The organism is Pseudoalteromonas sp. SMS1 (genome assembly GCF_021530565.1).
Lineage (GTDB): Bacteria > Pseudomonadota > Gammaproteobacteria > Enterobacterales > Alteromonadaceae > Pseudoalteromonas.
In genome coordinates this window covers 1-46,876 of record NZ_JAKGBI010000031.1, presented here as the reverse complement: position 1 = coordinate 46,876, position 46,876 = coordinate 1, and the positions used below count along the sequence as shown (strand labels likewise).

Sequence of the window (46,876 nt, the reverse complement as noted above, 5' to 3'; positions counted from 1 at the left end):
TCAGAATCCTCTTCTTCGGTTGAAGAATCAGTAAAACCGGAAAAACCTGTTGCAGAGCCAAAAATTACAGTGACAGGAACAAAGCTAAGCAAAGAAGAAACGCAAAAATCAGAATCCTCTTCTTCGGTTGAAGAATCAGTAAAGCCGGAAAAACCTGTTGCAGAGCCAAAAATTACAGTGACAGGAACAAAGTTAAGCAAAGAAGAAGCGCAAAAATTAGAAACCCAACCTCGGCTATCGATGTCGTTTGTAAAAAACACCTCAGGCAATAATATAATTAATGCTATCTCACTGTTCAAATCACTTCCTCAACCAAGTGAGGGTATGGATTGTAAAGGCGTTTTAGAGGCTTTGGACAAGGTTGGCATCAGCTATGAAGTCGTCGACTCGAACACCGCAGTCATAAAAAAAGCGTTCGGTATCTATACCTACCAATATATGGATAATAGCTGTAAATAGCTTGCAAAAGTAAACGGCTTGCTAAGCTAGACGCCTTGTGCGTTTTTTATTTTATTTTTGCTGAAATCGCAGCAACTTTAGGCTGCTGCGATTGTAACCGCACAGTGGAAGTTATCTTCTAATTAGGTGAGGTTCGATATTGGTTTGAATAACTTCTCGGATGGTTGCACCACCGATACTCTCACAAGTTTGTCCGTCACGCAGATGTAATTTAGCAGCTTCACCTCTTACAACAGGGCGGACAAATCGCCAAGGGAAAAATCCAAATCGTTGTGAGCCAACATAATTGACGACTGCATTGGCATTGACAGCGTCTGCCTTTCTCGCAAAGTGGGGTAAAATGCCAGAAACACTCCCATATGTCCCTTTGTCATATTTTATTTTATGAATTTTCTGAAATGATACATCTAAAGAAGGCTCACCAGTAATTAAACAGATATCTAGAGGATCATTTGCAGCGGCTGAAGCCGATAGAAGCAATGAGAGTACGAGTAAACTTTTTTTCATGTATAGATAACTTATGACCTTTTGTAAAGCGGAGATGTTAAAAGCAAAAGTCTATATTGTTTGCGCGAAATACAAAATATGAAAAATCATAATTAATTGATTCTATTAGTTAAATGATTGGAAATTGGTCGACTTGTTCACACAATAGTCAGCTGCTCTTTTACTGATGAAATGGCGGCCATCGTTATTAAATTAGCAGGAGTGTCGCAATCCTTCTCAGTCAGTTTAGGGCAAAGAAGTCATTTCATGTGCTTACCTTCTATCAACTGCGAGTTTTAAACTCAACGTGACTGCATATGCTTACGACTCGGGTGTTAGAAAGTGACGATTAAAAGAACAGAAGACACCCTTGATACTAGGTGTTGTCAGGCCACACGTAATCTTCCCTAAAAAGCGTTGCATGCGGTTAATCCATTGCGATAGGCGGACATTCGAAGAAACATTTAAAACATGCTCAAAAAACCACCTTTCTTGCCGATAAAGAAGTGCATTGGTATGTCTGGAGGGCGTATGAAAATTGAAAATGCACACATCAATCTGATGAATAAACATGAAAGCGAAACCCATGTTTATGAAGCGCGATCTGAGGTAGCAGGAGAGGGAGTCCAAAGTCAAACCTCAAACACAGCGACACCTTTGTCTAATAATGTCAAAGTGAGTGAAAGTGAGCTGTCCATGCAAACAGATGCGAAAACGTACATTTTAAAATTGCTCGTTCAAAAGTTGACAGGAAAAGATGTTGAATGGTTTGGCGACGTTGTGGGTAAAGACCTATCGCATATGGAAATGTCTAGGCTTATTTCACGTGTTGGAGGTGAAGAAGCTGAGCAAAATGACGCGACTCAAATTATCGTTGAGCGATTGACGCAGGAGTACCAATCCAATGCTTTACAAATGGATGGGCAGCTTACATTAGAAGGGGGTAAGCAGATAAACTTTGCTTTCAAAGCGCTATTTGAACAGTCCCATACTAGCTATCAACGCACAATCGAAAATGTAAATATGAAAGATCCACTCATCATTAGTTTCACAAATAAATCCGTTGAACTAGACAACAAGAATATGCGTTTTGATATTGATGCAGACGGCAAAGCTGACAGCTTTGCGTATCTTAAAAAAGGTTATGGTTACTTGGCATTAGATCTAAATAAAAATGACTTGATAGATAACGGTAATGAGTTATTTGGTGCTTTGAGTGGGAATGGTTTTGCTGATTTATCGTTATATGATGAAGATGGTAATGGGTTTATTGATGAAAATGATGAAGTATTCGATAGTCTTAAAGTGTGGATTAAGAACGCTGGAGAAGACAAATTACTGTCATTACAGGAGGCAAACATAGGCGCGATTGGGTTACAAAATGTTGATACGCCACTGAACATTAGAGAGCAAGGTGAACTCAAGGGGGCCGTTCGAAAGTCTGGCTTTTACCTTGACGAAGAAGGCAATGCAAACCTCATACAGCAAGTGGACTATGTTGTGTGATGTGTATACATTGCACAGGTTACAGCATGCCACTTGATTGCTAGACAATGATACTCTAGCGCACTTTATTTGTGTTTTTAGTAGGTACAAAGCATTTTTGGCCTCATTCGTCGATAACAAATAGTTACAATATAACTAAACGTGTAGAGTCTCAACCGACTATAGCCTTGGTGACACTTGAGTGGATATCAGGCTGAGTTTCGATTCAAAGTACATGATAGTAGATTTCAATTTATTAAGTGGATAACAGCATGGTTAGATTCATTTTTGCTTTGCTTGCACTGGTGTTTGCAAATGCCATTCAAGCGTTACCTCAAGTCCAGTTTTCTCCGCTCAGTCTTGAGCAAAATAAACACCTTATTGTATTCGTTAATTATGAACACCCGCTATCGGGCTTGTCTGCCCAAGTGGATCAAAAAACCAAGGGGCAACTTCGTCTGGCGATTGAAAGTGCAGGATTTAAAGGCGCATTTGGTGAAACTCAGACTTTTTACGGTTTAGCGCCTTTCGCTCAGATAACGATGATTGGTGCGGGTCAAAAGATGTTAGGCCAATCTCAATTGCAGGACTTGGGCGGATATGCTGCCGCAGCTACCCCTGCTAATGGCCAGAACCAATTCGCTGTGATCACCGATAGCCTTAACTCGCAAGTGACTGTACCAGAAGCGTGGGTCGCAATGGGGGCTGCGCTACGTGATTATCATTTTGACAAATACAAAGCACAGGCTGCCAAATCTGACCCCAGACATTTTTTGATACAAAGCCATGACTATAAAACGGCCGCCAAAAAGTATGATAATGACCTTCGGTATATTGTTAAAGGCGTTCATTTAACACGCGATATGGCTTCAGAGCCTGGTAAAGGTATTTATCCTCAAAGCTTTGTTAAGAGAGTGAAGGAGGCCTTTGATGGTATAGACAATGTTGATATTGACGTATTAAATGTCAGAGACATGAAAAAGCGCGGAATGGGGGCCATTTTGGGGGTTGGCCTGGGCTCGATTCATGAGCCTCGTATGTTGGTTATCCACTATCGAGGAAGCGCGAAAAAAGCGGCGCCAATTGCGCTTGTAGGAAAAGGTATTACCTTTGATACCGGTGGTATAAGTCTCAAGAAAAACAGTGGCATGTGGCAAATGAAATCGGACTTGTCTGGCGCTGCAGCCGTCGCGGGTGCACTACTCGCGGTCGCAAGTCGTGGCGAAAATGTGAACCTAGTGGGGGTGATGCCTTTAGCTGAAAATATGCCTGCGGAAGATGCGATTAGACCGGGAGATGTGTTAACTACCATGCAAGGTACAACCATCGAAATCATTTCAACAGATGCGGAAGGGCGATTGCTTTTGGCAGATGCGGTGAGATACACGCAAGATGAGTTTAAACCGAAAATGTTAGTCAACATTGCCACTTTAACAGGCTCAGCTGCACGTGCTTTGAGTGATGAATATGCCGCAATGATTACACGGGACTGGTCACTCGCACAGCGTATGATGTCCGTGGGTGAAATAAGCGGAGAAGCTGTTTGGCCACTGCCTCTTCACCCAAACTTCTTTAAACAAATCAAGTCTGATATAGCGGATATTAAGAACTCAGGGGCCGGTAATCCAGGGGCGAGCATAGGAGCTGCGGTCGTTGCCACGTTTGTGGATGAAGATCTCCCTTGGGTTCATTTAGATATTGCGGGTGTGGATTGGTTAAATCACCCCATTGCGATTGCGCCTAAGGGGTCACAAGGTTGGGGGGTGCGCTTTTTAGACCAAGTCGTACGAGACAACCTGAGTCAATAACTGGTTTTTATACTTAAAAAGCAGTGTCTAAACCTGAGCTGCTTTTTGTAAAGTTTACTGGCTAAACTCAAGTGCAAAGTTTTGTAAAAATATTCCTCGGATAAGTTTACCTTCTGTGTCTATTTAGTTGTGTTCCTAAAAAATATAATTACCCACAGTGAATTTAGGAATAATAATAATGACAAGCGCTACTGTAGTGACTAACACTCTTCAACATCGTAAAAACTCGAACACGCATGGGATTGGGCTACGCCAACACAAACTCAGCAAAGTTATATATAACTTATTATTTGGCATATCTGGGCTTTACGCCGGTTGGTCTCATATGGCTTTGGCTGACGCGAACCAACTTCAAGTGGAGTCAAATACTCAAAGGTATGAAGCGCAATACTTTGAGGAGTTTGAGCCACAAACACTATACAACATGTTGGAGAATACACCGGGCGCCAACGCTGTCTTAATTAAATTGGGAGATACACAACAGGCACGGGGTTTTGGCTCTGCAGGCGAACCTTTGCTGATTAATGGTCGACGTTTATCAGGAAAAGAAATTAATATTGAAAGTGAATTAACTAAAATCCAAGCCAAAGATGTCGAATATATTGAACTAATCCGGGGGACAAGTGCGAACCTTGATGTGCAAAGTGATGGCTTAGTGATCAATGTGGTTCTTAAAGAAAAGATAAATGCTTCTTTGCTGGCGTCGGTAGGCACAGTGTCGACCCCTGGTTTGGGCATTAAATATTATGGTTCGTTGATATACAGTGACAGTGCTGAAGCATTTAAATACCGAGTTGGCATAGAGCGGGATGTTAATCCTAATTTAATGACCACGTCAGATGATTATCATCAACCCAACTCCCAACCTATGTCGCACTATGAGCGTGTTCGTGATAACTGGTATAAAAATGAACAAATCTTCGCAGGAATGGAGTTTTTCGGTGCTGAAAAAACCACGTTCAATCTAAATGGGCTTTACGCCCAAAGCCGAGTCGACAGCATAACCGAAACAGATATTCAAGATTGGATAGCCAATGAAGCCAGTAAAAATGCCCTGCTATACGATTGGGAAACGGAACAGTGGGAATTGAGTGGTGACATTACTCATCAGCTAAATTCAGCACACCAACTTAAGTTACGTTTCATTGCTAACCGAGCAGATTCTAATGATCAGTCATGGAAGTATGAGATGACAGGAGACCAATTGGGGGTGTTGGACTACAGCTTTCCAAGGGTGTTCACAACAAAAGAAACCGTACTTCGTGCCAATTGGAAGTATACGATAAATGATAGGCACTCTGTGGATGCGGGTTTTGAGTCCGCAGTGAATAGTCACAATGAAAACTTGCAATTTATATATGGCGCGAGTGGAGATAAAAAAGTAGAGCTCAATGACATCGAGGAAGTAAGAAGTGAAACATTCATCAATTACAACTACACCGTATCGTCTGACCTAAACATTCAATCCTCATTAATTTATGAGCGAGCCTCCATCGATGTGGTCACTGATGTATCCATTTTGGATGGCAGTATGGCGCGTGAAGAGGCTGAAACCGTTAAGCGCGACAATGCCCGCACACTCTCTTATATTAAGCCAAGGTTAAACGTACGCTACGACATCGATGCGCAATATCAAGCGCGTTTTAATTATGTCCGCACGGTTAGTCAGTTGGATCTTGAAGATTTTGTACCATGGTACAATCGTGACTTGTCTATTTTGGAAGAAACGAACCCCGATTTGAAACCCGAGGTACGGGATGAGCTTTCTGTTAGCCTTGAAAGGCAGTGGCTGGACACTGAAGGGAGTTTTACCGTCACACCGTATTACCACGATATAAGTGACCTGCTGACTGAAATTCCTTTAAAAACGCGCTCAGGAGATGGCAATATTGAGCGCGGCAAGGAGTATGGTATAGAGCTCAATACAAACTTCGGGCTTGAAGCTTTTGGTGTTGAGAACACATTGGTTAGCCTTGTGTATACAATGAGAAAATCTGAAATGATTAACCCTTACACAGGTCAAAAGACAGATATTCGCCGCCTCAGTAATAACGAGTGGAATGTTAAAATAGTTAAAACCGATGTGCTGCCGGGCTTATCGATGAGTTTGGCATTTGAAAACGACGGTGATTTTGACTTTTATAGGCATGATTTGCAGGGGCATTTCGACAACAAAACGGAGGCCATCATGACGTTAGATTATCAGATAAGTCATGATTTTAAGCTTCGAGTAGAAGGCAAGGATCTCTTTGGGCAAGAGTACTATGTTACGCGTCAAAGGTATGAAGGTGAATATACACAATCTGATATAAGTAGATTGGAGTATCGCCGCGCTTACCGGGAGCCTAAGTACTTTATTTCTGTCGTAGGTCAGTTTTAAGAGGGGATTTCCATCGCTCCAATAAGACGCATCAAAGCGAATAATTCAATTGCTACAGTACTAAATTGGTAAAATACTGAGGCTCAAGTCCCAATAAAGCGCATAAAAGACGGCCAGTTCCGTTTCAATATAGCTTCCGCACAATTTTGCTGTTAGATATGTGGATTGCGCCCTTAATATGGGGGGCCAGGAAAGACTAACTGTTTTTGGCGTCCAGACACTTTGGTTTTATATTATTTATTTAATAATATTTTAAATTCTATTAATTATTGTTTGAGCCCAGTGTGCATGTTGCTATATTGGCGTGACATTTATTTTAAGGACAATAAAATGAAAATCTTACTTACAATATTTATTACCGTGTTTTCTTTCAACGCTATGGCAATGCAAACAAAATCACCTCAAAAAATTGCATATTTAATGACGTGGGCCGATTACACTGGTGGTGTGTTTAAATTCGCACTTGAAACTCAAGATGAAGAGGCGCAGTCACTCTGTCCGGGCGGGTATTGGTTAGACGGTGCAAGTGATAAAAATGCTGCGCTTTATGACTTTATAAAGGATGCGTATCAAGCAAAAACCCCCATCGTTGTGTATGCAAACGAATCTCAGGATTGGGATGGGATGATCACCAAGGAGTGTAAACTACAATTGGCCGCAGGTGTGTAACGCTCATTTAGATTAGGTGCTGGGCCAACATTGTTAAGGTATTTAACCTTGTACAAGGCTAAGCGCCTTTAAAATATTCAAATATAATTTAAGACTATTCTACTTTTTAACTACTATGAAATTTGTATTTATCGCTTTAGTATCGGTGTTTTTTTCTTTCTCATTAATGGCGAATGTTGAGATTAAGACTGCAAATCAAACTCTAAAAGAACAAAAAATTAAATCTGACTTACTCTTATTGCATACGCAGTATGACTTAACTCCTTGGCTCTATACTGACAAAGTGTTAGTTGACGAGGGGGCAAAAGTGCCATTCAGCCACCCCGTCATTACTATGAGCACGCAAAAAAAGTATTTGGAAAATAAAGTGAAGCTGCTATCAACATACTTACATGAGCAGTTTCACTGGCATGTCATCATCAATGGAAAACCCAGTAAAGAAGCATTTCGAGCACGGATAAAGCAAGATTTTCCCAAAGTGAAAGTCGGGTTTCCCTATGGCAGTAGAGATGAAGGCAGTACTTTAAGCCATATTATAGTGTGTTACCTGGAATATATCGCATTGACAGAACTTGTTGGTGAGCAAAAAGCGCGCGAAAACTTATCAACGAATGGATACTATACATGGGTGTATGACACCGTTTTAAATCCAGCTAATAAAGTAACGTTGGATGCTATGTTGTCAGAGTTTGGTCTTGAATTTAGATCTAAAGTGATGAAAACAGGAAAATAGTGGGTACGTCTAAAGTGTGGCAATCGCACATGGATCACGTCATTAATACAATGTGTAAAATTCATAGCGTTTGCTTACCTTGACTGGTTATTGATGGTGTAATTTCTGCCGAGGTTAACCTCAGAGTCGCTAATGGGACGTTTTTAACTATTTAGCAAGGCTGTATCTGTCAATTAACATGAAGAGCGCATAGATATGAAAAGAGCCCAAGTCATTGCGATTAGCGGCGCCTCTGGATCTGGAAAATCTTCGGTCATTAAATTGCTTTGCGCGCATTTTAATTGTCCGTCATTACTTTTTGATGACTTTGTGACTAGTCGAACTTATCCTAAGGATATGAAAAACTGGTTTTCAGAAGGGGGGGAACTGGCGCTAATTCAAGCGCCGCAACTCGAACGTGCACTTCAACATTTGAGACAACAGACTGAGTCAGACTATATCTTTGTAGAAGAACCTTTTGGTCGTTGTCGACCATCCATTGCGCCTCTGATAGATTATGTGGTGCTCATCAATACTCCTTTAGAGCTGTGTTTGGCGCGAGTCATCTTAAGAAACATAGCGCACTCAACCTCCAATACGGTCAATTCAATTACTCAATACCTTGCACAGTACGAAAGTCATTTAAGGGACATATATTTACACGTGTCGAATGAAGTAAAGGCACAAAGTGATTTAGTCATACAGGATGAACCCAGTACAGAAGCCATTAAAACGGAAATTATAACTTGGTTGAAGTCACTCTCTAATCAGTAGGGTGGTGAATAGTTTTAGTGCTCATTAGTTAACAAGGAAAAGTCGCTACATGGAATACAATAGCCCCCTAAGTTTAGAAAAAGAAAAAAAGCTCATTTCACTATTAAAAATGACTCCTGACAGCCAAGTGATCGAGGTTGGTTGTGGTAATGGAAAGTTTTTACTCAGCTTAATGGAGGCCTATGAAGTCAGTGTATTAGGTGTTGATACGGACAGCATGTTAATCAATCAAGCAAGAGGGGCGGCAGACACTCGCTTTGAAAATCGGACTTATCGGTTCATCTGTGAAGACTTTCAATCATTGAATTTGAGGTCGCAATCGTATGACTTATTGATTTGTAATGGATCTTCGCATGCATTTGGAGCCGGGGCGCATGCGGTGTCAAGCGTCGCACAGCACGCAAACAGGTTGTTAAAGCAAGGAGGATTATTGTTACTAGGGGAGTGTTACTGGAAAAAGGCACCGCCTCAGGCATATCTAGACTTCCTTGGGCAGGATAAAGGTATTTACTCAGATTACAAAGGAAATATCGATCTCGTTCATGCCCAAGGCTTTAATCCCATTTATGCAACATCGAGCAGTCAACATGAATGGGACAATTTCGAATGGTCTCATAAACAAATAACACGCGAGTGCTTAAAAGGCGATCCAACCAATAGCCAGTTGAAGAAAAAGATGTTACGCATCGAAACATGGCTAGACGCCTACTTAAAGTGGGGTCGTGAACATCTGGGCTATGGCTTTTATTTATTTGAGAAAAACACCTTGTGCCAGAAGTAGGTAGTTAATTAATTGAAGATCGTTTAGCCTGTCAGCCGTGTAAATCAACGCCATATTAGAAGCGAAGAGGAAGATGATATCTATTTTTGCTGTATCTCAGGTTTTAGTGGCATTCGCGTTGCTGATTGAAGGCACCGCGATGCAAATGAAGCACAAACATCACTTGTTAGTGCTGTTGTCGATGAGCTGTCTTTTGAACAGCATTCACTATTTTCTATTGGATCAAGCAACAGCGGGTTTTATCTTTTTACTTTCCAGTGTTCGGTTTTTGATTAACTTACGTTGGCAAAGCTTTAAGTTGGCGGCGCTATTTTTGTCAGTGAACGTTGTTGTCACTATGTTAACTTACAATGGAGTACTGAGCATTCTTGGGCTATGCGCGACGTTATTTATAACCACATCTGGTTTTTGCAAAGACAGGGCGATGCGCATTTTAATGATCGTGGGTGGTTTAATTTGGTTAATTCACAATGTCATTTTGATGTCACCGATCGCCATATTGCTAGAGTTATGTTTTGTTATAAGTGGTGCACTTGGTTTTTATCGACATTATTACCGTAGCCATAACAAACCAGCTCAACAGGCGTTAAATTCAAAGAAGTTGTGACGTGGTAAGTCAGCACTACTCACCGATTTAAAGGCTATGTACATCCGAGTAAGCAATAAGTGATGTGATTTATAGCGTGGATGCTAAAACCTGCATAAGTTAGTTAGTTAGGGTAGCAAGATTGACGCTGGAATTACCTGATAATATTGACAAGGGATTTTCTTGTATCAATTACCCATTCGGGCGAAGCGAGAGTGAAATTAAGATTATGTATCTTGTTTCAATTTTCATGAAGCGCGATGAAATAAAACAGCGATATTTTTATTTTAGGAGTGCGTATTCTAGAGCTTTGTCTATGGAGCAGCACCTACAACAAACATCTGGCACTGTTCATGGGATTAACGCCTAATTAGTGGCCTGTTTCATAACTGGCACGGGCGGTGTTTGTCGTTTCCCAAGTACCGTCTTTATATAGAATTGTTGCGGTTGCCGAATTTGATGCATATGCACGGATCGACGCATTACAACTTGTTTTCGAACTTGTCCCGCATCTAGCAGAGCCGTTCCATCTGACTTCTTGAATTTCTTTAGTGACGTTTTTAAGGTAAAAACGACCATTGGTTGAACTACCGAATGAGTAATCAAAAGCCATGCAGTTTTTCGTCCCATTGCCCCAAGAGTTGCCACTATTTTTTGCATAAACGTCACAGACTAATTCGGCTGAAAAAGCCTGACCAGCAAAAAGGGTTCCCGCAATTAACGTAAGTGCTTTTAATGTGGTTTTCATGATATTTTCCTTGTTAGTTAACAGTTTCTTTATGGCGCCATTTTGTAATGCGCAATAACAAGTTAATAAATAGTTGTTAACCCAGTCAACTAAAAAGTTAAAATATTCTCTATTGATACGGTGTTTTGCTGCATAGTTGTATGCATTTTTATGTTCAATATCTTTATAATCCAAATATTTTGGACCTTAATATTTTATTTTTACTTAATTAATTGACTGACTTTTATAGTTATAATTTTAATTTTTCAGCGAAACACTTTAGCTATTAAATGAAACACAGAGATAGGCTGGGTTAAATCACTTAAGAGTCGCGCAATTCGTTATTTTTAATAGGAGATGTGTGACATTGATTAAACACGCATGGTAAGAGTGGCTAATCGATAAAAAATACTTTAAGCTCCTTTAATAAGTTAATGATTTATAGAATTAATTTTTAAAATATCCTATCTCGTAATAGACTGCTCTAACTTTCGGTAATCTGACAAACTAAATAAAGCTTTAACTTATACCATTGTTGGGGCAGAGGTTTACAGAGCTACCTACTGGTTAAGGGATTGGAATTACGTTCGAAATCGACAAACAAACTTAACTTGAAGTTGTAATTGAAGGAAATGTAGTGCAATGAAACCAAAACTTTTTATTCTAAAAATGCCGTTCGAAGACGGTCCTGGGACCATCTGGATTTGTTCGCACTGTGCAATGATCGAAGGGGCTCTGGCTGTCAACCAGCACTGGGCTAGTGAGGTCGACATACAGCGTATCGATTTTGAACGCCCACGAAAACAACTTGTCGCGTTACTTGGAGAAGACAAACAATGGTTACCTGTACTCGTTTTGGAAGATGGTGCCACTATCACGGCACCTGTGGACATTATTAATTACCTTGCCGATAAATTTGGCGGTGCTGCTGCACACCCTTAAGTTGTCAATCATAAATAAACATGTGCTGTTAGGTTGTGTCGGTTGAAGCACGTACTGTTTTTGCCAGACACACGTTATCGTGATGAACGAAGGGATTTGATATGGTCAATTATAAATTGCGTCAGTTTTGGAAATTGAAGCGTTAAAGACATTCTTTGCCGGTATGGCTCGAATCAATGGAACTATTTAACTGAAGAAGGCGTCAGCAGGCATGATGAATAATGCAGGCTTTCAAGTACTAGACGACTTTTATGACCCAGATAAACGCACCCATGGCTCTTGAGACAGCGTCGTTTTGCACTGTCTATATGATAACTAAACAAAGTTGATAGGCGCGGTTTGTCCAAATATCAATCAAAGTCATTTTCATACCCTCTGGGCGGAGGTGTCCAACCACGTTCATCGTGGCTATGTTTGTCTATTCGGTCAGATTGCATGGCATCTTTAATTGCTTCTTCGATTTGCATAAACAACTTGCGGTAATCGTGATCATATTGTTCCCCCTCACTTCTGAGTACCCACTGTTCATATAGTTGCTGAGACGCTTGCTGTTCTGTTTTGATAAAGGCATGTTTTTTCTGTTCCACCAAAAATGGGTGATAACCAAGTGATGTCATAGCGTATGCCCCGGTTTCTAGTGCTGAATGATAGGTTTCATTGATAATGAGATCTGCGCCAGCGTGTTTAAGCTCGTAATTATGGCCTCTATCAAATGCGCGTGAGATGATGATGACATGGGGATAGGTACGTTTCACATAGTGTACTAGCGCTTTTGCACTTTCTCGGTCATCTATGGCAATAACTAAAGAGGTTGCGTCTTCAATACCAGCAGTGTGCAACAACTCTGGCCTTGTTGCATCGCCAAAAAAAGTTTGAATGTTGATTGTTCTGAGGTTTTCGACTTGTGCCGCATCTAAGTCCATCACAACAGTCTTTACGCCATTTGCAACCAATAAGCGATTTACAACCTGCCCAAAGCGACCACCCCCAGCAATAATGACGTTACCTTTTTCATCAATGTTATCGAATGCTTTGTCACTCGCCGTACTGCGATATCGGGGCATAATCACTTTTTCGAAAATTATAAATAAAGCAGGAGTGAGGAACATAGAAAGCGCAACAACGAGTTGCAGTATTTGCGCCGTGTCAGTGGGGATGACATGGCTTTGGGTAGTAAAACTGAGTAATACAAATCCGAATTCGCCCGCTTGCGCAAGGCTTAAAGCAAATAGCCAGCGATCACTATTTCTGATTTTAAAGATGATTGCCAGCGCCCAAAGTATACAGGCTTTAATGGCTATTACAGAAAGGGTTAAGGCAATGATAAGCAATAATTGACTCGAGAGAATGTCAAAATCAATGCCGGCGCCAACCGTCATAAAGAAGAGCCCCAGAAGTAGCCCTTTGAATGGTTCAATATTCGATTCTAATTCATGGCGAAACTCACTGTTCGCCAGGACGACGCCTGCGAGAAAAGTGCCCAAAGCAGGTGAAAGGCCGACTAAGCTCATAAGTGCTGCAATGCCAATGACGATGAGCAGTGCAGTGGCAACGAATATCTCTCTCAAGCCCGATTGTGCGACATAGTGAAAAAGGGGGCGACTTAAAAAGTGCCCTAATAGTATGACGCCACTGATACTTGCAAGAATAGCCAATGCGAATGCCCATGTTGGTAGTCCTGCAACAAGACTAAGCTGCGCATGCGCTTCGGCTGTTTCTTTGCTTGTTTCTGCCAATGCAACCAACTCCGGCATCGCCAACATTGGAATAAAGGCTAACATGGGAATAACAGCAATATCCTGCATTAGGAGTACTGAAAAAGCATTTTTGCCCCCTTCAGTTTTGGTTAATCCTTTTTCATTGAATGTTTGCAATACGATGGCGGTCGACGAGAGTGATAATACGAGTCCAATTGCTAGCGCAACAGAGAGGGGTTGTGCCAGGAAAAGTGCAATGGCGCTGATGCAAATCGCACTCAAAATGACCTGTAGACCTCCTAGGCCTATCAAACGATTACGCATCTGCCAGAGCATTTGTGGTTGTAGCTCAAGCCCTACTAAGAAAAGCATCATAACGACACCAAACTCAGCAAAATGCTGAATCGTAATGGCTTCTTGGCCCACGAACCCAGCAACTGGACCAATGATAACACCTGCTATCAAATAGCCTAAGACCGAGCCAAGACCAAGCTTCTTCGCGAGTGGCACCGCTATCACTGCGGCGATGAGGTAAACAAATGCCTGAATAAAGTACATAGTCATAATCAGCGCTCTCTTTGATGACGGGTGTCTAACAATTCATTGATCGTAACAAGTGAATCTACACTGTTTGGGTCGAACTTATTATGATGTAATTCTTCTAATAGTAATTTCCAGTCTTGCAAATGCTGTGCAAGTGTCCCATCGGCGAGTGCACTCCGACTGCTGAAAAGTGCAAATGGCGGGAGGTATTGCATACCCGTAATATACGCAGTTTGCTCCAAAGGCTGCAAAAGCGTTCGCACATTGAAATGGTTATAACCATTGGTACGATATGCGTCTGCTCGACCTCCGGCGCTGATAGCACATAAAAATATTTTGCCATGTAAAGCGGTGCCTCCATGACCATAGGCATAACCATATTCAAGTACCAGATCTTGCCATTCTTTTAATATAGAAGGAGTTGAATACCAGTAAAAAGGAAATTGAAAGATGATGACATCGTGCGCGTTAAGCTGACGTTGTTCTTTGTCAATGTCAATTTGATAGGTTGGATAGTGCGCATAGAGATCAACGGCCGTGACGTACTCAAGGGCGCGTGCATATTCAAACATCGGACAGTTCACTTCAGAGCGATGTGGTGATGGGTGTGCAAACAAGAGCAAGATTTTATTTTTATTCATAATAGACCGCCAAAAGTTGAGCTAAAAGGCACAAAAGGGCTAAAAATACCCAATTTAAACTGCCAACCTTTAAAAAGTATGCATGCCACGCACTGGATAATTGTTATCAGGGTTGCGGATCCAAGCTAACCCATTCGTTAACGCTGCCAGTTCAGGCCTAACAAAGGGGTTATTTGAAATATCAATGACTTGAATATTGCCCTGTGAATTCACGACAAACAATGCGGGCTCTGCAAAAGGATGATCGGTTTCCTGCTCTGAACGAGGAACAGAAATGTACAAGCCTAAGGTTTTCATTTTTTCTAAAGGTAACCCGTATGCAATTGGGTAACCTACAGACACATTTTGTAAATGAGTTTCAAGCTGATCTTTGCTATCACCAGACACCGCAATTATGTCGACACCAATTTCGGCTAGTTTGTCTCTATAGGTTTCAAGCTGGTTTAGGTATTTTGTGCAAAGAGGGCAATGTTTCCCTCGGTATATCAATACAATTTGCCAGTCTAGTCCACTTTGTGGGTCGCCCAATGTTCGCTGTTCGCCATTGAGTAACGACACGGTCACTTCTGGAAATTTAACCCCAGGATGGAGTTTTTGGGTGTAATGATGAGACATGATTAATTCCTTAATAGAGTTGTGTTAAATGGCTTCAAAACGTTGCAAGTCTTTTGCAATATCGGCGTTTTTTCAACACGTCGTAACATGCAAAGGATGGTATAGAAGTTATGCCAAAAAATTTAAAATTCATATGCATATGAAATAGTAGATCATCAATGGGTTTGCAATCGAAAAACGCATCTCCATGACATAAAGCACCCGCCGTACCGGCGGTAAACACTTCGACCAAATACTTTTTAAAAGGCCAGATCTCGGCAATCCAATTTATTGGCGACAGCAACATATAGAGCCGGCCCATTGATGATTATCGAGTTGTTGTTCAATGCGAATGTCACCTTGTATTGTCACTACTCGCCATACGCAGCCTTTACGGGTCAAAAAAGCCACGGCATGGTCCATGAGCGTGGTATTTAATTTGCCCTTTGAGAAAGGGGAAGCGTGGTGGGCATGTTGATAAGTATACTACGCACATTCTGGCTTCCTATTGTGTTGGTTTATCCAACAAACTGTCGTGTGGTAAAGTTTAGGTACCTGATGTGCAATATCAATTAGTATACTTTTAGTAACCTAATAATTTTGATAGTAAAAAATGAAAAGCTGAATAAGAACAAATAGTAAAGGTCGGAAAAAGTATACAATGCGTGTCATGAACCTTGCGCGATAGAAAAAGGCATGCGCCTTATCGGAGGCAAGTGGAAGGGCTCGATTATTTATCATTTGAAAGATGAACCCGTCAGGTTTAATGATTTGGTTTGGCTGTTAGGTGAGGCAACAATGAAAATGGTTGACCAACGGCTTAAAGAACTTGAACAAGCGAGGGGGGTCAGAACGGGTGTTAGTGAGCGACCAGTTGCTGTTACTTACGCGCTAACCTGTTTTGGCCGTTCAGCGTTAGGTATATTAGAGCAGCTCAGAGAGTGGTCAGAATCATACGATATTCAGTTATAATAGTTAGGTAAATGTCATGGCCAGGTATTTATATACCCATGTACACCAATATCTTAGTTGTACATGAGTATTTTCATGTTCATGGGCGATAAACTTATCTATGACCTAATTCTTTACTGAGTGCCATTGCTGCTGAGCGATTTGGCGCGTTAAGTTTTTCAAGAATTTTGGCAACGTGGTTTTTTACTGTGTACTGGCTAATACCCAGAATCATGCCAATTTCGCCATTCGTTTTACCTGATGAGATCCAATCAAGCACTTCTTTTTCTCGACTAGTTAATGTTTTTATTGGTGAGCGATTTGTTTTATCCGACTGATAACGTGCAACAAGTGCTTTATGCAAATAAGGTAAAATGAGTTCAATTAAATAGGATGCTGGCGCACTGCGGTTAGAACGCTTATTGTTAAATGCGACGAGCGTGAGGTAATTAGAGTTTGGATTGTCTAAATCGTAAATCGTGACATCTGAGAGAGGGTTTCTATCCTTACATAAGCTTTTAAGCAGATTAAGATTTTTAAACTGCTTTAATCTCGCAAGTGTTAATAAGTCGTCTTTAAATTGCTCGGGGAATGAGCGTAAATACTCTGTTTTCACTTCCATACTTGTTTTATCAACCAAGGCTAAATAAAGTTCATCCGACTCAGCAAACGACATCGCTTCTTGAAATATTGTTCCATCTAATGAGTGTTCAAAAATTGAAGTTTTCAATAATTCGATTGCTTTTAATACGCTAGATAGTTCTTTTGTGCAACCCAAAAACATATGCATTCTCCTTTACAAATACGATCTCAAAAGGCACACCGGTTGTTCGCATCATTGCGCTAAACCGATCTTGTTCTGACGGTCTTCCATTTAATTAATCGCACGATTAATTAAACATGAACGGGGAATTGATATCAACGAAAAGTGAAAGAATTGTGTGGTAAATAAGTATAAAAGATTAAAAAAATGTTCTTTTATGCTTTTTTAACGTTATTAAAATATTTATATACCATGTTTTGGTTGTTTTGAATGAATAGATTATTCTTATTATCTTGTTGTATTTATTGAATATATTTGGGCTTTTTAGTACTATTTCTTGATGGAAAGAAATGTCAAGTTGATCTGGATCAAAGAGAGGTGGGAAAATTCACCCATTTTCCAGGAAGTGACATGATCTTTATTTTTTGCTGCTCGTAAAAAATATGTTTTTTTGAATTAGTCCAACCTATGGTCCGATAAGACTATTCGCAGCGCTATTTCCCTTTTGTTAGACTGCCAGCCATTGTAGCAGGGATTGAGGAATACCATGATTGATAAACTGAGACAGCCAGCGACATGGCCTTTTTACTTTACGCTTTTTATTTATGCTGCGTTGATTTGGATACAAGGGTTTTCAAGTGCTTTATTGCAAATATTGCAAGAGGTTGAGGTGGCGGCGACCATGGCATTGGGCTCGTTTGTTGCTGGAGGGACTGCGTTAGGGGGAGGAGCGGTCGCATTTCCAGTAATGACGAAGGTTTTGCACATTGATCCCAGCACTGCCAAAGTCTTCTCTTTGGCGATACAAAGCTTTGGTATGACTGCTGCGACAATTACCATACTGTGCCGGCGCATTCCTATTTACACGAATTTAGTGATTTTGGCATTACCCATGTCAGCACTGGGGGTCGTATTGAGTTTGCTGTACATTGCACCACTGTCCCCCAGATTGCTTGTTAAATCAATATTCAGTTTTTTATTGTTATGTTTTGCTGTGACCATGCTATTGCGCTGGTGGCGTAAAGCACATCACCAAGAAAGTGCCCAACATATTAACCCGAGTAAGATTCGCTTTATGTTAGTGGCGTTTGTAGGTGGGGTCGCGAGTGGGTTAGTGGGTTCTGGTTCAGATATTGCTTTATTTGCTTTGTTAGTCATTGCGTATAACGCAGATATTAAAAAAGCGACTGCGACATCTGTCGTTGTCATGGCGTTTACGTCACTTGTCGGGAGTGCGGTCAATGCGTGGCATTTACAGGCAATTACACCGCAAATTGAAAGCTATTTGTTGGCGGCAATTCCTATCGTTGTTGTAGGTGCACCCTTAGGGGCTTATGTTTGCTCAAAAGTTAAAGTGGGTCAATTAGTGAGCTTTTTGTTACTGCTGATTGTTTTGGAAGTGTCTTTTACGAGCTATGAATTGTGGCATCAAAACCTAAATGTGTGATCAAATATTAAACATTTGTTTGACTGAGACCAAAACTTTTTATTTAATTAACTCCGTGATTAAAAAAATAAAAAAGGCGTTGGAACAGAACATGACAACAAAAGTCACAAGAGGAAGACCAGTATGTGAAGTTAAGCAAGCTGAGCAGCGAGCAAAACTGATATTGGCCGCCAAAGAGCTTCTCAATTTAAAATCGTATAGTCAAATTACAATTCGTGACATTGCGGCTCAAGCAGGCATCAATTCGGCAATGATAAAGTACTATTTTGGTGGCAAGGAGAGTTTATTTGTGCACCTAATTCAGGCAATTGCGGATGAACATTTTGCTCAGTTTGAAGCCCTCCATGAGCATGAAAAGCCATTGTATTTGTTCATTTGTCGATTTGCTGAAATATTGCAAACTCACCCAGGGTTTGTTCATTTACTCAGTGAGGAAGTACTCAATAAGACGACGCCATTAGCTCAGGCTTTCATGGCTGCGTTTCCCGCACGTGTCTCGAAATTTTTACCCAAACTTATCCAGCAAGAGGCGGGAGTTAAAGATTTACGAAAAGCCAGACTAGCGGCTTTTCAGCTCATTACATTGTTAGTATCTCCATATATTTTAAAGACTTTAAGACAGCAGGCTTGGGGAATTGACGACACTGAAATTCAAGGTGAGCAATGGGCAAAGGATTTATACCAGCGTTTTATACATGGACTTAAGGAGAGTGACATCGATGAGGTGGGATTTTAGTGCAAAAAAAAATCTGCCAATTGCGGTTGCAGTTGGCATTCTATTGGTGGTTTTAATTGTTAAATTAAAATTATCAATTAAACATGATGATAAAGACCAGGTGGGACAACTTGCTCAATATCAGGTCTTGACACAGCAATCAGTGCGCCCCGAAATAACAGGTTACGGTAAGGTTAAACCTAATATTCAATTAAACAGTCTTGCTGAGGTCTCCGGTACTGTCACTTACCTGCACCCCGCACTTAAAAAAGGCGAAATATTCAAAGCCGAAACATTATTGATCAAAATCGATGACAGTGACTACCAATTGCAGTTTGCAAAAGCACAAGCGAATTTGGCGACGGCAGAAGTCGATTTAGCGGCTAAACGAACCGCTCAAGACAACAATAAGTTAGACATTAGCCTAAGTGAACACAAGTTAGGTATTGCTGATTCAGAATTTCAGCGTTTACAGTCACTGTTCGATAGGTCGAGTATATCGCAAACCGAACTCGACAGAGCCAAGCAGAATGTATTGATCCAGCAGCAAGATCTGCAGCGATATATGAATCAAAAGCGTTTGATCCCACTAGAAATTAAAGCTTTGCAGGCACAAGTAACAAAAGCCCAAGCAGACCTCAATAAAGCGCAGCTGGATATAAAACGTACCGAAATTCGCATACCATTCACAGGTCGCATCCATCAAGTCAATGTCGAACGTTCGCAGTTAGTGACCAAAGGCGCGGCACTATTTAGCGCCAGTGATGTAGAAAAAGTGCTCATTAATGCACAATTTACCTATAGTTCTTTTAATCAATTTTCTGGCTTTTTTGAACATAAGCCAAATATCGAGAATATCTCCAGCGATGGGATGGCAACTTATTTAAGAGCACAAGGGTTGGCAGCATCCGTTGAAATTCTGTCGCAAAGCGGCGCCACGTGGCAAGCGAGTATAGAGCGGTTGAGTGACGAAATAGATCCTCAAAGTCAAACTATTGGTGTGGTGGTTGCAATTGAAAATAGTTATAAGCAAATAAAGCTAGGTAAAAAGCCTCCATTATTAGCAGGAATGCGTGCAAAGGTTTCATTATCGGCTGCAGAGCGCACGTTCGTGGTTGTGCCGAGGCACGCGGTGCGAGGTCAATATGCACTGATAGCAGACGAGAATGATTTGCTGAGAAAAGTGAATATGCAAGGAGCAATGAAACAAGGTGATAGCTTTTTACTAAAAGATGAGAGCTTAGTAGGTGTTCGGCTTGTCACAACGGATCTGTTTCCGGCCATTGAAGGCACAAAGCTTCACTTTACAGATATTACAGAGCAGTTGAGTAAAGTGAGCGCGAAGGAGTTGCACTAATGATCAGGTTTTTTATTGCGCATCCCACGGCTGCAAACATATTGATGGTACTATTTCTGGCTATTGGTATTTTTAGTTTGCCACAGATTAAGAGAGAAACGCTTCCAGAAATCGAGACCTACCAAATTGACATTGTAGTTCCGTACCCAGGTGCCACGCCTGAAAATGTCGAGCAAAAAATTTGTTTGAGCCTAGAGAGTGCGCTTGATGGCATCAGCTTCATGGAAGAAAAGCACTGTGTAGCAAGGCAAAACCTAGGTCAAATGACTGTCAAAATGTTTGAACACGGTGACTTTGAACAATTTACAACGGATGTTAAAAATGCCATTGATACCATTGACGATTTTCCATCACAAGTCGAGCAGTGGACTATCAAAGAGCGTGGCAGAACACAAGATGTCGTGAGTGTCGCACTCGCGGCAAAAGGTGGCGATTTATCGAGGGTTGAGTTAAAAGCGTTGGCAGAAAAAGTAAAACAGCAACTGCTTAGGCATCCGGAGATTCCAATTGTTGAAATTAATGACTTTTCTAAGCATCAATTACGCATAACTGCGTCACAAGCAATGTTGAGACAGCATGGGTTAAGTGTGCAAGAGCTGGGTCAACGTGTAAAGAATCAAAATGTAGAGCTCCCGCTAGGTACATTAAACACTCCTTATTCAGATACGCAAATACGTCTGATGGACGAACGCAGAGACTCAGAGAGTCTTGCGGACTTAGTGATCTCGTTTGGTTCACAGGGTAACGATGTGACCATTGCGGATTTAGGAGAAGTCAAAGACACGTTCGAAAAAGATGAGAACCGAGTTTTCTATAACGACCGACAAGCCGCAATTTTGACGATACAAAAAAACTCGGTCGATGATAGCTTAAGCGTACTCAAAGCAACTGAGCAGGTTGTTGAAGAAATAAAGCAAACCTTACCAGACACCGTTTTGCTCACGTTAACTAGCGATAATACAAGTTTAGTGAAGGATCGAATTTCATTGCTGATCAGCAATGCTTGGCAAGGGCTATTACTGGTGTTTGGCGTGATGTGGTTATTTTTCTCATTTAAATACGCTTTTTGGGTCGTAATGGGGCTGCCAGTATCATTTCTCGCCAGCTTTTTCTTGATGCTACACTTTGGTATTTCAATCAACATGCTGTCTATGGTGGCATTGTTGTTGGCGCTGGGTATTTTAATGGATGATGCGATAGTCATTGCAGAATCTATTGGCACGAAAGTAGAGCACGGACTTTCTGTTAAAGAAGCTGTGTTGCAAGGTACATTAGTCGTGTTACCAGGTGTATTGTCTTCATTTGTCACGACTTTGTGCATTTTTATAGGGCTGGTATTTATTGAAGGTAATTTGGGTCAGATCCTCAAAGTCATACCTATTGTATTAATATCAGTGATCACAGTCTCTTTAGTTGAAGCGTTTTTGATTTTACCGAATCACCTTTCCCATGCGTTGCAAAGCAAGTCAAAACAAACAACACTGTCCGCGAAGGTCGGTGAAATACGCACACGATTTGACGCCAAATTCCGTCACTGGAATGACCAAGTGCTTGACCTGAACACGAGACTGATAAGGTATCGTTATCTCGTAATAGGCAGCGTTGTTGCGTGCTTTTTGTTCTCTTTAAGTATGCTAATTTCGGGCACATTGAAGTTTACTGCTTTTCCAGATATTGATGGAGATGTTCTACAAGGGCGCTTATTGATGCCCAATGGCACACCGTTTCAGGTGACGCGGCAAACGATGCAAAAAATAGAAGAAGCACTAAAGCGTACGAACCAAAAGCTCAGTGAAGATGAAGACGCTGAACTCGTAAAAGCGATAACGATTACCTATGGTGAAAACCCAGATTACCAAGATGAAGGTGCAAACTTGGCCTATATTTCGGTAGACCTATTAAGTGCTGAACAGCGGAATACGACGATACAAGTATTTTCTGATACATGGCGAGACGAGTTGGGGGCTTTGCCAGAAGCGCTGACAATGTCGTTCAAAGAGCCCAAGCTAGGCCCTCAAGGCCGAGCGGTCGATGTCAGGTTGAAAAGTGATGATGTTACGCAATTAACGCATGCGGCGTATGCACTCAAAAATTGGTTAAGAGGATATCAAGGAGTGCAAAATATCACGGACAACCTGCGACCAGGGAAGCCGGAATACACCTTAACACTTAAGCAGGGGACATTAGATTTAGGGATTAATTCAGCGATCATTGCCAATCAGTTACGTCCTGCTTTTCAAGGGGCAAAACTGCTGGAAACTCATGTTGGTTTAGAAGATTATGAGGTAACGATAAAACTCGATAATGACAGTTTGGATGAGTACAGTGATTTTGATAACTTTCCTATAATTCACCCCTCTTCGCACATTGCAATTCCGTTATCTGCCTTGGTGCACATAGAACAAACACGTGGGTTTGCCGTGATCAATCGAGTCGACAACCAAATGAGCGTGTCTGTGTATGCGGATGTAGACAGTGAACTCAATACTGCCAGTGCTGTTGTTGGTGACTTAAAAAAGCACTTTTTGAGTGACCTACAGGTGCGCTTTCCCGATGTGACTTACAGCATAGAAGGCGAAGTGAAAAATGCCGGCATCACGCAAGCTTCAATGCGTCGTGCAATGTTAATGGGCATGATTGGTATTTTTTTATTACTTGCACTGCAATTTCACAGTTACATTGAGCCGCTCATCGTGATGGTTTCTATACCTCTTGCGATGATAGGTGTTATTTGGGGTCACTTTATCATGGGGATTAACTTTTCAATGCCTTCTTTGATGGGGTTCATTTCTTTGGCGGGTATTGTAGTGAATGACTCAATTCTACTTGTGCAGTTTGTGAAGAGTAGAGTAAAGCAAGGCATGAGTGTGCATGAGGCGGCCGCGCAAGCAAGTCATGACCGTTTTAGGGCAGTTGTCTTGACCTCTGTTACAACCATTGCTGGCATGACCCCATTGTTGTTTGAAACCAGCCTTCAGGCCCAGATATTAATTCCTCTAGCCACCAGTATTGTCTTTGGTATTATGACCTCAACATGTTTGGTGTTACTGGTACTGCCCTGTTTATACAGCATCTTGGAAGATTTTGGCGTGGCCAAGCCGCATACTTCTCACAAATCAGTTCACGCATAGTGGCATGAGGTTTTACCGTTAATACGGTTGGTTTTCACGCTCAGACAAAAGGTGCTTGTAGGCACCTTTTTTTATTGGTAAAACAACAAAATTAACGACGACTAAGGCTCGAAATTACAATGCTAGAAGTACTGGAGGCGGCTGCACTACAAATCTATACTGCATGTAGCAATTTAGTTGCACTGGCTGCATTTTTTGTTTTGTTGGCATATTTAATAAAAGGAAAAGCGCTGTCTAAAGAGATCAAGCCCGCGCTGACTGGCAGTGCTTTTAATTTTTCTATCATGTGCGTTAACTTGTTACTTTTGACTCCTGTCATGTCCCTTATTATGACCTATTTTTATGGATACCAATGGAGCATAATTGAACGGAATATTTGGTATTCACTGCCTCAACCCGTGGCAATTTTAATTGCTGTATTTTTGGGCGACTTTATTGGCTATTGGCGACATAGATTTGAACATTCAAGGTTCCTATGGCCACTGCATCGAGTGCACCACACCGACGAGCATATGAACTGGCTGACGTTGCAGCGCTTTCACCCATTAAATTATTTAACGACGTTTCTTATCGATACGGCCTTTTTAATATTAATGGGGGTGCCCCCATTTGCGATTGTTGCCAACAATATGATCCGCAATTACTATGGCTATTTTATTCATGCTGATATTCCGTGGACCTATGGTAAGTGGAGTGCCATTTTTGTCTCTCCGGCGATGCATCGATGGCATCACGCTACAGAGCGAGCAGCATACCAAACCAACTTTGCAACGGTTTTCTCTGTTTTTGATAGAGCATTTGGCACCTATCGAGTACCTGGGCCTTGTAACACGGATTTGGGCGTTCGAGACGGGCACAGTAAGACGTTTTTGGGAGAGTTACTGCATCCATTTAACGTTCGAGTTTACTGGCGAAAAAAAGCGAAAAAAAGCATAAAAAAAGAGCCCATATAGGGCTCTTTTGGGTTCACGCTTGGGGTGCGTACTTTGTATGTGAGCGGGTTAGCTAGGTTGTGTCAATTTGGCCAATTCTTTTATCAGGTCTATGTCTAAATTGGTTAATACGTCGCTGGGTACATGAATTCTTTGTGCAATGATTTTTTTTGCCGCCATAAAATCTTTTGCACAATTGATGCAATCCGCAGCAATCACACGGCCTTGCTTTAAATACCATAGGGATAATGTTTGTTGGTCTGTTTGTCGCAGTAGGGTTTCATCATAACCAGTATTTAGCCCTGCAATTTGGATTTTACAATCAAATTGATCTGACCAAAACCAGGGGACTGCGGTGACCGGTTTATGTTTACCACAGATGGTTGCTGCTGCGGTTTTCGCTTGTTCTAGTGCATTGGGTACTGATTCTATTCTGGTCGCAAGGCCACTGTGGTGTTCAATGCCAATTGTGCAGTCTCCAGCAGCATATATATTAACGTCTGTAGTCTGGCAAAGTTCATTCACTACAATGCCACTGTTTTCGACAAGTAGCCCTGCGTTTTTCGCCAATTCGGTGTTTGTCTGTGCGCCAATACCGACAATAACAATATCTGCTGGAATGACTTTATCTTCACACAGTACGGTACTGACAGTATCTTTACCTTGAAAGGCCACGACATTGGTGTCAGTAAATATTTTAATCCCGTTGCGTTTGTGCAGTTTATGATAAAAAGTAGAAATGCTTTGAGCTGTTACTCTCGCCAATAACCTAGATTCTCGCTCGATGATAGTGACATCATGTCCCATTTTTTTCAGTACAGCAGCCGTTTCTAGACCAATGTAACCGCCACCGACCATGACAATACGTTGTGATGTCTGAGTGCGACTTGAGGTAAGCGTGGATGATAATTTTTCAATGTCGCTGAGTGTTTTTATATAAAAAATATTGCCCAGCTCAGCACCCATACAATCCGCTTTTCTGGCTCTACTGCCTGTACAAATGAGTAATTTGTCGTAGCTAATATGTTCCCCATTTTGCAATTGAATACTTTGAATTGCCGGTTCTATTTTATCAACACGTGTATTGAGTTTGACGTCAATGTCGTCTTTGTCGTAAGCGGCCTCGGGTCGTATTAACAATTGCGCTGCCGAGACCTGATTTTGCAGGTAAGTTTTAGACAATGGGGGACGGTGATAGGGCAGGCTGTCTTCATCGGTGATCAGTATGATCTGTCCTGTCCAACCTTCTTTACGCAAACTCGCGCAGGCTTGAGCTCCCGCATGGCCCCCTCCGATAATGACACACCTTTTCATCGCGCCTTCCTTAATATTGAGATTCTGGTAAATGAACTTGTAAGCCATTGTGTTCGTCAGACACCAGTACTTGACAGCTTAATCTGCTCAAGTCTTTTTGCTCAGTGACCATTTCTAACATGTCACTTTCATTGCTATCTGGATCTGCAATTTTGCCTTGCCAATCAGTGGTTAAATAACAGTGGCAGGTTGCACAGCTGCCTGAGCCCCCGCATTCTGCTTCAATGCCTTCAACCATATTTTCCATGGCAGCCTGCATCAAAGAAGTACCGCTTGGTACATCTACTTTGGTTTCATTTCCGGCAAAATCAACAAATGTAATCTCAGGCATGTTGGTGTCCTTATACGGTAAATTTAGTGATCTGATTAATTTCGTCCAAGATAGCTGCTGGATCCGCTTCCAGTTGACTGTCCATGGCCGTATTCCAGCGATTTAGGAACCCGCAAATGGCAACGACAGCGGCGATTTCGATAACGGCAGCTTCAGAATAGTACTGTCCTAACTCCTCATAATGTGTCTTTTCTAGGTGAGCCGGAGAAGTGCTACAGGCAAAGGCAAATCTCAGAGCTGCGCGTTCAGCATCGTCGTATAAGACATTGGTTTCAAACTCAAATGCGGCAAGTACTTTAGCTCTATTGACGTTTACTCTACTGGCAATATGTGAGAAGTGACCTTGGCAATATTGGCAACCTGCGGCGTTACTGCTGATTGTTGCAATGGCCCACTTCAACTCATTACTGATGTGTTCAAATTTGCTTAAACAGCCAAACATCTGACCAAATGCTTGCGCTAACATCGGATTTTTAGCCATGGTTAATATACCGTTAGGGATAAAACCAAGGTTGTTTTCTATCGCCTGATAAATCGGTTCCAGATGAGGTGTCGATTCCCTTTCAACTGGCGTGACTAAATGGTTTTTACCCTGTTTCATTTCCTTGTTTCCTGACTTGGTGAAAGTTCTCAACAAAGTAAGTTTTTTGTTCTCAAATGCCTATAGTCCATTTGGACCAAGGGGATAGTCCACTGGGGCTATGTTGAAAAAACCTCGATAGCGGTAAGGTTTTTTTAGGCGAACAAAACGCGATTGCATATCTCCTTAGATATTTCTCACACATGTCTAAAAGGTGAATGCGGACAGAAAACCAGCCTGAAAAGACACAAAACCAATCGGTTTTGAATGTTGTTTGAGGGTCAACAATATTGCCAGACTAGATAGGAAACTAGGATGATTGAAGAACTTATCGAATTTATAAATCAAGACTTACTGGAAGGGGCTGCCCCAGATCTGGACCAGCACACACCACTGCTAGAGTTGGGGATTTTGAATTCTCTATCTATGGTGAGACTACTTGCTCATGTTGATCAGCGTTATGGCGCTAAAATTCCAGAGCATGACATCACGCCAGTTCATTTCGAAAACATTGAGACATTGTGTGCGCTTATTAAAGTGTTGAGTACTGAAGAGCAGGTTGAATCTGACGAAGCTAGTTCAGAACTTGACCGCCTTGTTAAGTTGCAAGAAAGCTATGGCATTAAAAGCGAATTAGTTGCCGCAGGCGCTGGGTTTAAGCAGCATACACTGCGTGTTAAAGGAGATGGGCCTTTATGGATTTTGTTACCGGCGTTAGGTAACCCTTCAACCTCTTGGTCTTCAACACTGCGCTCGGTGCAAGGTCGTCATAACGCAGTTGCATTGGACCTAGCAGGCTTTGGTTTGAGCGAGAGTGAAAACGACTCCCCTTCATATGTTGATCATGTTGAATACACTTTGCAATACCTTGAAACACTTGAAGAAAAAGAGTGGGTATTAGTCGCCAACTCTGCTGGAAGTATGATTGCCACCGAAGTTGCAAGACGCCATCCCGAGAAAGTAAAAGCGCTCGTATGTACAGGCTTTGGCTTGGTAGATGACGTTGATAGTTGGTGGGGAGATCTCAAAGAGATGTCTTCTAACCCAGAGCAATTCTTAGCTGCGGCGTATTACCATCCGCCTAAGATGACGCCTGCACTTGAAGACTTGCTAAACGATGTTCTTTCGCGTCCAGCATATCACACCTTTTTAGACGAATATGCGCGTAAATCAATGACAACGACATTTGATGGCGTAAAGGTACCCACTTTATTTGTCGCGGGTAATCATGATCAGATCATTCCTCCTGAGTGGAGTGAGAAAGCAGCTGAAAAGCTTGAAAATGCAACTGTGACGAGACTGTCACGATGTGGCCACTTTTCTGCATCAGAGCGCCCAGAAGAGTTTGTTTGGGTTGTTGAAGACTTCTTAAACAAGGTGGAAATGGCATGAATGCATTCAAAAGTTACGATGTAGTTATCATTGGCAGTGGTCCGGCAGGGAGTTTGTGCGGCATTGAGTGCCGTAAAAAAGGGTTATCAGTGCTATGTATTGAAAAAGATGAATTTCCTCGTTTTCATATTGGTGAATCCTTAACTGGTAACGCGGGCCAGATCATTCGCGACTTAGGTCTTGCTGCAGAAATGGACGCAGCAGGCTTTCCCGACAAGCCGGGCGTAAACGTAATCGGCTCTTTGTCGAAAAATGAGTTCTTCATTCCGATTTTAGCACCCACTTGGCAAGTCAGACGCAGTGATTTTGACAATATGCTCAAGCGCAAAGCACTTGAGCATGGTGTTGAATATCAGCAAGGGCTTGTAAAAGATGTCATCAAGCATGAAGGCAAAGTCGTAGGTGCCATTTATAAAGCCGATGAAATGGAGCATCAAGTACGCTCAAAAGTGCTTGTGGATGCGAGTGGCCAAAATACGTTCTTATCGAGAAAGGGCATTGCAGGTAAGCGTGAAATTGAATTTTTCTCTCAACAAATTGCGTCTTTTGCTCATTACAAAGGCGTCGAGCGAGATCTACCACCGTTTTCAACAAACACGACTATCTTGTATTCAAAGCAGTACCACTGGTCTTGGATCATCCCAATTTCGCCCGATACTGACAGCCTTGGTATCGTGATCCCCAAGGATCTTTACTACAAAGAGTGTAAAAATCCCGACGACGCAATCGCGTGGGGTATGGAAAACATCAGTCCAGAGATCAGAAGACGTTTCCAAAATGCAGAGCGTATTGGTGACTCGCAGTCTATGGCTGATTTCTCTTATCGAATTGAACCATTTGTCGGAGATGGCTGGTTATGTATCGGTGACGCTCACCGATTCTTGGACCCAATTTTTTCGTACGGTGTGTCATTTGCAATGAAAGAGGGGATCCGTGCTGCTGACGCTATTAAACAAGCCATTGATGGCAATGATTGGAAAACCCCTTTCTATGCTTATCGTGATTGGAGTAATGGTGGTCAGCAAATAGCCGCCGACCTGATTCGTTATTTCTGGATTTACCCAATCTTCTTTGGATATCAAATGCAAAACCCTGATTTACGTGACGAAGTGATTCGTTTACTTGGTGGTTGTTGTTTTGATTGTGAAGGCTGGAAAGCCCCCACCATCTTTAGAAATGCGATTGAAGAATACGACCGTAAGCAGATGGCAGGTTAAGGAAAAGCATTGCGCTTTTCCTTTTTAAGGAAGGATTGATTATGAACTTTGAGTGGAATGAGGATCAGCTCGAGTTGTTTGAGCACGCACTCAGCTTTGCTAGGGACTTAGATTTTTCGAAAGTACCTGATGGGGAGTTTCCTGAAGCTGCTTGGCGCGCGCTTGGTGAATTTGGCTACTATGGATTGCCGATTGACAGTAAATACTCAACGTGTGGCAGTGGTTTTGACATTTTAACGACGGTAAAAATTCTAGAAGGCTTAGGGCAGGGCTGTGCCGACACCGGTATTTTGTTTGCGGGTGCCGCCCATACCTTTGCTTGTGCAATGCCAATCTATGAGCATGGCAGTGAAAAACTCAAAATGGAATTGCTACCAGGGTTAACGAGCGGTGACAAGATCGCAGCCAATGCAATATCCGAAGCAGAAGCAGGATCAGATATTGGCAAGTTAACAACCAAAGCCTGGCGAGAGGGTGATTACTACGTCATCAAAGGTGCAAAGTCTTATGTAACCAATGGCAGTGTCGCTGATTATTTTGTCCTGTATGCCACGACCAATCCTAAATTTGGGTACCTGGGTCAAACCGCCTTTGTAGTACCAGCGGGTTTGCCAGGCATTGAAGTGGGCAACAGTTACAAAAAATTGGGTTTGAACTCAGCACAACTTAATCAAGTATTCTTCGATGAAGTAAAAGTGCACAAAGATTATGTTTTAGGGAGTGAAGGTCAAGGTGCCCGGATCTTTGCAGCATCGATGGACTGGGAACGTTGTTGTTTATTTGCCTTGTTTATTGGTGTGATGCAGCGTGACTTAGCGCGCTGTATAGAGTATGCCAACACACGTAAACAAGGTGACAAAACAATCAGCAAATTTCAGGCGGTTTCACATCGTATTGCAGACATGGAAGTACGCCTACAGAGCGCAAGATTACTGCTGTATTTTGCCGCATGGCAAAAGTCGCAAAATGTCGATAATACCAAGGCGGTCGCTTCGAGCAAGCTCGCTATTAGTGAAGCGTTTGTCCAGTCTGGCATAGATTCGATTCGCGTTCATGGCGCCCTAGGATACCTTCAAGAAAGTGGGGTGGATGCGAGCATTCGAGATGCTTTGGGGTCAGTTCTTTTTTCTGGTACATCCGACATTCAGCGGGAGTTGATCTGTAATAGGTTGGGCCTGCTATGAAAATACTCAGTGATGTCTTAATAACTGGACTTTCCCAAGTCGGTGACAATGCTCTGGCCGTGACTGATAGTTTCGAATCATATAGTTATGGCGAATTATCGTTGTCGGTAACGCAAATTGCTGTGCTTTTACAAAGCAAAGGGATTGAAGCTGGTGACCGCGTTGGCATTTGGGCTGATAAATCATGTCGGGCACTCGCCGCGATGTTAGCGGTGACAAAACTTGGCGCTGTCTATGTGCCGATTGATCCCATGAACCCCATGGTACGAGTTGATATTATTCGCAATGATTGTGCAATGAAGGTGATGTTCACCACGCAAGCTAAATTCTCACAATATCGCGAGCAGTGCGCAGAGGGTTGTCATTTTGTCGTACTAGACAGTGAGGGCGAGTTTACTGCGTCGGCTGCGAGGGCGCTTGAGGTTAATCAAGCCAGCAATTGGCGAGATATTAAGCGATGCCAGCCTTCCAGTTTGAGAGTAAGTGCTGATGTGGGCGGTGATGATCTTGCATACATGCTCTATACCTCAGGCTCTACTGGCGTGCCAAAAGGTGTGCGAATAAGTCACACTAATGCGCTTGCTTTTGTCCAGTGGGTGATTGAAAAAATTAAGCCAACCTCACAGGACCGTTTTTCTAACCATGCCCCATGGCATTTTGATCTGTCTGTTTTGGATATTTTTGTGGCTCTGGCTACGGGGGCAAGTGTACATCTGGTTTCTGAATTGGATAGTTATGTTCCGCAAAAGTTAGTGAACTTTATTGCTGAGCGTGGCATTACCGTTTGGTATTCGGTACCGACGGCTCTGACCATGATGATGAATGCAGACCCTCAGTTTGGTGAGTCCTGTAAGCAACTTCATACCATTATTTTTGCCGGCGAGGCATTCGATGTGAAGTCGCTTAAAGCACTTCGTGCACACTTCCCCAACGCGGACCTATTCAATTTTTATGGTCCAACAGAAACCAACGTCTGTAGCTATTACAAAGTGCCAGAAGTGGTGCCTGAGACACTCCCCATTGGCTATGCAGCGAGTGGTGCACGGATCACTATTTGTAATGAAACTGGCAACCAAGTTGAACTAGGTGAACAAGGCTTTATCACCGTCATTGGTCCGACCGTATTTTCTGGGTATTGGGGAAGGGAAGAAAGAAAAGAGGCAGCCTACAACACAGGAGATATTGGCTACATCAATGAGCTTGGTGAGCTGATGTATGTCGGGCGACAAGACCACATGGTCAAGGTTAAAGGGTACCGGGTTCATTTAGGGGAAGTAGAGCGTGCGCTATATCAGCACCCCGAAATCAAAGAGTGTTTGGTTGTATTAAGCGATGAAAAAACGCTACAAGCGCACATCGCGACTGAATCTGAGCCTCCGTCGTTGCTGACGTTAAAAATGCATTGTGCCAAACGCTTACCGAAGTACATGCTTCCTGAGCAGATAGTTTATTGGGATGCACTACCTCGTAATCGTAACGGCAAATTATCGCGTCAAAGCTTATCAGAATCACGCCCACAACAAGCGGCTACGACAGAGCACAGTGGTGCGTAACCAGTTTACATCATTGTAAACATTAACCTAGGGGCTGTACTCGATGCTGTCGTAACAGTATGAACAAGCAGCTCCTTGCTATACACGGAGAGAATTATGAAAAAGACCATAGCAGTCATAGGTGCTGGTTTATCTGGTATTGCCGCCGTTAAACAATTAACTGATGGTGGCCATGAAGTTACTTGCTTTGAAAAAGCCGAGAGCTTTGGGGGGGTGTTTGCAGATAAAAAAATCTACGACGATTTACACCTCACAATTTCTAACTATTTTATGGCGTATTCTGACTATGTACCCAATCATCAAAAACTGAAGTTTTGGTCAAAAAAAGAATACATCCATTACCTAGGTGAATATATCCAGCGCTTCGATATTGCGAAGCATATTCACTATGACCATGAAGTATGTCGTGTCGAAAAACAAGGCGACAAATGGATTGTCAATTACAAAAGTGGTGATAAAGAACACAGTAAAGAGTTTGATATGGTGTCGGTCTGCTCAGGTCATTTCCAAAAACCTAAACTACCAGAGTTGCCGGGTCTGGATATGTTCAAAGGTGAGATTGAACACTCAAATGACTATCGAGATAAACACAAGTATGCAGGCAAACGTGTTTTGTGTGTTGGGCTAGGCGAAAGCTCAGCAGATATCACATCAGAAATATCTGAAGTGGCAAGAAAGTGTATCTTATCGCTGCGCCGCTACCCTGCAGTTGCACCTCGTTACATGGCATTTCAAGAAGATCCATATTTTACAATCGATACGTCATGGTTGACGTCGCGTATTGTGAACAAACTACCACACAAATATCATGGAGGGATCACCAAAGGCATTTTCAATAAGTACGTAAATAGCCGCAATGATCATGTTCGTATTCGTGGTGAATGGCTCAAGAAATCGGGGCCTTCTCATCATCAAGCGGTTACTAAAAATGAACGTTTATTCCGTCCAATTGCGGATGGGAAGGTGACGCCAAATATTGGTGGTATTGAACGCTTTGAAGCGAATTCTGTGGTGTTTAAAGATGGCACTCGAGAAGAAGTAGACGCCGTGGTATTTTGTACTGGATACCAGCTGAGCTTTCCATTTTTGGATGTCAGTATTGCGAATATGCGCGATCTGTTTAAGCAAATGTTTATACCTGAAATGGGCCATACGCTCTCTTTCATCGGATTTGTTCGACCACAGCAGGGTGGGATCCCAGTCATTGCGGAAATGCAATGTCGTTATCTATCAAAATTAGCTAGCGGTGAAGCTCAGTTGCCAACGTTATCTGAAATGCACGACGTGGTGAAACACGATACGAAACACTGGCAAACAGAATATAAAATAACACCACATGTGGCCTCTTTGGTGAACTACTGCCACTACATGGATTCGATGGCTAAATTAGTAGGCTGTATGCCACAAATACCTAGCTTATTTAAAGATCCATTACTTCGCGTGAAGTTACTCCACAACCCGCAGTTCGCTGCCCAATACCGTCTAGATGGGCCAAACAACATGACACATACGGCACGGGAGTTCTTACTGAGTTTTCCAAACATAAGCTCTTGGCCGCGGATCATTCATTTCGAAGTCGCCTTGGCAGCGCAAAAATTGCTTTCTCGTCTTCGATTAGATGGGTTACGCGAAATCAGCAAGTAAATAACAAGTACGAGGAAAGGACATGATCCAATTGTCAGATGAGTGTTTGAGCAACTTAGATGAGAATCTAGAAGCGCAAACCTATAACTTAAGCAGACTCAGTTACCTACAAAAAATCATTTTAGGCACCGATGGTACCGTGACGCAGTTACTTGAAAGTATTGTGGGGGAGCAAATCGTGGTTGAAAAGCTGCTCGAAGCAGATGTGAGCGTACTGCCTCACGAGGAAGATATGCATTGCCAGCAGCGCGTGATCACACTGAATGGGGGTAAGACTGGGTTACCTTATTTATACGCTGACTCTTTGGTGTATCACGGCAATATGAACGTGAACTTTTCTCGAGCTTTGACCGAAACGCGTATTCCTATTGGAAAAGCATGGGAAAAGTTTCAAATAGAGACCTATAAGACCTTGCTGTCATGGGGCTTTGAATATGCCGGCGATTTGTCACATCACTTCGCCGTGGAACCCTGTGATCTTGTGTTATATCGCACCTATTTGGTGTATTCACAAGGTAAAAAAATCTTTCGTATTACCGAGAAGTTTCCATTCGCTTGGTACATGCAGTCAGAGCAATTCGACGCTCAATTCGCATCAGCAGAACTATCAACCTTAGTCAGTGGGATTTGACCAATGAAAAATACCGATACAGCAGAAGCTTTGCCACAGAGCAAGCTAGATATAGACAAATTAACCCCTACGATACCTCATATTGCATTTAATAGTGAGGACGGTCAGCGCTTTTTTTGGGGCGAAGATTACCACCTCATCATTGAGGAGCTTTCAGAAAAGTATGGTGACATCTACTCAGTAGAGACTGCCAAAGGCCCCATTGTGGCACTCAATGGGTATCAGTACATCAGAGAAGCACTGGTTGCGCAGAATGATGTATTTAATGTGCGTGCTGATTATGAAATTTTACAAATTGCACCGCAAAAGCACTTCTTAGAATTAGAAGCGGGTGAGCAATGGCAAGTTCACCGAAAAGTGTTTGCTCACGCAATGCGAGAGTACTTTGCGACTCGCTGGGATCAGATAGAAGGGTGGATGACCACCGAAATTAATGATATTGCAGCCGTTTGGAAAGATCAGGGAGACGTTGCCTTTGATCCAAATCGAGAAGTTTCTCTGAAACTAGCCAGCTTTTTACACAAAGTGATGTTTGACGACCGCTTTGGTGAGTTTGAAGTGAGCATTTTCGATGAAAAGAGCTTGAGTTGGTTGCCAAACGGGTTTATCAACAGTACGCGCCATGAACTAATGCCAACGGAGTTACAAGAAAAGTATTACGCTCAATATGGCGACGCAATTGAAAAATTCAGCTCAAATCTCAACGGGTTAGATCAATATGTTTCATTCAATGTGGGTCGTCGCAAAGAAGATTATGTGCCTGGCGAGTATCGTGATTTATGTGATTACCTATTTGAAGCCAACGACAGTGTGGATGATGCAACAAAAGCAGCATTAAACATTGGTGAAAAAGAGATTGTCGTTGGTTCATTAACGCAGGTTGCAGGAGCGGGTGGCGGTGTTGGCGCATTTGCTATGCGGTGGGCGCTGCTATACCTCGCTGCTTTTCCTGAATATCAGGCGCGTGTGCAAAAAGAATTGGATGAAGTCGTGGGACATGATGAAGTACCACTGAATAAACACAAAGCAGACTTGCCTTATACTCAGGCCTTCATCGCTGAAGTACTGCGTCATTGCTCGATTACATCGATGCCAGCAGCGAACTATGCGACAAGCAAAGATACATTGCTAGATGGTTACTTTATTCCAGGTGGTACTCCACTGGTTATCAATAACTACAGTATCACGCGCGACGAAACACTGTGGGAGCAACCGGATGAGTTTATTCCAGAACGCTTTTTGGATGACAATGGTGAACTGAGCAAAAAACAGCAGGGAAAGGCTTTCCCATTTGGCCTAGGGCAGCGTCGTTGTCTTGGAGAGCATTTTGGTAAATACATCATCCATACTTTGTTCGCGCAATTAGCGCACAAGTTTGAATTCTCAATTCCAGCGGGCAAAAAGGCTAACCTAAAAGCGATTTCAGGTGTCTTTCTTGTACCTGAGGAAGTTGAAATAAAGGTGAAGCCACGTTTTTAATTCTCTTTATTTTAGTATTATGACTAAGAGTACCAAAACCACCCATGAAGGTGGTTTTTTTATGGTTCCGGTAAGCGTTCACTTTTGCGATGGGTGAGATAGAAATATTACTGGCTACTTAACTGTGATACGGCATCAACAATACGCTCAACTTGCTGGTTGATATCTGTGATTGTGGTGTTCAGTTCTTCAATCAGTTGCACGCCAGTCTCTACTTGTTTTGCACTCTTATCCATTGAGGCTGTGGCATCACTCGACAAAGCGACATTTTCTTTCACGACATCCGCGATTTCTGTTGTAGACGCGCTCGTCCTGGCTGCGAGCTGGCGCACTTCATCTGCCACGACAGCAAAGCCTCGACCTTGTTCGCCAGCTCGAGCTGCTTCAATAGCGGCATTGAGCGCCAGAAGGTTGGTTTGTTCAGCTATGGCACTGATTGTTGATACGATATTATTGATCTGATCAGACTGTTTATTGAGGGCTTCGATATTTGTCACGGCAGTGTTCATATTGTTGCTAAGGCTCTGCATGAGCTGTATTACGGAGCTAACGGATTGCTTGCCACTGTGAGCGGCCGTGTTCGCCAAATTAGAGGCGTGGCCGACATTTTCTTGAGTTTGCCTTGTCGTAATAATACGTTCGGTGATATCTGATGCAAACTTAGTGACTTTAATTACCTTTCCATTTTTGTCGATGACAGGGTTGTAACTGGCCTCTAACCACAGCTCATGACCATGCTTACTTTTACGCTCCACTTGGCCACTAAAATATTGGCCATTGGCTAATTGATTCCATAGCGTTTTGTAATCTTTAGAGTTTACAACATGGTCAGGACAAAAAGTACGATGGTGCTGACCTATAATTTCAGTGAGTTGATAGCCAGTGGCAGCAAGAAAATTGTCATTTGCTGTAAGTACAGTACCTGACACATCAAATTCGATCACAGCCATTGAACGGTAAAGGGCATTGATTAGGTTTTGTTGCGAAACGGCTTTTAATTCTCGTTCAGTGACATCAGAAGCAAACTTAACAATCTTAAGTAACTTTCCATTTTTGTCTAAAACCGGATTATAACTCGCTTCAAGCCACAGTTGCTTTCCTGATTTTGTAAAACGCTCGATCGTACCCGAAAAGAATTTACCGGCATTTAAAGTACGCCATAGCGTGGTGTAATCAGAAGAATTTGCATAGGTTCTATCGCAAAATATGCGGTGATGCTTACCCATTAACTCATCCAGCGAATACTCCATAGCATCCAGAAAGTTCTGGTTTGCTGTCATAATCTTACCGTCGGGAGAGAATTCAATGATTGCAGTAGATCGACCCACAGAATCGAGAGTTTGTTCGAGCAGTTGCTTTTTACTACGTTCATTCTCAAGTGAAAGTTGTAAAGCGTGCTTTTCTTTTCCAAAGGTAAACATTGATGAACTGGTCCCATGAGTTTATTGTTGAGAAAATCGGCATTATTGCAAGCACCAGATACATGTCAATCTCTGAGGCAAAATATCATCCTAAGTTATGAGGTGCACTACACACGGTGTTTGGTGGGTTAAATGATTATAACTTTGGCTTTTGACATATATAGATATGTTTAATTGCTTTATAAATAACCAGTTAATTAAAGGGTTTTTCATTAATTATAAAATTGTTAATTATTCTTGTTGATTATTTAAATTTCACTTGAGTGTTTTTAAATTTGATAATTATAATGTAGGAGCATGGTTTTTATTATTTGCATATATGTTTTTTGTATAATTTTAAACCAATAAATTAAAAGGAAAATGATGAAAAATAGTGCTCTAGTTCTTGTTGCTGCTTTAAGTTCTCCGTTGGTATGCGCATTTGATGCGAGTGTGGTGTCGATTACGGACAGCCGGTTTGGCGCTGTTGCAAACGATGGGATTGATGATTCGGCGCAAATCCAAGCGGCAATCAACTACGCAGTGGTTAATAATAAAAGCGTATATATACCAGCAGGTACGTTTAACGTTTCAAATACATTAGACGTGACACAGCTCAAAGGTAATCATAACGCCAGAATAAAAATATTCGGGGAAAAGAGAAATCTTTCAACGCTTGCCACTTCAGCGGATATTAGTTTAATCAAAGTTGCACACGGTGTAGAGCTGCACGACTTGTCATTACGTCAAAATGCGGGTTATGCGCTTGGAAAAGCGATTGATATTCCATTTGCAAGCTATCAATCCAACTTTTCAAAGTTAAATATCAGTGGCTTTGATAAAGGTATATATGGAAAGTGGGTGATTTGGAGTCGGTTTGAGGATTTGTTCATTGCAAATGTTAATGTTGGTATTGATTTACATGGTAATGGTCAAACGCCTGCCTATTGGAATTTGGAACCGAATGGTTGGTTTAACAATGTGAACATATTTGATAACGTCTATGTTGAAAGGTCTGACACCGGTATTAAACTTGCCGCAATGGGCAGCAATATTGTTAACTCAACAGTTCAAAATTCAAGAGTGGGTGTTGAACTATACGGACCTGATCAGCACTACACTTGGAACAACCAAATTAGTAATTTCTATGCAGAGGGCGTAAAAACGGTTTTCAAGGTGAAAAACTCACGTTCTTTGGATATTAATGGGGTGTTTGCGCAAGGTGGCAAAAGCACAGATCGTGCGACTGCGGTGATTGATGCTGAAAATGGTGGGGTGATCACCATCAAAGGTATGACAGGGCAAGATTGGTGGACCCACACTGCGATTCTCAAAAATACATATCTCAATGGTCATATCGTGGCGATTGGTGGCTCTGCAAACTTAGATGCCAGTTCAACTTATTCAAATGGCAACAGCAAGCAAACGGCTGCCATTGCACTGCCAGCAAATAGCAGTTGGGTTGCATTACCTGATAGCTTATCAATTTCAGGTAATAGTACTTACAGAGTTACAATTTCAGGAATACGAGATGGCTATGAGCCTGTGCTCGAAGAGTACACCATCTTTAACTGGAATGGTGCAAGCCGCTACGGCAAAATTTCTCATAATTCAGGAAATGGTCGCATTAAATTTAAAGTTGAAGGCGGTAAAATATATGCACAACTTGCATTTAATGGTGGTGGCGGCCTTTCTGGCGGTAAGGTAACAGTAGAAAAACTCCATTGATAAATTGCTGGTCTTAAACCGTAAAGGGTGAGTTTGATGCACCCTTTACGGTACGTCGAACTCACTCAGTGCTATCTCTCCAAGGATGCATCTATCCGAAATGGATGTCTACTGCATCTCAGTATCATTTCAAACGCCCCAAAGACATTTAAACAGGACAAAAAACAGTCGACTATTCTTAATTTTTCTGACATCCAATTGTTACTTAAACGCGGTATTTTTCTTTTGTCGAACAATAAAAAGGACATCAGCTAATGGAGTATAAAGCACGCTTACTCGTTCGAAGCGCGATTGCAGTGACAGTTCTTGTGGCTTGTTATGTTGGCATGACTTCATTCTCATTAGAGACAGACATACCAGCGCAAAATGAAGAAACGTCTACAGATGTCAATCTATCGCAGCCAAGTGGTCGCTTAGCGTTGGCGCAGTTACCTGAACTTGATGACCAAAAAACAGTGGTTCAACGCGCTGAACACAGCCAGACTGAGCGCTTAGAGCCCGTTCCGACAATGGCAAAAGAGATCGTTGAAACCGTACTCGCAGAGCTCAAATATAAATTAAAAACCAGCGAAGAATCTTTACGACACCCGATTATGGGACCCAGTAACACGAACCACGAATTACGTACGCAGTTATTGTTAGCAATTGAACAAGACCCTAGCCTCGTTGATGAGTTGATGATTGAATTTTTCAATGAACCAAATAGCTTACTGGGTAGAGAATTAAGCTTGGTACTATCTCAGTCAGCGCTCCCAAAAGCACAACATGCAGCTTTGGATTTGGCTTTTGACCTGTCCCAGACTGACGAGGACAGAGCTGCTGGCTTGATTTTGGTCTCGAATATGGCACAGATCGATGGCAATACCCGTGACCGTATTCTGGCGCATATAGAGTCAAGGAGTGAAGTGACCTCTGACATGCAACAGTTCTCGTTAATGGCATTGAGACCCTCACCCAGTTCCGAAGAGGATTATAGACGTGTACATGAAATACTAAACGAGTCAATGCAGACTGAAGATAGTGACGTGCGTCGTCATAGCGTCTATCAATTGGCTCAATGGGCAAATAAAGATAGTGATCTTACGCCTGTACGTCAAAGTGCCTTGCATGATCCGGATATTAATACCCGGGCGCGGGCAATTATGTCGATTGCAGATAGCAGCATACAATCTGATAAAAATCGTCATGTTTTATGGCAAGTATCAAACAACATTGACGAACCTTCAGAACTTAGAATGTATGCGCTGAAATCTCTGAGTTCGTATACCTTGTCGAACAATGAACTGTCCAATTTAAGTGCGTTAATGCGCCAAATCGAAACTAACTCAAACTAGGTACTTCATCACTTCTAAACCTAGAGTTTCAGCAATAAATTTGAAAGATGATTTCAAATAAATAAAAAGCAGTACTAAATAATTCATTCAACTAAGGAAAAAAAATGAAAGCATTAAAATTGTCTGTATTTGCGAGTACGTTAGTTATTGCGATGTCATTTGCCAATGCCGCACATGCAGCAAGAACAACGTATGGCACGGCTGGAGATGACATTCTTTATGGCGCTTCAGGAAAAGATATCATCTATGGATATGATGGGAATGACAAGCTATACGGAAGCTCTGGCTCTGATGTGCTTTACGGCGGAAATGGCAATGACAAATTGTACGGTTCTACAGGCTCGGACAAACTTTATGGTGGCAATGGTAACGATTACTTAGAAGGCTTTACTGGCAGCGATAAGTATTATGCAGGTTCAGGCTTTGATGTTTGCTACAACCTAACTGGTTCGCCCTATTATAGCTCTTGCGAAACGATTAAGCGTTAATTAGTCTCTCGGTATTAAAAAAGAGAGTAGATTCACATCAAATAAAATAGCACGACTCAACTCATGTGAGTTGCACTCTCTTTGATTATCAGCGCACAGTACGCATTTCTTTGGTTAGCCAGTCTGTAAATACTTTTAGCCTTGCTACCCTCGGGCTATTTGAGTCGTATACAAAGTATCGCTTGACTGTATTTGGGTGGGGTAAATCATAGAGAATCGATAACTCACCAGAATCCAGTTGTCGTTGGCATAAATATGGTACTGCGAGTGTGATTCCATGACCACTACAAACTGCGCTCAGAGCAATGTCCGTCGAGTTGACTTTAGTCCATAACTTGTAATCTTCTAGACCTGACACACCAGCTTTCTCACACCAACGGTGCCAATCATATGGGCCTGGCTTTTCTAGGGTTACTAATCTCTGAGAGAGCAGCACTTGGGGTGGTTGCTGACTAAGCCGTTTGGCAAGATGGGTTGCGCAAATCGGGTATACAGACGATTCCCCAAAGTAGTCGCAGACCAGGTTACTGGGTGTTTTACTCTGTACATTTGCCCCAAACCGAATGGCCAAGTCTACGTGGTTTTGTTTCAAATCTACGAATTCAGCTGAAGATGATACGTTAATTTGAATATTCGGATATCGCTCAGTAAACGATTGAAGTCGTGGCATGAGCCATAGTGCGATAAAAGCCTGCGTAGATGTGATGGTGAGTTCGCCATCGATCTCTTCTTCTTGGAGCTGGCTGATACCTTGATTCAATACTGAAAGGCCACGTTTGGCATGTTGATAAAGGATTTCACCTTGCTGGCTCAGCAGCATCTGTTTCCCTTTTCGCACGAATAAACGTGTATTGAGTAAACTCTCAAGCTGACGCATTTGCTGACTGACAGCAGCTTGCGAAATATACAGCTCTTGAGCTGCGAGACTATAACTATTGTATCTTGCTGCACACTCGAAAGTGACGAGTAAATTGATATTTTTAAACACAGTATTTGAGGTCAATTCCCTTTATTTTCCAATTATAAGCAATGCTTATATTAAATGTCGATTTTCATCGTTGGTGTTTGTAAACACTTATGAAGAAAATAGTTCTATCGAAACCAAAATACCAATGTTTAAAGGAAAAAAATGAAAGAATTTGAAGCATTTCACCAACAAGTTGAGCCGTTAATATTGGCGAATGTCTGGGACGCTGAAAGTGCTAAACGTGCAAAGCAAGCAGGGTATCAAGCTATGGGAACTTCAAGCGCGGCAATTGCCAGTGTACTAGGGTACGAAGATGGTGGAAAAATGCCTTTTGAGGCGCTACTTTTCATGGTCAAAAGAATAGTGGCATCGTGCTCTTTACCTTTGAGCGTAGATATCGAGTCTGGCTTTAGCGCAGATCCAAAAGTCATTGTTGAAAATATTCAGCAATTAGCTGAGATAGGTGTGGTTGGCGTGAATATTGAAGATAGCATAGTGACAAGCACGCGAGACCTAACCGATAAGTATGTATTTCAAAGCATGTTAAAGGAAATAATTTCCGAGCTAACGCTGCAAGGCACGCCAATTTTTATAAATGTGCGCTGTGATGCTTTTTTATTGGGTCTTGAGCATGCGCGAGTAGAAGCCATAACGCGTGCACAGCTTTATGAAGAAGCCGGCGCTAATGGGTTGTTTTTCCCTTGTGTCACTAAAGAAGCGGACATTGAGGCCTTAGTGAAGTCAACACGTTTACCTATCAATGTAATGACCATGCCTGAATTGCCAAATTTTAAGGCGCTTACATTACTTGGCGTTAAACGCATTAGCATGGGAAATTTTGCACATATGTCTATTTATAAACAACTGGACTGTATTTTAAACACCGTCAAAGAGCAGGGTTGCCATAGCGCGTTATTTACTTGATAGCTTTATTCCCACCGAGGTAAAGTAATTACATGTTATAAATAGAGTACCATGACGGTTAAACGCAATCGTAGTTACAGTGGCTATTACATTAAAAAACAATAATAGGGAGTCATATATGCGCATAATACTCATTTTATTTATAACGATTATTTCTTTTAATTGCTTTGCCTCTACACCTGAAAAAGTGGTCAGTGAACTTTGGCAAGCGTTATCACATGATAAAAATAGGTCACCGGATATTCGCAAATTAAGTCAGTTACTCCACCCTGAAGCCAAGGTATTTGGGCTGCATTTCAACAGTGATAAGAAGCATAACTTGATGGTCAAATCGGGAGAAGAATTCATCAAATTGCTCGATCGCATCTCTGGTAAAGGCTTTTATGAATGCGAAGTGGTGAGAAAAGTAACGGTTTATGATCACTTTGCGCATGTGTACAGTGTAGTTGAAACCCGATTTGAGCAAGCGAAAGTAGAGCCTGAATTCACCGGGGTAAACAGTATTCAACTTGTAAAGGTTGAGGGAGTTTGGCAAATTCTTTCTCTTTACTATCAAGTAGAAAACCCCAAAAAAGTTATCCCATTAAATGGGGGAAGCTCTGGGCGCTGCCTGTAGTGATGCTAGCCAAGGCGTGGTGGAAATTACCACTATTGATTTAAAACGTTTAAATCACGCGATTCAAATTCTAAATAACGGATTGATATTAATAGGACATCAAAGACACTTTCTTTTATTTTCTTTTATTTTCTTTTATTTTCTTTTTTACTTATATCGTATGAAAGGACTTACAGGGCTGAGTTAACTCTTCACGAATCAATGTGAGGCGTGTCATTTGATAAAAAATACTCGTTAATTTTTTGCATTGAAGGTGGCCAATGATAAAGCTTGGTGAAGCCTGAGGAATAACCTTGCTATGTGTAATTACTGTGCGGTAATTTGGGTGAGTATGATTTTTGAACACAATTAATTCAAGGAGGAGAAATGAATTACACATTGAGAGTAGCTTGTGAACACGATATTCCAATTCTAAAAAGAATGATAGAAGAATCCACAAAAGGGTTGTGCACAGAGTTTTATACGCCAGTGCAAATTGATCTGGCATTGCAAAGCGCGCTGGGTGTGGATTCGCAGCTAATTGATGACAAAACGTACTTTTGCATTGAGGCGCAAGGAGAGATTATTGCCTGTGGTGGGTGGAGTTATCGTGCGACGCTTTTTGGCAGTGACGATGAGCAGAGTCGCAATGCAACTGAATTAGACCCTGATACCCAAGCTGCCAAAATCAGGGCTTTTTTTGTCAAACCCGATCACGCCCGACAGGGCATTGGTTCAATGCTTTTAAAAAAGTGCGAGACAGAGGCTATCTGTAGGGGTTATCGCACGCTAGAGCTGATGGCAACTTTGCCCGGGGTTAAACTCTATGAACGGCACGGATTTGTCGCGGGGGAGACCGTAGAGTATAACTTGGGCGAAGGTACTCACATAACCTTTATGCCGATGAGTAAGCGACTCGAAAGATTTTAACCGTTTATACTTTTGATTTTGCCGTTCATGTTATTTGTGACCTGGATTGATTGCATAAAATGTTTGGATTTAGCATAGTCACACTTCAGGTTACAAAGTTATAAAGGATGCGCTTACCTTAAAGGAATAAGGCATATAAAGCTAATGTATGTCATTTCTTTGTGTCATTTTAACGAATTAGAATTGATGTAAAAGGTTCTAACATGCTAAATATGTCACGCGCGGTTTTTCCGATATTGGTCGCTTCTGCCGCTTACTCATCTCTTGCCAGTGCTAATAGTTGCCTAGGCGAACTTTATTCTATCAACTCTGGACGCGGTGCGCCTGGAGTATTGTTTAGCCTTGAAGAGCAAACAAAATCTGCCAAAGCAGTTTCAATGGCTGAGTTTAGCTCTGCGGCAATGGCATACGACACACGCCTAAATCGCATGTATTATGCGGCTTCTCCGATACCCTTTGAATATAAAGTAGACCTTAGTGCACTAGATGCAACACCAGAAGTGTTAGCACAAATTCCTGTGCAGGGAGATAGATTTAAATACACACGTTTGGCTTATTATGACTTTGCAACCAAGACTCACCATGTTGTCGACAGAACTAAATCAGTCATAGGCATGGTGTATGATGAGCAGAATGATGTCTTAATTGCGCATAGTTACACCGACCTCTATGAAATCAACAAGACTTCGGGTGAAGCCACCAAAATTATGCATTTTGGTGGCATTGATGGGCAATATAGAGGGGATTTAGTCATTCACCAAGGTGACTTGTACTTAGTCTCTTCTACGTCTGTTTATCTCATTGATAGATCAGACAGCAATGACTACAAGCTGGTGAAGCAGGCTGATCATAATTTACTGGCAGTAACGGGGGCGACGGTTGCACAAAATGGTGATGTACTTGTAAGTCGCACTGTAATTAATGATCATGGTCATAAAAACCAATCCGAACTGTATAAAGTAAACATGCAAACTGGTGGAACTTGCCTTGTTGCTTCGCTGCCTCTTAGGATAAATGACTTGGCGACAAACACAGCTGCACCTGTTGCCTGTTATCAAGCCGACCCTTGTGCGTTGGACAACAAAATTACCATGGTCTCTGACTCTATCGTGAAAAACCTAGACCATTTATGGCAAGCCCATTCTACAAATGGGGCTAATTTCTATGCGCCGTCGGTGTTTACCTCTGCACCAAGTTTCAATGGCAGCCATGGGGGAGTAAACCGAGTTAAGAATGTTTCACCAACTGGGTTTGAAGTGGCTTTTAAAGAATGGAACTATTTGGATCAAGTGCATCCTTATAAAGAGTCTTTTGATTATATGGTTCTGGAACAAGGCCGCTACACAATGGCTGACGGAACAGTGATTGAGGTCGGTAGTTTTGAGCTCAATGACACCAAAGTATTCAAGCAAACTGACTTTAGCCAAAGCTTTGCAAGTAAACCTCATGTTTTTCTCCAAGTTCAGACGTTCAACGGAGGACACACAATTGCAACTCGGGTTAAAGATATTACCGTTGACGGGTTTAAAGCTGCCTTTTATGAGCAAGACACCTTCAATGATGGCCATGTATACGAAACTGTGTCATACATTGCCATTGTCCCAGGTAGCGGTTCATCGGGCTCGATTGAAACACAATCGGGTAGCTCGTCTTACAATTTATTGAGCGCGAATATTGACCATAACGGTGGCCAGATCGGTGAGCATTATTATCTACTCGTCGAAGAAGCTTCAAAAGACAAAGAACTGAATCATACGCTAGAAACGGTACATGTTATGGATATAGGCGGTGTCAGTTTAGTTCAGCAAGTCAGTAGCAACGGTGATGACAACCTAAGTATCAGACGCAGAGATTGATCAACCCTTGGACATTTGTCTCAGCCCTCGATAGAGGGCTTTTTTATTTTCCCCTCCAGTCATCTGAACTCTACATTTACCTATATTGTGGCCTAAAAAGTGCATAAAAATTAGCGCTGGTTTGTTAGTGATTTTACGACAAGTGCTTTTGCACAGTTTTAAACTAAAAATAGTTTAAACGTTCAAATTCACATTAAATAGCGATAGGTTTTGATACTTAAATACTAGGTAAAAAGTCTCATATTGCGTATTTTGCTAAAGAAATCACGCATTTTCACGATAAATTTAGTAATAATAGTGACTTGTCCTTTTTTGGCATGAAGCATGTTTACAATCATTCATAATTGGCGCTAAAAGCCCCCAATTTTGACTTAACATTGTTCGGGCGTTGTGCTGAAATGAGGACGGTTGCATAAAAACATGTATAAAATGCAAGAGTATTTGGGAAGGAAGTGATGTCTTTGTTTCATTTTGATGAGGAGTCTGGGTATGTTTCTATGAAGGAACATCCTGCGCATTCGGGTTTTCCTGCGAGTGCCGCACAGCTTGTTGAGCTGTTAGAGCAATCTCCTTATGCTGACTTTGATGTCATTCACGCCAACATCGGTCAATTATTTTCTCCCTCTGATGACAGAGAAAAAGACTTATTGATTGTAGCAAGAGCCGTTGATGCATCTGTGATGATCCACGTTGAAGAGAATAATATGTTGGCCGAAGCACGGTTAACGACTGCCCGTGGCGGTAAGCTT

40 protein-coding genes and 2 pseudogenes are annotated in these 46,876 nt (G+C 42.0%); 31 read left to right on the top strand and 11 right to left on the bottom strand.

What is annotated here, in order from left to right; all coding sequences use genetic code 11:
• The coding region (locus L1286_RS22815) for a hypothetical protein (protein ID WP_235409347.1) at positions 1-459 on the top strand (459 nt) is incomplete at its 5' end.
• Between the two features lie 111 nt (positions 460-570).
• On the opposite strand, the gene L1286_RS22810 is transcribed toward L1286_RS22815, so the two are convergent.
• Positions 571-966, bottom strand: coding sequence for a hypothetical protein (locus L1286_RS22810; RefSeq protein ID WP_235409346.1), 396 nt, complete (start codon positions 964-966; stop codon positions 571-573).
• Positions 967-1,476: 510 nt separating this feature from the next.
• Here L1286_RS22810 and L1286_RS22805 point away from each other — a divergent pair.
• The 8 genes from L1286_RS22805 to L1286_RS22770 all read left to right on the top strand — a co-directional run bounded on the left by L1286_RS22805 (position 1,477) and on the right by L1286_RS22770 (position 10,161).
• Positions 1,477-2,451, top strand: a complete 975-nt coding sequence (locus L1286_RS22805) for a hypothetical protein (protein ID WP_235409345.1) — start codon at positions 1,477-1,479, stop codon at positions 2,449-2,451.
• Between the two features lie 251 nt (positions 2,452-2,702).
• On the top strand, positions 2,703-4,238 hold the full coding sequence (locus L1286_RS22800; RefSeq protein ID WP_235409344.1) for a leucyl aminopeptidase family protein: 1,536 nt from the start codon (positions 2,703-2,705) through the stop codon (positions 4,236-4,238).
• Between the two features lie 178 nt (positions 4,239-4,416).
• Positions 4,417-6,618, top strand: a complete 2,202-nt coding sequence (locus tag L1286_RS22795; protein ID WP_235409343.1) for a TonB-dependent receptor plug domain-containing protein — start codon at positions 4,417-4,419, stop codon at positions 6,616-6,618.
• Positions 6,619-6,948: 330 nt separating this feature from the next.
• Positions 6,949-7,287, top strand: a complete 339-nt coding sequence (locus L1286_RS22790) for a hypothetical protein (RefSeq protein ID WP_235409342.1) — start codon at positions 6,949-6,951, stop codon at positions 7,285-7,287.
• Positions 7,288-7,402: 115 nt separating this feature from the next.
• Positions 7,403-8,020, top strand: a complete 618-nt coding sequence (locus L1286_RS22785) for a hypothetical protein (RefSeq protein ID WP_235409341.1) — start codon at positions 7,403-7,405, stop codon at positions 8,018-8,020.
• A 195-nt stretch (positions 8,021-8,215) separates the two neighbouring features.
• On the top strand, positions 8,216-8,773 hold the full coding sequence (locus L1286_RS22780; RefSeq protein ID WP_235409340.1) for a hypothetical protein: 558 nt from the start codon (positions 8,216-8,218) through the stop codon (positions 8,771-8,773).
• A gap of 49 nt (positions 8,774-8,822) precedes the next feature.
• The gene (locus L1286_RS22775; RefSeq protein ID WP_235409339.1) at positions 8,823-9,554 is read left to right on the top strand and encodes a class I SAM-dependent methyltransferase; all 732 of its coding nucleotides are present in this window, start codon (positions 8,823-8,825) and stop codon (positions 9,552-9,554) included.
• 73 nt (positions 9,555-9,627) lie between these two features.
• Complete coding sequence (locus L1286_RS22770; protein ID WP_235409338.1) at positions 9,628-10,161, top strand: YgjV family protein; 534 nt, start codon at positions 9,628-9,630, stop codon at positions 10,159-10,161.
• 349 nt (positions 10,162-10,510) lie between these two features.
• On the opposite strand, the gene L1286_RS22765 is transcribed toward L1286_RS22770, so the two are convergent.
• Positions 10,511-10,888 carry a hypothetical protein gene (locus L1286_RS22765; RefSeq protein WP_235409337.1) on the bottom strand — a complete coding sequence of 126 codons (378 nt, stop codon included), beginning with the start codon at positions 10,886-10,888 and terminating at the stop codon, positions 10,511-10,513.
• A gap of 621 nt (positions 10,889-11,509) precedes the next feature.
• Here L1286_RS22765 and L1286_RS22760 point away from each other — a divergent pair.
• On the top strand, positions 11,510-11,809 hold the full coding sequence (locus tag L1286_RS22760; protein ID WP_235409336.1) for a DUF3088 family protein: 300 nt from the start codon (positions 11,510-11,512) through the stop codon (positions 11,807-11,809).
• Positions 11,810-12,159: 350 nt separating this feature from the next.
• Here the strand turns inward: L1286_RS22760 and L1286_RS22755 are convergent, their stop codons facing one another.
• The 3 genes from L1286_RS22755 to L1286_RS22745 all read right to left on the bottom strand — a co-directional run bounded on the left by L1286_RS22755 (position 12,160) and on the right by L1286_RS22745 (position 15,305).
• Positions 12,160-14,070, bottom strand: coding sequence for a monovalent cation:proton antiporter-2 (CPA2) family protein (locus L1286_RS22755; RefSeq protein ID WP_235409335.1), 1,911 nt, complete (start codon positions 14,068-14,070; stop codon positions 12,160-12,162).
• Positions 14,071-14,072: 2 nt separating this feature from the next.
• Positions 14,073-14,690, bottom strand: coding sequence for an NAD(P)H-dependent oxidoreductase (locus tag L1286_RS22750; protein WP_235409334.1), 618 nt, complete (start codon positions 14,688-14,690; stop codon positions 14,073-14,075).
• 69 nt (positions 14,691-14,759) lie between these two features.
• Entirely contained in the window at positions 14,760-15,305 is a 546-nt protein-coding gene (locus L1286_RS22745; RefSeq protein ID WP_235409333.1) for a redoxin domain-containing protein, read from the bottom strand.
• Between the two features lie 604 nt (positions 15,306-15,909).
• On the opposite strand from L1286_RS22745, the pseudogene L1286_RS22740 reads away from it, so the two are divergent.
• Positions 15,910-16,256, top strand: a pseudogene (locus L1286_RS22740) (winged helix-turn-helix transcriptional regulator).
• A gap of 94 nt (positions 16,257-16,350) precedes the next feature.
• Here the strand turns inward: L1286_RS22740 and L1286_RS22735 are convergent.
• Complete coding sequence (locus L1286_RS22735) at positions 16,351-17,019, bottom strand: helix-turn-helix domain-containing protein (protein ID WP_235409332.1); 669 nt, start codon at positions 17,017-17,019, stop codon at positions 16,351-16,353.
• 526 nt (positions 17,020-17,545) lie between these two features.
• Here L1286_RS22735 and L1286_RS22730 point away from each other — a divergent pair.
• From L1286_RS22730 to L1286_RS22710, 5 genes are all read left to right on the top strand, one after another.
• Positions 17,546-18,445 carry a sulfite exporter TauE/SafE family protein gene (locus L1286_RS22730; protein ID WP_235409331.1) on the top strand — a complete coding sequence of 300 codons (900 nt, stop codon included), beginning with the start codon at positions 17,546-17,548 and terminating at the stop codon, positions 18,443-18,445.
• A gap of 91 nt (positions 18,446-18,536) precedes the next feature.
• Entirely contained in the window at positions 18,537-19,181 is a 645-nt protein-coding gene (locus L1286_RS22725; protein WP_235409330.1) for a TetR/AcrR family transcriptional regulator, read from the top strand.
• Entirely contained in the window at positions 19,165-20,517 is a 1,353-nt protein-coding gene (locus L1286_RS22720) for an efflux RND transporter periplasmic adaptor subunit (RefSeq protein WP_235409329.1), read from the top strand. The genes L1286_RS22725 and L1286_RS22720 overlap by 17 nt, the downstream gene beginning before the upstream one ends.
• Positions 20,517-23,648, top strand: a complete 3,132-nt coding sequence (locus L1286_RS22715) for an efflux RND transporter permease subunit (protein WP_235409328.1) — start codon at positions 20,517-20,519, stop codon at positions 23,646-23,648. Before L1286_RS22720 ends, L1286_RS22715 begins: the two co-directional genes overlap by 1 nt.
• Before the next feature lie 119 nt (positions 23,649-23,767).
• Positions 23,768-24,601, top strand: a complete 834-nt coding sequence (locus tag L1286_RS22710) for a sterol desaturase family protein (RefSeq protein ID WP_235409327.1) — start codon at positions 23,768-23,770, stop codon at positions 24,599-24,601.
• A 48-nt stretch (positions 24,602-24,649) separates the two neighbouring features.
• On the opposite strand, the gene L1286_RS22705 is transcribed toward L1286_RS22710, so the two are convergent.
• Genes L1286_RS22705 through L1286_RS22695 form a run of 3 tightly spaced genes read right to left on the bottom strand, consistent with a single transcriptional unit; the run spans position 24,650 to position 26,826 of the window.
• Entirely contained in the window at positions 24,650-25,894 is a 1,245-nt protein-coding gene (locus L1286_RS22705; protein WP_235409326.1) for an NAD(P)/FAD-dependent oxidoreductase, read from the bottom strand.
• A 10-nt stretch (positions 25,895-25,904) separates the two neighbouring features.
• Complete coding sequence (locus tag L1286_RS22700; RefSeq protein ID WP_235409325.1) at positions 25,905-26,225, bottom strand: 2Fe-2S iron-sulfur cluster-binding protein; 321 nt, start codon at positions 26,223-26,225, stop codon at positions 25,905-25,907.
• A 10-nt stretch (positions 26,226-26,235) separates the two neighbouring features.
• A complete protein-coding gene (locus L1286_RS22695; RefSeq protein ID WP_235409324.1) occupies positions 26,236-26,826 on the bottom strand; it encodes a carboxymuconolactone decarboxylase family protein in 591 nt (196 codons plus the stop codon).
• 294 nt (positions 26,827-27,120) lie between these two features.
• Between L1286_RS22695 and L1286_RS22690 the strand changes: the two genes are divergently transcribed.
• From L1286_RS22690 to L1286_RS22660, 7 genes are all read left to right on the top strand, one after another.
• On the top strand, positions 27,121-28,197 hold the full coding sequence (locus tag L1286_RS22690) for an alpha/beta fold hydrolase (protein WP_235409323.1): 1,077 nt from the start codon (positions 27,121-27,123) through the stop codon (positions 28,195-28,197).
• Positions 28,194-29,414 carry an NAD(P)/FAD-dependent oxidoreductase gene (locus L1286_RS22685; RefSeq protein ID WP_235409322.1) on the top strand — a complete coding sequence of 407 codons (1,221 nt, stop codon included), beginning with the start codon at positions 28,194-28,196 and terminating at the stop codon, positions 29,412-29,414. Before L1286_RS22690 ends, L1286_RS22685 begins: the two co-directional genes overlap by 4 nt.
• A gap of 41 nt (positions 29,415-29,455) precedes the next feature.
• A complete protein-coding gene (locus L1286_RS22680; RefSeq protein ID WP_235409321.1) occupies positions 29,456-30,598 on the top strand; it encodes an acyl-CoA dehydrogenase family protein in 1,143 nt (380 codons plus the stop codon).
• Positions 30,595-32,151 carry an amino acid adenylation domain-containing protein gene (locus L1286_RS22675; RefSeq protein WP_235409320.1) on the top strand — a complete coding sequence of 519 codons (1,557 nt, stop codon included), beginning with the start codon at positions 30,595-30,597 and terminating at the stop codon, positions 32,149-32,151. Before L1286_RS22680 ends, L1286_RS22675 begins: the two co-directional genes overlap by 4 nt.
• A gap of 96 nt (positions 32,152-32,247) precedes the next feature.
• On the top strand, positions 32,248-33,795 hold the full coding sequence (locus L1286_RS22670) for an NAD(P)-binding domain-containing protein (protein ID WP_235409319.1): 1,548 nt from the start codon (positions 32,248-32,250) through the stop codon (positions 33,793-33,795).
• Between the two features lie 22 nt (positions 33,796-33,817).
• On the top strand, positions 33,818-34,426 hold the full coding sequence (locus tag L1286_RS22665) for a chorismate--pyruvate lyase family protein (protein ID WP_235409318.1): 609 nt from the start codon (positions 33,818-33,820) through the stop codon (positions 34,424-34,426).
• A 3-nt stretch (positions 34,427-34,429) separates the two neighbouring features.
• Positions 34,430-35,905: a cytochrome P450 gene (locus tag L1286_RS22660; RefSeq protein ID WP_235409317.1), complete on the top strand. Its 1,476-nt coding sequence runs from the start codon at positions 34,430-34,432 to the stop codon at positions 35,903-35,905.
• Between the two features lie 107 nt (positions 35,906-36,012).
• On the opposite strand, the gene L1286_RS24255 is transcribed toward L1286_RS22660, so the two are convergent.
• Entirely contained in the window at positions 36,013-37,326 is a 1,314-nt protein-coding gene (locus tag L1286_RS24255) for a methyl-accepting chemotaxis protein (protein ID WP_328284243.1), read from the bottom strand.
• Positions 37,327-37,686: 360 nt separating this feature from the next.
• On the opposite strand from L1286_RS24255, the gene L1286_RS22645 reads away from it, so the two are divergent.
• From L1286_RS22645 to L1286_RS22635, 3 genes are all read left to right on the top strand, one after another.
• Positions 37,687-39,033, top strand: a complete 1,347-nt coding sequence (locus tag L1286_RS22645) for a glycoside hydrolase family 55 protein (RefSeq protein ID WP_235409316.1) — start codon at positions 37,687-37,689, stop codon at positions 39,031-39,033.
• Positions 39,034-39,287: 254 nt separating this feature from the next.
• Entirely contained in the window at positions 39,288-40,367 is a 1,080-nt protein-coding gene (locus L1286_RS22640) for a HEAT repeat domain-containing protein (RefSeq protein ID WP_235409315.1), read from the top strand.
• 104 nt (positions 40,368-40,471) lie between these two features.
• A complete protein-coding gene (locus L1286_RS22635) occupies positions 40,472-40,855 on the top strand; it encodes a calcium-binding protein (protein ID WP_235409314.1) in 384 nt (127 codons plus the stop codon).
• A gap of 88 nt (positions 40,856-40,943) precedes the next feature.
• Here L1286_RS22635 and L1286_RS22630 read toward each other — a convergent pair whose 3' ends face one another.
• On the bottom strand, positions 40,944-41,858 hold the full coding sequence (locus L1286_RS22630; RefSeq protein ID WP_235409313.1) for a LysR substrate-binding domain-containing protein: 915 nt from the start codon (positions 41,856-41,858) through the stop codon (positions 40,944-40,946).
• 126 nt (positions 41,859-41,984) lie between these two features.
• Between L1286_RS22630 and L1286_RS22625 the strand changes: the two genes are divergently transcribed.
• The 5 genes and pseudogenes from L1286_RS22625 to L1286_RS22605 form a co-directional block, all read left to right on the top strand.
• On the top strand, positions 41,985-42,746 hold the full coding sequence (locus L1286_RS22625; RefSeq protein ID WP_235409312.1) for an isocitrate lyase/PEP mutase family protein: 762 nt from the start codon (positions 41,985-41,987) through the stop codon (positions 42,744-42,746).
• Between the two features lie 118 nt (positions 42,747-42,864).
• Positions 42,865-43,362 (top strand): nuclear transport factor 2 family protein, encoded by a 498-nt coding sequence (locus L1286_RS22620; protein WP_235409311.1) that lies wholly within the window; start codon positions 42,865-42,867, stop codon positions 43,360-43,362.
• Between the two features lie 366 nt (positions 43,363-43,728).
• Positions 43,729-44,271, top strand: coding sequence for a GNAT family N-acetyltransferase (locus L1286_RS22615; protein WP_235409310.1), 543 nt, complete (start codon positions 43,729-43,731; stop codon positions 44,269-44,271).
• A gap of 203 nt (positions 44,272-44,474) precedes the next feature.
• Positions 44,475-46,127 carry an H-type lectin domain-containing protein gene (locus L1286_RS22610; protein ID WP_235409309.1) on the top strand — a complete coding sequence of 551 codons (1,653 nt, stop codon included), beginning with the start codon at positions 44,475-44,477 and terminating at the stop codon, positions 46,125-46,127.
• A 455-nt stretch (positions 46,128-46,582) separates the two neighbouring features.
• Positions 46,583-46,876, top strand: a pseudogene (locus tag L1286_RS22605) (DUF342 domain-containing protein); the annotation flags it as partial.

What these genes read in the sequence shown, in the direction of transcription:
- L1286_RS22810 (WP_235409346.1), bottom strand. Translation starts at nt 966, where the DNA reads ATGAAAAAAAGTTTACTCGTACTCTCATTGCTTCTATCGGCTTCAGCC.
- L1286_RS22805 (WP_235409345.1), top strand. Translation starts at nt 1,477, where the DNA reads ATGAAAATTGAAAATGCACACATCAATCTGATGAATAAACATGAAAGC.
- L1286_RS22800 (WP_235409344.1), top strand. Translation starts at nt 2,703, where the DNA reads ATGGTTAGATTCATTTTTGCTTTGCTTGCACTGGTGTTTGCAAATGCC.
- L1286_RS22795 (WP_235409343.1), top strand. Translation starts at nt 4,417, where the DNA reads ATGACAAGCGCTACTGTAGTGACTAACACTCTTCAACATCGTAAAAAC.
- L1286_RS22790 (WP_235409342.1), top strand. Translation starts at nt 6,949, where the DNA reads ATGAAAATCTTACTTACAATATTTATTACCGTGTTTTCTTTCAACGCT.
- L1286_RS22785 (WP_235409341.1), top strand. Translation starts at nt 7,403, where the DNA reads ATGAAATTTGTATTTATCGCTTTAGTATCGGTGTTTTTTTCTTTCTCA.
- L1286_RS22780 (WP_235409340.1), top strand. Translation starts at nt 8,216, where the DNA reads ATGAAAAGAGCCCAAGTCATTGCGATTAGCGGCGCCTCTGGATCTGGA.
- L1286_RS22775 (WP_235409339.1), top strand. Translation starts at nt 8,823, where the DNA reads ATGGAATACAATAGCCCCCTAAGTTTAGAAAAAGAAAAAAAGCTCATT.
- L1286_RS22770 (WP_235409338.1), top strand. Translation starts at nt 9,628, where the DNA reads ATGATATCTATTTTTGCTGTATCTCAGGTTTTAGTGGCATTCGCGTTG.
- L1286_RS22765 (WP_235409337.1), bottom strand. Translation starts at nt 10,888, where the DNA reads ATGAAAACCACATTAAAAGCACTTACGTTAATTGCGGGAACCCTTTTT.
- L1286_RS22760 (WP_235409336.1), top strand. Translation starts at nt 11,510, where the DNA reads ATGAAACCAAAACTTTTTATTCTAAAAATGCCGTTCGAAGACGGTCCT.
- L1286_RS22755 (WP_235409335.1), bottom strand. Translation starts at nt 14,070, where the DNA reads ATGACTATGTACTTTATTCAGGCATTTGTTTACCTCATCGCCGCAGTG.
- L1286_RS22750 (WP_235409334.1), bottom strand. Translation starts at nt 14,690, where the DNA reads ATGAATAAAAATAAAATCTTGCTCTTGTTTGCACACCCATCACCACAT.
- L1286_RS22745 (WP_235409333.1), bottom strand. Translation starts at nt 15,305, where the DNA reads ATGTCTCATCATTACACCCAAAAACTCCATCCTGGGGTTAAATTTCCA.
- L1286_RS22735 (WP_235409332.1), bottom strand. Translation starts at nt 17,019, where the DNA reads ATGTTTTTGGGTTGCACAAAAGAACTATCTAGCGTATTAAAAGCAATC.
- L1286_RS22730 (WP_235409331.1), top strand. Translation starts at nt 17,546, where the DNA reads ATGATTGATAAACTGAGACAGCCAGCGACATGGCCTTTTTACTTTACG.
- L1286_RS22725 (WP_235409330.1), top strand. Translation starts at nt 18,537, where the DNA reads ATGACAACAAAAGTCACAAGAGGAAGACCAGTATGTGAAGTTAAGCAA.
- L1286_RS22720 (WP_235409329.1), top strand. Translation starts at nt 19,165, where the DNA reads ATGAGGTGGGATTTTAGTGCAAAAAAAAATCTGCCAATTGCGGTTGCA.
- L1286_RS22715 (WP_235409328.1), top strand. Translation starts at nt 20,517, where the DNA reads ATGATCAGGTTTTTTATTGCGCATCCCACGGCTGCAAACATATTGATG.
- L1286_RS22710 (WP_235409327.1), top strand. Translation starts at nt 23,768, where the DNA reads ATGCTAGAAGTACTGGAGGCGGCTGCACTACAAATCTATACTGCATGT.
- L1286_RS22705 (WP_235409326.1), bottom strand. Translation starts at nt 25,894, where the DNA reads ATGAAAAGGTGTGTCATTATCGGAGGGGGCCATGCGGGAGCTCAAGCC.
- L1286_RS22700 (WP_235409325.1), bottom strand. Translation starts at nt 26,225, where the DNA reads ATGCCTGAGATTACATTTGTTGATTTTGCCGGAAATGAAACCAAAGTA.
- L1286_RS22695 (WP_235409324.1), bottom strand. Translation starts at nt 26,826, where the DNA reads ATGAAACAGGGTAAAAACCATTTAGTCACGCCAGTTGAAAGGGAATCG.
- L1286_RS22690 (WP_235409323.1), top strand. Translation starts at nt 27,121, where the DNA reads ATGATTGAAGAACTTATCGAATTTATAAATCAAGACTTACTGGAAGGG.
- L1286_RS22685 (WP_235409322.1), top strand. Translation starts at nt 28,194, where the DNA reads ATGAATGCATTCAAAAGTTACGATGTAGTTATCATTGGCAGTGGTCCG.
- L1286_RS22680 (WP_235409321.1), top strand. Translation starts at nt 29,456, where the DNA reads ATGAACTTTGAGTGGAATGAGGATCAGCTCGAGTTGTTTGAGCACGCA.
- L1286_RS22675 (WP_235409320.1), top strand. Translation starts at nt 30,595, where the DNA reads ATGAAAATACTCAGTGATGTCTTAATAACTGGACTTTCCCAAGTCGGT.
- L1286_RS22670 (WP_235409319.1), top strand. Translation starts at nt 32,248, where the DNA reads ATGAAAAAGACCATAGCAGTCATAGGTGCTGGTTTATCTGGTATTGCC.
- L1286_RS22665 (WP_235409318.1), top strand. Translation starts at nt 33,818, where the DNA reads ATGATCCAATTGTCAGATGAGTGTTTGAGCAACTTAGATGAGAATCTA.
- L1286_RS22660 (WP_235409317.1), top strand. Translation starts at nt 34,430, where the DNA reads ATGAAAAATACCGATACAGCAGAAGCTTTGCCACAGAGCAAGCTAGAT.
- L1286_RS24255 (WP_328284243.1), bottom strand. Translation starts at nt 37,326, where the DNA reads ATGTTTACCTTTGGAAAAGAAAAGCACGCTTTACAACTTTCACTTGAG.
- L1286_RS22645 (WP_235409316.1), top strand. Translation starts at nt 37,687, where the DNA reads ATGATGAAAAATAGTGCTCTAGTTCTTGTTGCTGCTTTAAGTTCTCCG.
- L1286_RS22640 (WP_235409315.1), top strand. Translation starts at nt 39,288, where the DNA reads ATGGAGTATAAAGCACGCTTACTCGTTCGAAGCGCGATTGCAGTGACA.
- L1286_RS22635 (WP_235409314.1), top strand. Translation starts at nt 40,472, where the DNA reads ATGAAAGCATTAAAATTGTCTGTATTTGCGAGTACGTTAGTTATTGCG.
- L1286_RS22625 (WP_235409312.1), top strand. Translation starts at nt 41,985, where the DNA reads ATGAAAGAATTTGAAGCATTTCACCAACAAGTTGAGCCGTTAATATTG.
- L1286_RS22620 (WP_235409311.1), top strand. Translation starts at nt 42,865, where the DNA reads ATGCGCATAATACTCATTTTATTTATAACGATTATTTCTTTTAATTGC.
- L1286_RS22615 (WP_235409310.1), top strand. Translation starts at nt 43,729, where the DNA reads ATGAATTACACATTGAGAGTAGCTTGTGAACACGATATTCCAATTCTA.
- L1286_RS22610 (WP_235409309.1), top strand. Translation starts at nt 44,475, where the DNA reads ATGCTAAATATGTCACGCGCGGTTTTTCCGATATTGGTCGCTTCTGCC.